52 protein-coding genes and 1 tRNA gene (2 of these 53 running past the window's edge) are annotated in these 56,526 nt (G+C 67.9%); 17 read left to right on the top strand and 36 right to left on the bottom strand.

Annotated elements, in window-relative coordinates:
* The 5 genes from QTI17_RS17440 to QTI17_RS17420 form a co-directional block, all read right to left on the bottom strand.
* Positions 1-182, bottom strand: the 5' end (the start) of a protein-coding gene (locus QTI17_RS17440; RefSeq protein ID WP_286534690.1) for a cytochrome b. It extends 382 nt beyond the left edge of the window; only the first 182 of its 564 coding nucleotides appear in the window; its start codon is at positions 180-182; the stop codon falls past the left edge of the window.
* A 52-nt stretch (positions 183-234) separates the two neighbouring features.
* Positions 235-2,487: a RelA/SpoT family protein gene (locus QTI17_RS17435; protein ID WP_286534689.1), complete on the bottom strand. Its 2,253-nt coding sequence runs from the start codon at positions 2,485-2,487 to the stop codon at positions 235-237.
* Between the two features lie 95 nt (positions 2,488-2,582).
* Positions 2,583-2,786: a DNA-directed RNA polymerase subunit omega gene (gene rpoZ, locus QTI17_RS17430; protein ID WP_019656435.1), complete on the bottom strand. Its 204-nt coding sequence runs from the start codon at positions 2,784-2,786 to the stop codon at positions 2,583-2,585.
* A 32-nt stretch (positions 2,787-2,818) separates the two neighbouring features.
* Positions 2,819-3,439 (bottom strand): guanylate kinase, encoded by a 621-nt coding sequence (gene gmk / locus QTI17_RS17425; RefSeq protein WP_286369933.1) that lies wholly within the window; start codon positions 3,437-3,439, stop codon positions 2,819-2,821.
* A 55-nt stretch (positions 3,440-3,494) separates the two neighbouring features.
* The gene (locus QTI17_RS17420) at positions 3,495-4,433 is read right to left on the bottom strand and encodes a WYL domain-containing protein (protein WP_286534688.1); all 939 of its coding nucleotides are present in this window, start codon (positions 4,431-4,433) and stop codon (positions 3,495-3,497) included.
* A 95-nt stretch (positions 4,434-4,528) separates the two neighbouring features.
* Here QTI17_RS17420 and QTI17_RS17415 point away from each other — a divergent pair, with 95 nt between their 5' ends.
* The 5 genes from QTI17_RS17415 to recD are packed head-to-tail and all read left to right on the top strand — an operon-like array spanning position 4,529 to position 17,728.
* On the top strand, positions 4,529-5,680 hold the full coding sequence (locus QTI17_RS17415) for a metallophosphoesterase family protein (RefSeq protein WP_286534687.1): 1,152 nt from the start codon (positions 4,529-4,531) through the stop codon (positions 5,678-5,680).
* Entirely contained in the window at positions 5,677-8,337 is a 2,661-nt protein-coding gene (locus QTI17_RS17410) for an AAA family ATPase (RefSeq protein ID WP_286534686.1), read from the top strand. Before QTI17_RS17415 ends, QTI17_RS17410 begins: the two co-directional genes overlap by 4 nt.
* Positions 8,338-8,346: 9 nt before the next feature.
* Complete coding sequence (recC, locus tag QTI17_RS17405) at positions 8,347-11,865, top strand: exodeoxyribonuclease V subunit gamma (protein WP_286534685.1); 3,519 nt, start codon at positions 8,347-8,349, stop codon at positions 11,863-11,865.
* Positions 11,862-15,608, top strand: a complete 3,747-nt coding sequence (gene recB, locus QTI17_RS17400) for an exodeoxyribonuclease V subunit beta (RefSeq protein WP_286534684.1) — start codon at positions 11,862-11,864, stop codon at positions 15,606-15,608. The genes recC and recB overlap by 4 nt, the downstream gene beginning before the upstream one ends.
* On the top strand, positions 15,605-17,728 hold the full coding sequence (gene recD / locus QTI17_RS17395; RefSeq protein WP_286534683.1) for an exodeoxyribonuclease V subunit alpha: 2,124 nt from the start codon (positions 15,605-15,607) through the stop codon (positions 17,726-17,728). The genes recB and recD overlap by 4 nt, the downstream gene beginning before the upstream one ends.
* Before the next feature lie 6 nt (positions 17,729-17,734).
* Here recD and QTI17_RS17390 read toward each other — a convergent pair whose 3' ends face one another.
* The 8 genes from QTI17_RS17390 to QTI17_RS17355 form a co-directional block, all read right to left on the bottom strand.
* Positions 17,735-18,493: an SDR family oxidoreductase gene (locus QTI17_RS17390; protein WP_286534682.1), complete on the bottom strand. Its 759-nt coding sequence runs from the start codon at positions 18,491-18,493 to the stop codon at positions 17,735-17,737.
* A 2-nt stretch (positions 18,494-18,495) separates the two neighbouring features.
* On the bottom strand, positions 18,496-18,975 hold the full coding sequence (locus QTI17_RS17385; protein WP_286534681.1) for a carboxymuconolactone decarboxylase family protein: 480 nt from the start codon (positions 18,973-18,975) through the stop codon (positions 18,496-18,498).
* Between the two features lie 124 nt (positions 18,976-19,099).
* Complete coding sequence (locus tag QTI17_RS17380; RefSeq protein ID WP_286534680.1) at positions 19,100-19,987, bottom strand: RNA polymerase sigma-70 factor; 888 nt, start codon at positions 19,985-19,987, stop codon at positions 19,100-19,102.
* 7 nt (positions 19,988-19,994) lie between these two features.
* Positions 19,995-21,218, bottom strand: a complete 1,224-nt coding sequence (locus tag QTI17_RS17375; RefSeq protein ID WP_286534679.1) for a Wadjet anti-phage system protein JetD domain-containing protein — start codon at positions 21,216-21,218, stop codon at positions 19,995-19,997.
* A gap of 2 nt (positions 21,219-21,220) precedes the next feature.
* Positions 21,221-24,898, bottom strand: a complete 3,678-nt coding sequence (locus QTI17_RS17370; RefSeq protein WP_286534678.1) for an SbcC/MukB-like Walker B domain-containing protein — start codon at positions 24,896-24,898, stop codon at positions 21,221-21,223.
* Positions 24,895-25,575, bottom strand: a complete 681-nt coding sequence (locus QTI17_RS17365) for a DUF4194 domain-containing protein (RefSeq protein WP_286534677.1) — start codon at positions 25,573-25,575, stop codon at positions 24,895-24,897. The genes QTI17_RS17370 and QTI17_RS17365 overlap by 4 nt, the downstream gene beginning before the upstream one ends.
* Before the next feature lie 8 nt (positions 25,576-25,583).
* The gene (locus QTI17_RS17360; RefSeq protein ID WP_286534676.1) at positions 25,584-27,035 is read right to left on the bottom strand and encodes a Wadjet anti-phage system protein JetA family protein; all 1,452 of its coding nucleotides are present in this window, start codon (positions 27,033-27,035) and stop codon (positions 25,584-25,586) included.
* A 120-nt stretch (positions 27,036-27,155) separates the two neighbouring features.
* A complete protein-coding gene (locus QTI17_RS17355) occupies positions 27,156-28,292 on the bottom strand; it encodes a Fic family protein (protein WP_286534913.1) in 1,137 nt (378 codons plus the stop codon).
* A 160-nt stretch (positions 28,293-28,452) separates the two neighbouring features.
* Between QTI17_RS17355 and QTI17_RS17350 the strand changes: the two genes are divergently transcribed.
* The gene (locus QTI17_RS17350) at positions 28,453-28,635 is read left to right on the top strand and encodes a hypothetical protein (RefSeq protein WP_286534675.1); all 183 of its coding nucleotides are present in this window, start codon (positions 28,453-28,455) and stop codon (positions 28,633-28,635) included.
* Between the two features lie 15 nt (positions 28,636-28,650).
* Here the strand turns inward: QTI17_RS17350 and QTI17_RS17345 are convergent, their stop codons facing one another.
* Positions 28,651-29,568 carry a YicC/YloC family endoribonuclease gene (locus QTI17_RS17345; protein WP_286534674.1) on the bottom strand — a complete coding sequence of 306 codons (918 nt, stop codon included), beginning with the start codon at positions 29,566-29,568 and terminating at the stop codon, positions 28,651-28,653.
* 91 nt (positions 29,569-29,659) lie between these two features.
* Here QTI17_RS17345 and QTI17_RS17340 point away from each other — a divergent pair, with 91 nt between their 5' ends.
* The 8 genes from QTI17_RS17340 (at position 29,660) to QTI17_RS17305 (ending at position 36,453) form a co-directional block, all read left to right on the top strand.
* Positions 29,660-30,667, top strand: a complete 1,008-nt coding sequence (locus tag QTI17_RS17340; RefSeq protein WP_286525262.1) for a serine/threonine protein kinase — start codon at positions 29,660-29,662, stop codon at positions 30,665-30,667.
* Positions 30,664-31,569 carry a PP2C family protein-serine/threonine phosphatase gene (locus QTI17_RS17335; protein ID WP_286534673.1) on the top strand — a complete coding sequence of 302 codons (906 nt, stop codon included), beginning with the start codon at positions 30,664-30,666 and terminating at the stop codon, positions 31,567-31,569. Before QTI17_RS17340 ends, QTI17_RS17335 begins: the two co-directional genes overlap by 4 nt.
* 38 nt (positions 31,570-31,607) lie before the next feature.
* A complete protein-coding gene (rph, locus tag QTI17_RS17330; RefSeq protein WP_286534672.1) occupies positions 31,608-32,336 on the top strand; it encodes a ribonuclease PH in 729 nt (242 codons plus the stop codon).
* A 31-nt stretch (positions 32,337-32,367) separates the two neighbouring features.
* Entirely contained in the window at positions 32,368-32,973 is a 606-nt protein-coding gene (gene rdgB, locus QTI17_RS17325; RefSeq protein ID WP_286534671.1) for an RdgB/HAM1 family non-canonical purine NTP pyrophosphatase, read from the top strand.
* A complete protein-coding gene (hemW, locus tag QTI17_RS17320) occupies positions 32,970-34,232 on the top strand; it encodes a radical SAM family heme chaperone HemW (RefSeq protein ID WP_503011072.1) in 1,263 nt (420 codons plus the stop codon). Before rdgB ends, hemW begins: the two co-directional genes overlap by 4 nt.
* A 20-nt stretch (positions 34,233-34,252) precedes the next feature.
* Positions 34,253-34,927, top strand: a complete 675-nt coding sequence (locus tag QTI17_RS17315) for a TetR/AcrR family transcriptional regulator (RefSeq protein WP_286534670.1) — start codon at positions 34,253-34,255, stop codon at positions 34,925-34,927.
* A gap of 40 nt (positions 34,928-34,967) precedes the next feature.
* Positions 34,968-35,052: transfer RNA gene (locus tag QTI17_RS17310), tRNA-Ser, on the top strand.
* Between the two features lie 204 nt (positions 35,053-35,256).
* A complete protein-coding gene (locus QTI17_RS17305) occupies positions 35,257-36,453 on the top strand; it encodes a tyrosine-type recombinase/integrase (protein ID WP_286534669.1) in 1,197 nt (398 codons plus the stop codon).
* 183 nt (positions 36,454-36,636) lie between these two features.
* Here the strand turns inward: QTI17_RS17305 and QTI17_RS17300 are convergent, their stop codons facing one another.
* The 17 genes from QTI17_RS17300 to QTI17_RS17220 all read right to left on the bottom strand — a co-directional run bounded on the left by QTI17_RS17300 (position 36,637) and on the right by QTI17_RS17220 (position 48,969).
* A complete protein-coding gene (locus tag QTI17_RS17300; RefSeq protein WP_286534668.1) occupies positions 36,637-36,870 on the bottom strand; it encodes a hypothetical protein in 234 nt (77 codons plus the stop codon).
* A gap of 9 nt (positions 36,871-36,879) precedes the next feature.
* Complete coding sequence (locus QTI17_RS17295; protein WP_286534667.1) at positions 36,880-37,272, bottom strand: hypothetical protein; 393 nt, start codon at positions 37,270-37,272, stop codon at positions 36,880-36,882.
* A complete protein-coding gene (locus QTI17_RS17290; RefSeq protein WP_286534666.1) occupies positions 37,269-37,508 on the bottom strand; it encodes a hypothetical protein in 240 nt (79 codons plus the stop codon). Before QTI17_RS17290 ends, QTI17_RS17295 begins: the two co-directional genes overlap by 4 nt.
* Positions 37,505-37,837 (bottom strand): hypothetical protein, encoded by a 333-nt coding sequence (locus QTI17_RS17285; RefSeq protein ID WP_286534665.1) that lies wholly within the window; start codon positions 37,835-37,837, stop codon positions 37,505-37,507. Before QTI17_RS17285 ends, QTI17_RS17290 begins: the two co-directional genes overlap by 4 nt.
* Before the next feature lie 53 nt (positions 37,838-37,890).
* A complete protein-coding gene (locus tag QTI17_RS17280) occupies positions 37,891-38,046 on the bottom strand; it encodes a hypothetical protein (protein ID WP_286534664.1) in 156 nt (51 codons plus the stop codon).
* Positions 38,043-39,788 (bottom strand): hypothetical protein, encoded by a 1,746-nt coding sequence (locus tag QTI17_RS17275; RefSeq protein WP_286534663.1) that lies wholly within the window; start codon positions 39,786-39,788, stop codon positions 38,043-38,045. The genes QTI17_RS17280 and QTI17_RS17275 overlap by 4 nt, the downstream gene beginning before the upstream one ends.
* Positions 39,785-41,473, bottom strand: coding sequence for a hypothetical protein (locus tag QTI17_RS17270; protein ID WP_286534662.1), 1,689 nt, complete (start codon positions 41,471-41,473; stop codon positions 39,785-39,787). The genes QTI17_RS17275 and QTI17_RS17270 overlap by 4 nt, the downstream gene beginning before the upstream one ends.
* A 25-nt stretch (positions 41,474-41,498) precedes the next feature.
* Entirely contained in the window at positions 41,499-42,089 is a 591-nt protein-coding gene (locus QTI17_RS17265) for a hypothetical protein (protein WP_286534661.1), read from the bottom strand.
* Between the two features lie 884 nt (positions 42,090-42,973).
* Positions 42,974-43,477, bottom strand: a complete 504-nt coding sequence (locus tag QTI17_RS17260) for a hypothetical protein (RefSeq protein WP_286534660.1) — start codon at positions 43,475-43,477, stop codon at positions 42,974-42,976.
* Positions 43,478-43,907: 430 nt separating this feature from the next.
* On the bottom strand, positions 43,908-45,635 hold the full coding sequence (locus QTI17_RS17255; protein ID WP_286534659.1) for a VapE domain-containing protein: 1,728 nt from the start codon (positions 45,633-45,635) through the stop codon (positions 43,908-43,910).
* 361 nt (positions 45,636-45,996) lie between these two features.
* The gene (locus QTI17_RS17250) at positions 45,997-46,257 is read right to left on the bottom strand and encodes a hypothetical protein (RefSeq protein ID WP_286534658.1); all 261 of its coding nucleotides are present in this window, start codon (positions 46,255-46,257) and stop codon (positions 45,997-45,999) included.
* A complete protein-coding gene (locus QTI17_RS17245; RefSeq protein ID WP_286534657.1) occupies positions 46,254-46,694 on the bottom strand; it encodes a hypothetical protein in 441 nt (146 codons plus the stop codon). Before QTI17_RS17245 ends, QTI17_RS17250 begins: the two co-directional genes overlap by 4 nt.
* Complete coding sequence (locus tag QTI17_RS17240; protein WP_286534656.1) at positions 46,691-47,182, bottom strand: hypothetical protein; 492 nt, start codon at positions 47,180-47,182, stop codon at positions 46,691-46,693. Before QTI17_RS17240 ends, QTI17_RS17245 begins: the two co-directional genes overlap by 4 nt.
* Positions 47,183-47,591: 409 nt before the next feature.
* The gene (locus QTI17_RS17235; RefSeq protein WP_286534655.1) at positions 47,592-47,825 is read right to left on the bottom strand and encodes a hypothetical protein; all 234 of its coding nucleotides are present in this window, start codon (positions 47,823-47,825) and stop codon (positions 47,592-47,594) included.
* A 4-nt stretch (positions 47,826-47,829) separates the two neighbouring features.
* A complete protein-coding gene (locus tag QTI17_RS17230; RefSeq protein WP_286534654.1) occupies positions 47,830-48,255 on the bottom strand; it encodes a hypothetical protein in 426 nt (141 codons plus the stop codon).
* A 1-nt stretch (position 48,256) separates the two neighbouring features.
* Positions 48,257-48,682: a hypothetical protein gene (locus tag QTI17_RS17225; protein ID WP_286534653.1), complete on the bottom strand. Its 426-nt coding sequence runs from the start codon at positions 48,680-48,682 to the stop codon at positions 48,257-48,259.
* On the bottom strand, positions 48,682-48,969 hold the full coding sequence (locus QTI17_RS17220; RefSeq protein WP_286534652.1) for a hypothetical protein: 288 nt from the start codon (positions 48,967-48,969) through the stop codon (positions 48,682-48,684). The genes QTI17_RS17225 and QTI17_RS17220 overlap by 1 nt, the downstream gene beginning before the upstream one ends.
* A gap of 737 nt (positions 48,970-49,706) precedes the next feature.
* Here QTI17_RS17220 and QTI17_RS17215 point away from each other — a divergent pair.
* Positions 49,707-51,674 (top strand): acyltransferase family protein, encoded by a 1,968-nt coding sequence (locus QTI17_RS17215; protein WP_286534651.1) that lies wholly within the window; start codon positions 49,707-49,709, stop codon positions 51,672-51,674.
* Positions 51,675-51,787: 113 nt separating this feature from the next.
* Here QTI17_RS17215 and QTI17_RS17210 read toward each other — a convergent pair whose 3' ends face one another.
* The 5 genes from QTI17_RS17210 to QTI17_RS17190 all read right to left on the bottom strand — a co-directional run bounded on the left by QTI17_RS17210 (position 51,788) and on the right by QTI17_RS17190 (position 55,183).
* Entirely contained in the window at positions 51,788-52,159 is a 372-nt protein-coding gene (locus QTI17_RS17210) for a hypothetical protein (RefSeq protein WP_286534650.1), read from the bottom strand.
* A gap of 94 nt (positions 52,160-52,253) precedes the next feature.
* Entirely contained in the window at positions 52,254-52,730 is a 477-nt protein-coding gene (locus QTI17_RS17205; protein WP_286534649.1) for a glycine zipper 2TM domain-containing protein, read from the bottom strand.
* Between the two features lie 108 nt (positions 52,731-52,838).
* On the bottom strand, positions 52,839-53,078 hold the full coding sequence (locus tag QTI17_RS17200) for a hypothetical protein (protein ID WP_286534648.1): 240 nt from the start codon (positions 53,076-53,078) through the stop codon (positions 52,839-52,841).
* Complete coding sequence (locus tag QTI17_RS17195) at positions 53,068-53,565, bottom strand: GNAT family N-acetyltransferase (RefSeq protein WP_286534647.1); 498 nt, start codon at positions 53,563-53,565, stop codon at positions 53,068-53,070. The genes QTI17_RS17200 and QTI17_RS17195 overlap by 11 nt, the downstream gene beginning before the upstream one ends.
* 454 nt (positions 53,566-54,019) lie before the next feature.
* Positions 54,020-55,183 carry a citrate/2-methylcitrate synthase gene (locus QTI17_RS17190; RefSeq protein WP_286534646.1) on the bottom strand — a complete coding sequence of 388 codons (1,164 nt, stop codon included), beginning with the start codon at positions 55,181-55,183 and terminating at the stop codon, positions 54,020-54,022.
* Positions 55,184-55,266: 83 nt separating this feature from the next.
* On the opposite strand from QTI17_RS17190, the gene QTI17_RS17185 reads away from it, so the two are divergent.
* Together QTI17_RS17185 and QTI17_RS17180 are read left to right on the top strand one after the other, a co-directional pair.
* Positions 55,267-56,220: a 2-hydroxyacid dehydrogenase gene (locus QTI17_RS17185; protein ID WP_286534645.1), complete on the top strand. Its 954-nt coding sequence runs from the start codon at positions 55,267-55,269 to the stop codon at positions 56,218-56,220.
* Positions 56,221-56,224: 4 nt separating this feature from the next.
* Positions 56,225-56,526, top strand: the 5' end (the start) of a protein-coding gene (locus QTI17_RS17180) for a fumarylacetoacetate hydrolase family protein (protein WP_286534644.1). Its footprint extends 394 nt past the window's final position; 302 of the gene's 696 nt are visible here — the first part of the coding sequence; its start codon is at positions 56,225-56,227; the stop codon falls past the right edge of the window.

The raw sequence follows: 56,526 nt of genomic DNA, 5'->3' as shown, positions 1-56,526 counted from the left end.
AGGATCAGCATGCCGACCGATTTGTGCCAGACGAAGAGATCGAGCTTGGTGGGCGACAGCCGCCAGCTGGCCGCCAGCCAGCCGAGCACGAACTGCAGCAGGATCAGCGCGGCGACGCTCCAGTGGAAGGACTTGGCCGCGGGGCTCCAGGCCAGGGCGGGGGAGCTTCCTGGTCGCGCCATGCGTGCAACCCGTTGGAGGCGCTGGTCCGGCGGGGCGTCGAAGCCGCCGGCCTCAGGGCGCGGGCACCATGCGGGCCGCCGCGAGCACCGACGGGGTGCGCCGCGCCGCGCGCAGCACGGCATCGAGATGGTTGCGGTCGCGCACCGCGATCACGAAGCGCAGGTCGGTCGAATCCTGCGGCGTCTCGTCGGCCATCTCGACGTGCGTGATGTCGGCTTCGGCGTCGGCCAGCGTCGCCGCCACCCGTGCCAGCACGCCCTTGTCGTTGCGCACCGTGACCACGACGCCGGTCTCGAAGGTGCGCACCGGCTCGTCGGCCCACTCGACCGCGAAGAAGCGCTCGCTGTCCTTGTAGCGCAGCCGCTGGCCGACGCCGCATTCCTCGGTGTGGACCACCAGGCCCTCGCCGTGGCCCAGGTAGCCGACGATCGCATCGCCCGGGATCGGCCGGCAACAGAGCGCAAAACGCACCGAGGAGTTCTCGCTGCCGTCGAGCGTGACCGCCCCCTGCGAGACCGCTTCATGCGCCGTGAAGCGCTCGCGGCTCAGCATCAGGGCATCGGGCTTCTCGCCGCGCTCGGCCAGGAGCGCCATCAGCCGCTTGGCGACGATGCTCGCGATCCGCTTGCCCAGGCCGATGTCGGTCAGCAGTTCGGAGCGGGTGCGGTTGCCGGTGAAGCGCAGCAGCTTCTCCCACAGCGCCTGGTGCTCGGCGTCGTCGTCGGGCAGCTTGCCGAGGCCTTCGGCGCGCAGCGCCTGCGCCAGCAGCTTCTCGCCCAGGCCCTCGGATTCGGCATGCGCCAGCGTCTTCAGGTAGTGGCGGATCTTGGAGCGGGCGCGGCCGGTGCGCACGAAGCCGAGCCAGGCCGGATTGGGCGTGGACACCGGCGCCGTGATGATCTCGACCACGTCGCCGTTCTTGAGCTCGGTGCGCAGCGGGACCTGGTCGCCGTTGATGCGGGCGGCCGAGGTGTGGTCGCCGATGTTGCTGTGGATCGCGTAGGCGAAATCGACCACGGTGGCGCCGCGCGGCAGCGCCATGATCTGGCTCTTGGGCGTGAAGACGTAGACCGCGTCGGGGAACAGGTCGACCTTGACGTGGTCCCAGAATTCGGCGGCGTCGCGGGTCTCGTCCTGGATGTCGAGCAGCGACTGCAGCCACTTGGCGCCGAGCCGCTCGCTGGTGGCCGCGGCCGGCTCCTGCGCCTTGTAGAGCCAATGCGCCGCCACGCCCGACTCGGCCACCACGTGCATCGCCTCGGTTCGCAGCTGGAACTCGACGTTGACGCCCGACGGGCCCACCAGCGTGGTGTGCAGGGACTGGTAGCCGTTGAGCTTGGCGATCGCGATGTGGTCCTTGAACTTGCCAGGCAGCGGCTTGTACATCTGGTGCAGGATGCCCAGGCCGGTGTAGCAGGCGATCACGGTCGGCACAATCAGCCGGAAGCCGTAGATGTCGGTCACCTGGGCGAAGCTCAGGTGCTTTTCGTCCATCTTGCGGTAGATGGAATAGAGCGTCTTCTCGCGCCCGGCGATGCGCACGCTCATGCCGGCGGCGGCAAAAGAGGTCTCGACCTCCTGCTGCACCTTCTGGATCAGGTCGCGGCGCCGTCCGCGGGCCTTCGCCACCGCCTTGGACAGCACCGAGTAGCGCCATGGCCGGAGGTGGCGGAACGACAGGTCCTGCAGCTCGCGGTAGGTCTGGTTCAGGCCCAGCCGGTGGGCGATCGGGGCGTAGATCTCGAGCGTCTCGCGCGAGATGCGGGCCCACTTCTCGCGCGGCGCATCGTCCAGCGTGCGCATGTTGTGGGTGCGGTCGGCCAGCTTGACCAGGATCACCCGGACGTCGCGCGCCATGGCGAGCAGCATCTTGCGGAAGGACTCGGCCTGGTTTTCCTCGCGGGTGTTGAAGCGCAGCTTGTCGAGCTTGGTCAGGCCGTCGACCAGCTCGGCCACCGGGGCGCCGAAGCGCTCGATCAGCTCGGACTTGGTGACGCCGCAGTCTTCGATCGCATCGTGCAGCAGGGCCGCCATCAGCGCCTGGGCGTCCAGCTTCCATTCGGCGCATTGCGCCGCCACGGCGATCGGGTGGGTGATGTAGGGCTCGCCGCTGTTGCGCAGTTGCCCCAGGTGGGCCTCGTCGGCGAAGCGGTAGGCGCGGCGGACCAGGTCGATGTCCTCGGCGCCGAGATAGTCGAGGCGGTCGGTCAGGGCGGCGAAACTGGCGGCGGCCGCATTCAGCGCCGCGGGACTCGGCCGCAGGACAGGGGATGCCCCGGTCAGGGGCTTGACGACCGCGCTCATGGGTACCACTTTAGCGTGGCCGCCGAATCGTCGCATTCAGCCACAAAAAAAGCACCGCGTACGGTGCTTCCTTGTTGCATGTGAGCATCAACTTCTCAGCCGGGGACCTTCTTGAGCATCTCGAGGCCGATCTTGCCTTCGGCGATTTCGCGCAGCGCGGTCACGGCCGGCTTGTTCTTGCTTTCGATCTTGGGCGCATGGCCCTGGCTCAGCATGCGCGCGCGGTAGGTGGCGGCCAGCACGAGCTGGAAGCGGTTCGGGATGTGAACGAGGCAATCTTCGACGGTGATGCGGGCCATGAGGATCTTTCGGTGCGGACTTTGGGGTCGTTTCAGGGGATGTTCAGCGCGGCGAAGGTGTCGGCGCGTGCGCGGCGCTGTGCGGAGTAGCGCAGCCGCTGAGCGTGGACGATCGCTTTCAGGTCGAAAAGTGCGCGCTCAAATACCTCGTTGATTATAACGAAGTCGAATTCGGATGCACGCGCCATCTCTTCGGCGGCATTCTGGAGCCGCAATTCGATGATCGAGGCGCTGTCCTCGCCGCGCCGTTCGAGTCGCGAGCGCAGTTCTTCCCAGCTCGGCGGCAGGATGAAGATCATCACCGCGTTGGCGAAGGTCTTGCGGATCTGCAGCGCGCCCTGGAAGTCGATCTCGAGGATCACGTCGGCGCCCTGGGCGATGCGTTCCTCGATGGCCTTCTTGGAGGTGCCGTAGCGCTGGCCGTGCACATGCGCCCATTCGACGAAGGCGTCGGCCTCGACCATGGCGTCGAATTCGGGGTGGGAGGCGAAGAAGTACTCGCGGCCGTGCTTCTCCTGGCCGCGCGGCGGGCGGGTGGTGTGGGAGACCGAGGGCTGGACGGCCGAGTCGAGCTCCATCAGCGCCTTGACCAGGCTCGATTTGCCGGCGCCGCTGGGCGCTGCGACCACGAAGATGTTGCCGGGGTAGTCCATGGATTCTTTGTTCGATGCCCAGCCGGCCCAGGCGCGAAGCCGTCCGAAGCGGGCGTCAGCGGCTGGATGCGGGGGTGTCGTCGCGTTGGCGGGAACCCGGTAGTTTATCAGCCGGGGTCGCCGGGGCCGGCGGCCGGTAGCCCGGCGCCAGCAGCGCGTTGGCCGCGCCGTAGAGCACCAGCGGGTCGCGCAGGCCGAGTGCGTACTCCGGGCCGCGCAGGCTGAGGTCGGGCGAGCAGTCGACGTTCCAGCGCCGCAGCATGTAGCCGGCGTTGGCGGCCCGCACCCGGATGCGCAGCACCCCGTCGGGCATGTCGTAGTCGCGCCGGATGACGTCGGGGCGGGGGTGTGAGGGGTGCGGCAGCAGTTCGAGCTCGACGATCCGGCTCCACTGGACATCGTGCTCGGCGCTTTCCCGGGGGCCGACCGCGCTGTCGGCGAGCACCATCGGCGACTCGATCCGGGTCAGCACGAAATCCCGGAACTCGGCCGACTTGCGGTCGAAGGCACGGACGTGCCAGCGCACGCCTGAATCGACCAGGGCGAAAGGGACCAGTTCGCGCTCGCCCGGCGGGCCCGACAGCGAGTGGTAGACCAGCCGCACGGCCTTGCCGCAGTGGATGGCGCGGGTCACGGGCGCCAGCACGTCCATGCGGGGCCGGCTGAGCGCGGTCGGAATCTCGCAGCGCAGCAGCGGCGACAGGTCTTCGGCCGCGCCCTGGCCGAAGCCCTGCGACAGGGCGCTCAACACGCGCTGGGGCGCGTGCTCGAACAGCGGCCTGAACGTGGCGCTCGGCAGGTAGAGCTTGCGGGTGCCGTCGAAGTCGAGGTTGCCGGGGGCGGCCTCGCGGTACTGCGCGATGTCGCGGGTGGCCCCAGCCGGGCCCATGCCGAAGCGGGCGACCAGGTCGGAGCGCCGCAGCTCACCCAGGAAATAGAGCCGGAAGTCGATGTACGACAGGCGTTCGAGCTGGGCGCGGGGAATCGGCGGCATGGCCGGATGGTAACCTGATCGTCACCATAAAACATCAAAAAGCTGATTTGATGTGATCAAAATGATGATGTAATAGCGAAAAGGGACTCCGCACCATGACTCGCTTCCTGCATACCGCCGATTGGCAGATCGGCCGCCAGTTCGCCACCTTCGACCCCGAGCACGCACCGATCCTCGCCGAAGCCCGCATCGCCGCGGTCGAGCGGCTGGCGTTGCTGGCCACCGGGCACCAGGTCGATGCCGTGCTGGTGGCCGGCGACGTCTTCGACGCCCAGACCGTGTCGGAGCGCACCCTGCGCCGCCTGTTCAACGCGCTGGCGGGCTATGCCGGGCCGTGGCTCATGATCCCCGGCAACCACGACGCCGCCCTGGCCGAGAGCGTCTGGACCCGCGCCCAGCGGCTGGGCGTGGTGCCGCCCAACGCCCATCTGCTGCTGGCGCCCGAGCTGCGGCTGTTCGAGGCGCAGGGCTTCGCGGTGCTGCCGGCGCCACTGACGCAGCGTCACACCTACAACGACCTCACGGCCTGGTTCGACGCCGCCGAGACGCCGGCCGGCCTGCTGCGCATCGGCCTGGGCCACGGCAGCGTGCAGGGCATCCTGGCCGAAGGCATCGATTCGGCCAATCCGCTGGCGCCGGACCGCGCCGCCAGCGCCAGGCTCGACTACCTGGCGCTGGGCGACTGGCACGGCTGCAAGCGCATCGACGTCCGCACCTGGTATGCCGGCACGCCCGAGCCCGACCGCTTCAAGGCGAACGACGCCGGGCAGGCGCTGCTGGTGGAGATCGCCGCGCCGGGCGCCCTGCCGCAGGTCACGCCGCTGGCGGTCGGCCAGTTCCATTGGCATCTGCTGGCGACCCAGCTGCATGTCGCGAGCGATCTCGACGCCCTGCTGCATGAACTGGCCGGGCTCGGCGCGCAGGACGTGGTCGACCTGCGGGTCCAGGGGCGCATCGACCTGGCGGGCCGGCAGCGGCTGCAGGCCGCGATCGGCAGCGCCGAGGCGCGGGCGCGCCACCTGCAGGCCGACCTGTCGGCCCTGCAGCTGGTGCCGACCGAGGAGGACATCGCCGGCCTGCAGGCCGACGGCTACCTGGGCGAGGTGATCGCCGAGCTGCGCGAGGCCCAGGGCGGCACCGAACCGCAGGCGCGGATCGCCCAGGAGGCGCTGGCCCTGCTGACCACGGCGCTGGTGCAGCGCGCCCCGGCGGTGGCCATCGTCCCGATCGAGGCGGCGGCCGCATGAACCTCCAGATCACCCGGCTGCGCGTCGAGCAGCTGCGGCGCTTTCGCAAGCCGCTGGAACTGCGCGGCTTCGAGCCCGGACTCAACATCCTGACCGCGCCCAACGAGGCCGGCAAGAGCACCTTGGTGCGCGCCATCCGCGCCGCCTTCTTCGAGCGCCACCGCTCCACCGTAGTGGACGACCTGCGCCCCTGGGGCGAAGGCAGCGGGGCGGCTCCGCAGGTCGAGCTGGACTTCGTGCTCGACGGCCAGCCGCACCAGCTGGTCAAGAGCTTCCTCGGCAAGAAGCGCTGCACCCTGCGCATCGGCGTGCGCACGCTGGACGGCACCGAGGCCGAAGACCACTTGGCCCAGCGCTTCGGCTTCGCCTTCGCCAGCAAAGGTGCCAGCAAGCCCGAGCACTGGGGCATTCCGGGCTTGCTCTGGGTGGAGCAGGGCACTGGCCAGGAACTCAGCGTGGACCCCGCGCGCGACCACTTGCACGATGCACTGCAGGGGCAGGTCGGCGCCGCGGCGGGTGCGCTGGCGGCCACCGGTGGCGACGAGCTTCTGGACCGGTTCCGGGCCCAGCGCAACGAGCTGCTGACCAGCACCGGCAAGCCGCGCGCGGCTTACCTCGAGGCCGGAGAGTCGATCGCCGCCTGGCAGTCGCAGGCCGAGGCGCTCGACGTCCAGATCGCCAGCTATCGCCAGCAGGTCGACGCGCTGGCGGCGCTGCGGCTCCAGCATCGGGCCGACGAGGCGGCGCGGCCCTGGGAAACGCTTCGCGAGGCGTTGGGCGACGCCCGGCGGCGCCAGCAGGTCCTGGAAGAGAGCCAGGCCCGGTTGCAGAACGACCGGACCCGGCTGCTGCAACTCGACGGCACGCGCGGGCTGCTCGTCAAGGAGCTCGAAGGGCTGGCACGGCAGAAGTCCGACGCCGCCCAGCGCGAGCAGGCGCTGGCCCAGGCCGCCGAACAGCTGCAGGCGGCGGATGCCGCGGCCGCCACGGCGCGCGCGCACGCCGAATCGGCCCGCTCGCGCGCCCACGCGGCCCGCGAAGCCTCGCGCGTCGCGCGCCAGGAGGACCAGCGCGGCAACCTGCGCCAGCAGGTGGCGCAGGCCCAGGCCGAATTGGCCCGCAGCGAGGACGCGCTGCGGCGGGCCGAGGAGGCGCAGCAGCGCCTGGCCGCGCTGCGCGATGGCGCGGCCGGGGTACCCACCATCGCCAAGGCCCAGGTGCAGCTCCTGATCGAGCTCGACCGAGCCGAACGCGACGCCTCGCTGCGGCGCCAGGCGGTCGCCACCCGGCTGCAGTTCGCGCTGCCCGAGGGTGTGGTCCTCGGCTTGAAGACGCATGCGGGAAGCGGGGAACTGCAAGCCCGCGGTGAACGCCTGCTCGACGCCCCCACCACATTGCGACTTCCCGGCGGCGGCGAGCTGGTCATCACGCCGGGCGGCGACGACCTGGCGCAGCTGGCCCGCAGTCACGACGAGGCGCAGCAGGAACTGCGCGCGGCCTTGCAGGCACAGGGCGTGTCCGACCTCGCCGAAGCGCAGGCGCGGCTCGGCGCGGCGGCCGAGCGGGAGGCCCAGCTGCGGCTGGCCGAGCAGGCGCTGGCCATCGTCGCGCCAAAGGGGCTGGAGCCTCTGCGGGGTGCGCACGCCGTGGCGCAGTCGCGCATCCGCGGCGCGCAGGAGGCGCTGGCACGGCTGCCCGAAGTGCCGTCCGAGGCCGTGCTGCCGGCCGACCAGGCCGAAGCTGCGCAAGACGCGGCGACCGCCACCGAACGAGCGAGCGCCACCGCTCTGGCGCAGGCGCAGCGCCGCCAGGCAGCCGCGCAAAGCCTGCGCGACACCGCGCAGCACGAGCATCTCGCGGCCCAGGCGGCACTCGCCGATCCGGCCCGCACGCAGCGCCAGTCCGAGGCGCAGGCGCAACTGCTGGCCACCGGCGCCGAGCACGCCGCGCTGGCTGCGCGGATCGAGGAAGCCAACGCCCAGGTGCGCGAGGCCCGGCCCGACATCGTGGCCCAGGACATCGACCGCCTGCAGCGCAGCATCGAACAGATGACGCGCGGCCATCAGCAGCGGCGGGAGGACATCCTGCTGCTCGAGAACACGCTGCAGCAGGCCGGTGCCCAGGGGCTGGAAGAGCAGCGCGACACCCTGGCCGGCCGGCTCGGCCAGGCCCGGCGCCGCCACGCCGAATTGCAGCGCCGCGCCGAGGCGCTCGACCTGCTGTGCAGCAAGCTCGACGCCAAGCGCCAGGCCACGCTGGCGCGCCTGCAGGCGCCCTTGCAGGCGCGGCTGCAGCACTACCTGCCGCTGCTGCTGCCGGGGGCCACGGTGCAGATCGACGCCGGCCTCGCCCCGGGCATCCTGGTGCGCTCGCAGGCCGACGGCGCTACCGAATCGGGGCAGGTGCAAGACCTGAGTTTCGGCGCCCGCGAACAGCTCGGCCTGATCAGCCGCTTCGCCTACGCCGACCTGCTGCAGCAGGCTGGCCGGCCGACCTTGCTGATCCTCGACGACGCGCTGGTGCACAGCGACGCGCCGCGCCTGACCCAGATGAAGCGCGTGCTCTTCGACGCCGCGCAGCGCCACCAGGTGCTGCTGTTCACCTGCCACCCGCAGAATTGGCAGGACATGGGCGTGGCGCTCCGCCCGCTGGCCTGACATCTCGCAATGACCGACACCGCTCTCTCTATCGGCTTCATGGCCGTGCACAGCAACCATCCGGAAGCGCTGCGCGACCTGATGCTCGCCTGGATGGCGCGCCATCCGCTGGCGCCGCTGGAGGACGAGTGGGTGCTGGTGCAGAGCAACGGCGTGGCGCAGTGGCTCAGGCTGTCGCTGGCGCGCGATCCGGCCCAGGGCGGCATCGGCATCGCTGCCGCGCTGCAGACCGAACTGCCGGCCACCTTCATCTGGCAGGCCTACCGGGCGGTGCTCGGCACGCAGGCCGTGCCTGCGGCCTCGCCCTTCGACAAGGCCCTGCTGGTGTGGCGGTTGATGCGCCTGCTGCCCTCGCTGCTCGAAGAGGAGGTGTTCGCGCCGCTGCGCCGCTTCCTGGCCGACGACGCCGACCTCCGCAAGCGCCACCAGCTGGCCGAGCGCCTGGCGGACCTGTTCGACCAGTACCAGGTCTACCGCGCCGACTGGCTGGCCGGCTGGGCCGAGGGCCACGACCGGATCGTCGCCAGCCGTTCGGGCGAGCAGCCGGTGGCCGACGAACTGCGCTGGCAGCCGCGCCTGTGGCGGGCGCTGCTGGACGACGTCGGCCCGGCCGGCGCCGCCCACGGCCGGGCCGCCGTGCACCAGCGCTTCATGGCCGCGGCGGCAGGCTGGCAGGGCGAGCGCCCGGCCGGGCTGCCGCGCCGGCTGGTGGTGTTCGGCGTCTCGTCGCTGCCGCAGCAGTCGCTCGAGGTGCTGGGCGCGCTGGCGCGCTGGATGCAGGTGCTGATGTGCGTGCACAACCCCTGCGAGCACGACTGGTCGCACATCGTGGCCGACAAGGACCTGCTGCGCGCCGAGCGCCTGCGGCAGCGCCGGCGTCCGGGCGGCGAGGGCGTGATCGCCGAAGAGAACCTGCACCTGCACGCGCAGCCGCTGCTGGCCGCCTGGGGCAAGCAGGGCCGCGACTTCATCCGCCTGCTCGACGCCCACGATGCGCAGGAGTCCTATGCGCAGCACTTCGACGCCATCGGCCAGCGCATCGACTGCTTCGACCCCAACCCGCAGGACACGCTGCTGCGCCAGCTGCAGGACGACATCCGCGACCTGCGTCCGCTGGCCGAGACCCGCGGCAGATGGCCGGCGCTCGACGCGCGGGCCGATCGGTCGATCCGCTTCCACGTCACGCACGGTCCGCAGCGCGAGGTCGAGGTGCTGCACGACCAGCTGCTGTCGGCCTTCGCCGCCGACACGACGCTGCGGCCGCGCGACGTGATCGTGATGGTGCCCGACGTGGCGGCCTATGCGCCGCACATCCAGGCCGTCTTCGGCCTGCTCGGCGCCGACGATCCGCGCCACCTGCCCTACACGCTGGCCGACCAGGGCCAGCGCCATCACGACCCGCTGCTGGGGGCGCTCGAGAAGCTGCTGGCCCTGCCGCAATCGCGCATCGCGGTGAGCGACCTGCTCGACTGGCTCGAAGTGCCGGCCCTGCGGGCCCGTTTCGGCATCGACGAGAACCAGCTGCCGCTCCTGCACCGCTGGATCTCGGCCGCCAACATCCGCTGGGGGCTGCATGCCGAGCAGCGCCGCCAGCTCGACCTGCCCGGGGCGCTGGCCCAGAACAGCTGGGACTTCGGCCTGCAGCGGATGCTGCTGGGCTACGCGGTGGGCACCGGCGAGGCCTGGGAAGAGGTCGAGCCGCTCGACGAAGTGGGCGGGCTCGACGCCGCGCTGCTCGGCCCGCTGGTGCAGCTGCTGGCCGCGCTCGAATCGCATTGGCGCACGCTGGCCACGCCGGCCGCGCCCGCCGAGTGGGGCGTCCGGCTGCGGGCCTTGCTGGCCGACTTCTTCGCCGCCGACGAGGACAGCGACGGCTTCACGCTGAAGCGGCTCGAGATATCGCTCCAGCAATGGCTCGACGCCTGCGCCAATGCGGCCATGGCCGAGCCGGTTCCGCTGTCGGTGGTCCGCGAGCACTGGCTGGCGCAGATCGACCAGCCGACGCTCAACCAGCCCTTCTTCGCCGGCGCCGTGACCTTCGCGACCCTGATGCCGATGCGCGCGATCCCGTTCCGCGTGGTGGCCCTGCTGGGCATGAACGACGGCGACTATCCGCGGAGCCGCGTGCCGATGGATTTCGACCTGATGGGCCATGACTGGCGGCCCGGCGACCGCTCGCGGCGCGAGGACGACCGCTACCTGTTCCTCGAGGCCCTGCTGTCGGCGCGCGAGCAGCTGCACATCAGCTGGGTCGGTCGCAGCATCCTCGACCACTCGGAGCGGCCGCCCTCGGTGCTGGTGGCCCAGCTGCGCGACCACCTGGCGGCCGGCTGGCTGCTCGCGGGCGACGAGGAAGCGCCGGTGCCCGAGGCTGGCCAGCGGCTGCTGCATGCCCTGACCGTGGAGCACCGCCTGCAGCCTTTCCATCCGGCCTACTTCACGCTCGGCGGCGATGCGCGCCTGTTCAGCCATGCGCGTGAATGGCGGGCCGGCCTGGCGCCCCGGGGGACGGAGCAAGCCGATGCCGACGCACTGCCGCCCTGGCGCTTCGACGGCCCGCTCACGCTGCGCCTGCTGGCCGACTTCCTCAAGGACCCTGTGAAGAGCTTCTTCCGCCAGCGGCTGGGCATCCACTTCGAGGCCGACGATCCGGTCGGCGAGGACGAGGAGCCCTTCGCCATCGACGCCCTCGAGAACTGGCAGCTGCAGAACGAGCTGATCCAGGCGCAGCGGGCGGCCATCGAGGCCGGCGGCTCGCGCGAAGAGGCGCTGGGCAAGCAGCTCGCCCGCATGGCGCGCCGCGGCGACCTGCCGGCCGGCCACTTCGCCGCCCTGGTGCAGGAGCGGCTGGCCGAGCCGATGGAAAAGATGTTCGCCGAATACGAGAAGGCGCTGGCCGAATGGCCCGAGCCCTTGCCGGATGCCGCGCTGGACTTCCTGCCCGAGGGCCTGCCCGAGCCGCTGCGCCTCGCGGACTGGCTCGGCGGCCTGCGCGCGAACGCGAATGGCGAGCGGTGCCGCCTGCTGCTGGACAGCGGCAGCCTGGTCAAGGACCGAAGCTACAGGCTCGACAAGCTGGTGCCGTTCTGGATCGCGCACGTGGCGGCGCACCTGGAGGGCGGATCGATCACGAGCCGCATCGTCAGCAAGGCCGGCAGCGTGACGCTGCCTCCGCTGTCAGCGTTACAGGCCCGGGCCTGGTGGGCGGTGCTGCTGGATGCCTGGCAGCAGGGCCTGGACCGGCCGTTGCCGCTGGCGCTGCGCAGCGCCCTGGCCTGGCTCGGCAAGGGCGGCACGCAGGCCGACATCGGCGCCGGCGCGCCGCGCGAAGCCGCGCGCGCCTGCTATGAAGACAGCGACCCGGCCTACGGCAAGTTCGGCGAGTGCGACGGCAACGCCTATTTGGCCCGCGCGTTCCGCGATTTCGAATCCTTGTGGGCCGGCGGCGAGTTCGCCCGCTGGGCGCTGGCGCTGCTCAAGCCGATGAGCGATGCGGTCGGCCGGGCGCCGGCGAAGGAGGCCGAATGACCTTGCCTTCCTTGCTGGACCCCCTGCGTTTTCCGCTGCGCGGCAGCCGGCTGATCGAGGCCAGCGCCGGCACCGGCAAGACCTTCACGATCGCCGCGCTGTACCTGCGGCTGGTGCTGGGGCATGGCGGCGAGGCCGCCTTCACGCGGCCGCTCGCGCCGCCCGAGATCCTGGTCGTCACCTTCACCGAGGCCGCCACCAAGGAGCTGCGCGACCGCATCCGGGCCCGCTTGGCCGAGGCGGCCGAGGCCTTCCTCGCGGATCCCGCGACGGTGCCGCCGCAGCCACCGGGCCAGGACCTGCTGCACGACCTGCGCGCCGGCTATCCGCCAGCGCAATGGCTGGCCTGCGCCCGCACCCTGCGGCTGGCCGCCGAGTGGATGGACGAGGCCGCGGTCTCGACCATCCACGGCTGGTGCAACCGCATGCTGCGGGAGCACGCATTCGACAGCGGCAGCCTGTTCACACAGACGCTCGAGACCGACCAGCGCGAGCTGCAGGCCGAGGTCATGCGCGACTACTGGCGCACCTTCTTCACGCCGCTGGCGCCCGCCGACGCCCAGCAGGTGCACGGCTGGTGGGCCACGCCCGACGCCTTGCTGAAGGCGGTCGAGAAGCTGGTCGGCCTGAGCGAGGTGCTGGGCGAGGGCTTGCCGCCTGCCATGGCGCTGGAGCGCGCGCGCGAGCAGCAAGGGCATGCGCTTGCGGACATCAAGGCACCCTGGGCCGCTTGGGTGGATGAACTCCAGGCCCTGATCGAATCAGCGACCGCTGCCAAGCAGGTCGATGGCCGCAAGCTGCAAGCTCGGCACTACCAGCCCTGGCTTGAAGGGTTGCGGGCCTGGGCGGCCGACGATTCGGTTTCTCCGTTGCCCAAAGAAAGCACGGGCTGGACTCGCTTGACGCCTGAAGGACTTGCCGCTGTTTTCAAGGACGGGATGTCGCCGCCCACTCACCCCGCTCTGGACGATATGCGCACGCTTCCGGGAAGGCTGCAAGTCCTCCCCGACGGCCGCCAGGACCTGTTGCGCCATGCGGCCCGCTGGTCGGCCGACCGGCTCGCCGCCGAGCAGGCCCGGCGCGCGCAGATGGGCTTCGACGAACTGCTGACCCGGCTCGACGCCGCCCTGCAGGGCCCCAACGGCGAGCGTCTCGCGGCCCTGATACGGCGCCAGTTCCCGGTCGCGCTGATCGACGAGTTCCAGGACACCGATCCGCTCCAGTACCGCATCTTCGACGCCGTCTACGGCATCGCGGCCAACGCGCAGGACACAGCCGTGGTGCTGATCGGCGACCCCAAGCAGGCGATCTACGCCTTCCGCGGCGCCGACATCCACACCTACCTGGCGGCGCGGCGCGACACCCTGGACCGCCACGCCACGCTCGGCACCAACTTCCGTTCGACGCCGGCGATGGTCGAGGCCGTCAACCAGGTCTTCCTGCAGGCCGAGGCGCGCGAGACGGGGCAGGGGGCCTTCCTGTTTCGCGCCGATGGCGAGAATCCGCTGCCCTTCCTCCCGGTCCAGGCCCGGGGTCGCAGCGAGCGCTGGACCGTCGCCGGCCAGCCCGCCCCGGCGCTGACCTGCTGGACGCTCGATGGCGATCCCCCGCCCGGCAACGGCGAGGCCCAGCGCCTGCTGGCCGCCGCCTGTGCCACCGAGATCGTGCGGCTGCTCGCCGGCGGCCTGGCGGGCCGCACCGGCTTCGCCAAGGCAGGCGAGGCGCTGCGCCCGGTGCAGCCGGGCGACATCGCGGTGCTGGTCAACAGCGGCCGCGAAGCGAGCGCCGTGCGCCAGGCACTGGCCACGCGCGGCGTGCGCAGCGTCTACCTGTCCGACAAGGACTCGGTGTTCCAGAGTCCGGTGGCCGCGGAGCTGCAGCGCTGGCTGGCCGCCTGCGCCGAGCCCGACGACGACCGGCCGCTGCGCGCCGCGCTCGGCAGCGCGGCACTGGCGCTCAGCTGGCCCGAACTCGACCGGCTCAACCACGACGAGCTGCAATGGGAAGCCCGGGTGCTCCAGTTCCGCCGCTACCAGCAGACCTGGCGGCGCCAGGGCGTGCTGCCGATGCTGCGCCACCTGCTGAACGACTTCGGCGTGCCGCAGCGGCTGCTGGCGGCGGGCGACGAGCGCATGCTGACCGACCTGCTGCACCTGGCCGAACTGCTGCAGCAGGCCAGCGCGCAGCTCGACGGCGAGCACGCGCTGATCCGCTGGCTGGCCGAGCAGCGCGAGGACAGCGCGAGCGAGAACGAGGCCCGCAAGCTGCGTCTCGAAAGCGACGCCGACCTGGTCAAGGTCGTCACCGTGCACAAGTCCAAGGGGCTTGAATATCCGCTGGTCTTCCTGCCTTTCGGCACCGCCTTCCGCGCCGCCAAGGCCGACGACCTGCCGCTCAAGTGGCACGACGCGCAGAGCCACCTGGTGGTGGCGCTGCAGGCCGACGCCGATGCGCTGGCCAGGGTCGACCACGAACGCCTGGGCGAAGACCTGCGCAAGCTCTACGTGGCGCTGACCCGAGCCCGCCATGCCACCTGGGTCGGCGTGGCGCCGCTGGCCGGCGTCGAGCGCAGCGCGCTCGGCTACCTGCTGGGCGGCGGGGCGCCGCTCGCGGCATCGGCGCTGGCCGATGCGCTGCGCGACTGGGCGAAGACGTCCGCGGCCATTGCGGTCGACGCCGCCCCCGAGGCCGACGATGCGCGTTACAGCCCGGTCGCCGATGCGCTGCAGCTGGCGCCCGAGCCGGCCCTGCCGTCGGGTCCGCGCGAACGCTGGTGGGTCGCCAGCTATTCGGCCCTGAGCCGGGCCGGCGACCTGCTCGACGACGAGGCCGCGCTGGCCCTCGGCGAGCCCGCGACCCGGCTGGCGCTGCCGCCGACGCCGGCCAGCGCCGCCGAAGACATCTACGCCGACAGCCGCGGCGACGCCATCGCGCCCGACGACGATTTCGGCACCCCGGCGCCCAGCACCGGCAGCCTGCACGACTTCCCGCGCGGCGCCGGCCCGGGCAGCTTCCTGCATGGCCTGCTCGAATGGGTAGGCCGCCAGGGCTTCGGCCGCCTGCAGTCCGATGCGGCGGCACAGGCCGACCTGGCCGACCTGATCGCCCGCCGCTGCAACCTGAGCGGCTGGAGCGCCTGGACCGAGAGCTTGCGCGACTGGCTGCTGGGCTGGCTGGCTGCGCCGCTGGACCTCGGCGCGTGGCTTCCCGGGGCCGGCGCGGTCGCGCCCGCGGCGCTGGGCCGGGTCCAGATCGAGATGGAGTTCTGGTTCGGCGTCCGGCAGGTCGACCTGCGCGCGCTCGACGCCCTGGTCTGCCGCCACACGCTGGACGGTGCGCCGCGCGCAGCGCTGCTGCCGCAGCAGCTCAACGGGATGCTCAAGGGTTTCATCGACCTGGTGTTCGAGCACGAGGGCCGCTACTACGTGGCCGACTACAAGTCCAACTGGCTGGGCCCGCGCGATGTCGACTACACGCCCGCCGCGCTCCGCGACGCCGTGCTGCAGCACCGCTACGAGCTGCAGTACGCGCTCTACGTCTTCGCGCTGCACCGGCTGCTGCGTTCGCGGCTCGCCGACTACGACTACGAGCGCCACGTCGGCGGCGCGGTCTACCTGTTCCTGCGCGGCCATGCGGCGCCGGGCCAGGGGCTGCACTGCGAACGGCCGCCGAAAGCGCTGATCGACGCGCTCGATGTCTTGTTCAGCGGCGCGGCGCTCGCTCCGGCGGAGCAGCCGTCATGAAAGCCCCGACCGTGGTGTCCACCGACGTCTTCCTCGGCGCGCCGCCCGCGCGCCATGCGCCCCTGCTCGCCGACCTCGACCGCTGGGTCGCCGAAGGCTGGCTGCGCGCGCTCGACCGCAGCTTCGCCGCCTTCCTGGCGCAGAAGGCGCCCGAGGCCGACCCGTTGCTGGTCCTCGGCGCCGCGCTGGCCAGCCACCAGCTCGGCCGCGGCCATGCCTGCCTCGACCTCCAGGCGGCGCTGGCCGATGCGGGCCTGGCGCTGTCGATGCCGCCCGAAGGCGCGGCGCGCGCGGCGGAGGATGCCGCGCCCATCACCGCGCCCTCGGCCTTGCTGGCCGGCGTGACGCTGGCGCGCTGGACCAAGGCCTTGACGCATCCGGCGCTGGTCGGCGACGGCCCCGGCGCCACGCCGCTGGTGCGCATCGGCAGCCGGCTGTACCTGCGCCGCTATTGGCAGTACGAGCAGTCGGTGCGGGCCGCGATCGGCGAGCGCGTGGCGCGGCCCACCGCGGCGGCCGCGCCCGAGATGCGCGCCACATTGGCAGCGGCGCTCGACGTGCTGTTCCCGCACCGCGACGGCGCCGCGGCCGACTGGCAGAAGATCGCCTGCGCCTTGGCCGCGCGCCAGCACTTCGGCATCGTCACCGGCGGCCCGGGCACCGGCAAGACCACCACCGTGGTGCGGCTGCTGGCGGTGCTGCAGCACCTGGCGTTGGCCGGCGGAGAGAGCCGCCGGCTGCGCATCCGGCTGGCCGCGCCCACGGGCAAGGCGGCGGCGCGGCTCAACGAATCGATCGCCGGCGCGGTCGCCCGCCTGCCGCTCGAAGGGCTGGCCGATCCGGCGGCGGTGCGCGCGGCGATTCCGACCGAGGTCACGACCGTGCACCGGCTGCTCGGCAGCCGCCCCGACACGCGGCACTTCCGCCACGATGCGCGCAACCCGCTGGCGCTCGATCTGCTGGTGATCGACGAAGCCTCGATGCTCGATCTCGAGATGATGGCCGCCGTCTTCGCCGCGCTGCCGCCGCATGCGCCGCTGATCCTGCTCGGCGACAAGGACCAGCTCGCTTCGGTCGAGGCCGGCGCGGTGCTGGGCGACCTCTGCCAGCGCGCCGACGCGGGCCACTACAGCGCCGACACCGCCGCCTGGCTCGAGGCCGTCACCGGCGAGCTGCTGGAGCCCGAGCTGTGCGATGCCGCCGGCAGCCCGCTCGACCAGGCGGTGGTCAAACTGCGCATCAGCCATCGCTTCAGCGCCGCCAGCGGCATCGGCAAGCTGGCCGAGGCGGTCAACGCGGGCGACGCCGGTGCGGTGCGGCGCGTCTTCGATCGCGGCCATGCCGACCTGTCGCAGCAGCGCAGCCTGGACGACGCGGCGCTGCGCCGGCTGGTGGTCGATGGCGCGCCCGAGGGCTTCGCGGGCCAGGGAGCGGGGCGCGTCGAGGGCGGCAAGGCCGTGCCGCCGCCGGCCGGCTACCGCCACTACCTGGCTCGGATGAGCCAGGGCAAGCCCGGCATCGATGCCCCGCAGGCCGACTTCGACGCCTGGGCGCGCGAGGTGCTCGCGGCCTATGGCCAGTTCCAGCTGCTGTGCGCCCTGCGCAGCGGCCCGCAGGGCGTCGCGGGGCTGAACCAGCGCATCGCCGGCCTGCTGCGCGCCGAGGGGCTGCTGGAGGCCGACCATGGCGGCTGGTACCCGGGCCGCCCGGTGCTGGTCACCCGCAACGACTACGGGCTGGGCCTGATGAACGGCGACGTCGGCGTCACCTTGGCGATGCCGGCCTGGGTGCCCGGCGAGCAGCGCCCGCGCTGGACCCTGCGCGTGGCCTTCGCGGCCGGCGACGGTCAGGGCGGCATCCGCTGGGTGCTGCCGAGCCGCCTGCGCGCGGTCGAGACCGTGTTCGCGATGACGGTCCACAAGTCGCAGGGCTCCGAGTTCGCGCATGCCGCGCTGCTGCTGCCCGAGCGGGCCAGCCCGGTGCTGACGCGCGAGCTGGTCTACACCGGCATCACGCGGGCCCGCCACTGGTTCACGCTGGTGGCGGCGCCCGAGGTGATGCAGGGCGCGGTGCGCAAGCGGGTCGAGCGGGTCGGGGGGCTGGGCCTGCGCACCCCCTGAGCCGGGCTACTTCGAAGCGGCGGACTTGGCGAACCAGGCTTCGAAGCCGATCGATCCCAGCCACGGGTTCTTGCCGCTCGGCACCAGCGTGTCGTCTTCGAGCCGGGCGCCGAAGTAGCGCGCCTGCGGATCGGCCACGACCTGGCGCGGGTCTTTCGTCGCGGCGAGGTAGCGCTGCAGCAGCTCGGGCATTCGCACGCGCTCCGGCCCGGCGATCTCGACCACGCCGTTGAGCGGTGCGCCCAGCGTGTACTCGGCCATTGCCGCCGCCACGTCGTCGGAGGCGATCGGCTGCACGAAGGCCGGTGACAGCTTCACGGTCTGTCCGTCGGCGCCCGACTGCGCGATGCCGCCGAGGAATTCGAAGAACTGCGTCGAGTGGACGATCGTGTAGGGGATCGAGCCCTCGCGGATCAGCTTCTCCTGCGCGATCTTGCCGCGGAAGTAGCCGCTTTCGGCCAGCCGGTCGGTGCCGACCACCGACAGCGCGACATGGTGCTTCACGCCTGCCCTGGCCTCCGCGGCCAGCAGGTTGCGGCCCGCGGTCTCGAAGAATTCCAACACCGCCTTGTCCTCGAAAGAAGGCGAGTTCGCGACGTCGACCACCACTTGAGCGCCGGCGAGCGCTTCGGCCAGGCCTTCGCCCGTGATCGTGTTGACGCCCGAGGCCGGCGAGGCCGCGAGCACCTCATGGCCGCGCTGGCGAAGCTTGGCGACGAGCTTGCTTCCGATCAGGCCGGAGCCGCCGATGACGACGATCTTCATGGTCATTCCAATCCTGCCTTGTCGAGGCCGTAGGCCTTGTCGGCCGAGCCCGGCACGGTCGTGAAGCCGACATTGAGCCGGTTCCAGGCATTGATCGCCATCACGGAGAAGGTGAGGTCGGAGAGTTCCTTTTCAGACAGTTGCGTGCGTACGCGGTCGTAGACGTCGCCCGGCACGCCGTGCTCGGGCAGGCGGGTCAGGATCTCGGTCCAGGCCAGGGCGGCGCGTTCGCGCGGGCTGAACAGGGTCGATTCGCGCCAGATCGGCAGGTGGTAGAGGCGCAGTTCGCGCTCGCCGTGCAGCTTGGCTTCCTTCACGTGCATGTCGAGGCAGAAGCCGCAGCCGTTGATCTGCGAGGCGCGGATGTGCACCAGGTCCAGGGTCTTCTGCTCGATGGCGCTGCTCTTCTCGAGCATGCTGAATTCGACGAACTTCTTGAACAGCTCGGGCGATTGCTGCATGGCGTTGATGCGTTGGGTCATGGTCACTTCCTGAGGGCCCCAGAACGGCTGAGGCATCCGTTTGCGAGAAGTCGCTGCATGGACGGATCTTTTGCATCCATGCCCACAAGACGCGCCAGCTCGCCGGTTTGTGACAGACCCCGCCTCAATGCCCCTGGAAAGCCGCCGCCAGCCGTGCCAGTTTCTCGGGGTTGCGCTGCACGTGGATGCGCGTGATGCGCTCGCCGTCGGTCTCGTACGACTGCGCGGATTCGAGCACCCCGTCGATGAAGCGCAGCAGCGCCCATTCGCCGTTGATCATCGCGAGCTCCACCCGCACGCCGCTGCCGAAGCGCAGGTGGGCGGCATAGAAGAGCTGCGCGATGCGCTGGCCGCCCAGCAGCGGCTTGCCGAAGCTCGGCACGATGCCGCCGCCGTCGCCGATCAGCTCGGCGTTCTCGGCCAGCATGCCGTTCATGGCCGCGAAGTCGCCGCGCGACAGCGCCTCGGCGAAGCCGCGCATCAGCTGGTGGTGGGCATCGCGCGAGACCGTGAAGCGCGGCCGCTCCTCGCGCAGCTGCGTCTTGGCGCGGTGCACGATCTGGCGGCAGGCGGCCTCGCTCTTGCCGACGGCCTTGGCCACTTCGTCGTAGTCGGCATCGAACACTTCGCGCAGCAGGAAGGCGGCGCGCGCCTCGGGCGCCAGCCGTTCGAGCATGAACAGGAAGGCGACCGAGACGTCGTCCGACAGCTCCTTGGTCTGCTCGGGCGTCGAGGGCCCATCGGTCAGCACCGGCTCGGGCAGCCAGTAGCCGACGTAGTGCTCGCGCTGCACCTTGGCGGCGCGCAGCCGGTCGATCGCGATCCGCGTCGTGATGGCCACCAGCCAGGCCTCGGCGTTGTCGATGCCGGTCTGGTCCGCTTCGTGCCAGCGCAGCCAGGCGTCCTGCACCACGTCCTCGGCCTCGGCCACGGAGCCGAGCATGCGGTAGGCGATGCCCTGCAGGCGGGGGCGGAGGCGGTTGAAGGTGGTGGTGGGGTCTGGGGTGGTCATTTGAACCCTAGACGTTGGGCAATCCGATTCTGTGACAGGGATCGATGCTCCCTTGATACGCTTCAAGGTCGAAGGCCTCCTGGTCCAAGAAGCGGCCGCTCTGGCGCATCAGCGGAAGCAGGTGTTCATCGGCGTGGCTGCAGCCGGTCCGACCAGGGTCGATCTGCAATTCCTTGCCCGCTTGATCCGGCGCGTGACCGCCACCGTGTGCCAACGCATGGGCGAGGGCATCGTAGCCCCGTACCCAGGCTTGTGCATTCGGAAAGACCTCGCGCAGACTGGCAAGGATCTGCATGCCGGCGAAATCGAGGTCGCCGAAGAAGCACACGGGGCAATCGCCGTTTTCGAACAGCCATGCTTCGATCTCGCGCAGGGTCAACGGGGGTGGAGTCGATGCGCGCACATACAGCCGACAGCTCTCGCGCATGCGCAGGCGCCTGGCGCTGCCCTTGAAGCCTGCTGCATAGACGAGGAGGCTCCGGGCCCACTCAGGCCCGCGCCGATCGGCCATGCGCTCGAAGCTGACCAGGTTCTCGATGAAAAGAACCTCCTCGAACACCGGCGTCCCCTCGGGCAGCGCAACGAGAAGCTGGATCGGCGCCTCGCTGAACTGCCCAGGTGCGGCGCCCATCAGGCGCAGCAACTCCTCCCGGCTGTCCAGCACTTTGGAGCGTCCCTGGAAAACCTGTGCCGATGCCTCGCGCAAGCGCATCGGACGCTTTGATAGGCACAACGCGCGCAAGGCGTCGAGGCTGCGCGTCGCTTCTTCGAGGGGCAAGCCCTCGACCGGCGTCAACGGACTTCTTGCCAGGTAGTCGAGAACGGCGTGCGGGTCCGTTGGCACTTCGGAGCTCGGCTTGGCCCAATGGGCCGCCAGATGGTCCAGCCATTGCCGTTGCCAGCGCCGGGCCTGCGGCGTGTAGCCAGCCCAGGCGGAGAGCGCCTCGAAATCCTGCAATTCGAGCCGGGGATTGCGGTCGGTGAAGCCAGCAAAGTCCCGGGGCGGGTTCAGTCGCATCGCTACCCAGCCGGTGACGCACAGGTCCTCCAGCAGCATCAGCCAGAGCTGCAGGATCTCGGCGTCGGCCTGCGCGTACAGTTCCGGCGCCGATCTGCGATCCAGCGACAGGCGAACCGGACCTGTGCCCGTGCTGCGCTCGGCCTTCTTCAGCAGATCCACGGCCAGACGCTGCAGGAAAGGGTGAGGCTGCACGGAAGCGGTGTGCGACATGGTCAACCTGGCGATCCCGCGTCAGGTGCGGCGGTCCCCAGCGCCTCTCGAGCCCACCGGTGCTCGGCCTCATACGCGGCGCGGGCGGCTTCGCGCGCCTGGGCCGCATGGGCATCCCACAGCCGGGCCAGCGCCTGGCGGTTCAGCGTCTTTTCCTGCGCTTCGCTGATGAAGAGCTCTTGCCCACCGCGATTGGCCGTGACCTTCGAGAACGTGAACTCCTTGTCGAACTCGGGCTTGACGGCGCCCGACTTGGAGGTGGGCATGGCGACCACGAGTTGCAGGCCCAGGGTTTGCGACAGAAAGCGCAGCACGCTGCGCGAACGCGATTCGTCCATCTTGGAAAAGGCCTCGTCGCTGAGCATCAGACGAAGCGCAGGAGATTCCCGCCGCTCGCGACCGAAATGACCCAATGCATGGGCCAGCACGGCCGAGCGCACAACGTAGAACGGCGTCTCCAGTTCGCCACCCGAACCCGTGCCCCAGGTCGATAGCTTCGTCTGTCCGACCGGACTCGTGCGCACGATGTCGTAGCGGCGATAGTTGCGGTAGTCCGCAAGTTCCTTCAGTGCGCGTTCGCTGGCGCCCTGGTCGTTGGAAAGCAGCAACCTGCGGATCTCCTCCGCCGTCGCGCGCTGTTCTTCGTCGAGCCGGGTCGATGCGAAGATCGAGCCGCGTTCGCGCTCGAGTCCTTCGACGACGCCTTCGACCGCTTCGAAGAACTCGTAGACTTTCTTCATGCGCGGGATCCAGTCCCATTCGAGCGTGAAGGTGTCGCTGCCGAAGCGGATGCCCTGCAAATGGCGATTGAGCCGCTGCAGCGTGACCGCGCCCTGCTTGACGTCGTCCCGCAGCTTGAAGCAGAAGCTGCTGGTGAAGACGTGATTGAAACTGGCTTCGGCTTCCTGCAGCGACTTGGCGTTCTCGGCCAGCCCAATGGCGCGTTGGCGCTGTGTCTGCTCCGAAATGGCATGGCGGGTCATGAACACGAGGGGCAGCAGCTCGTCCAGCCGGTCGATGCTGCGCGGCGGGTCGGTCCAGGCGAAGCGCTCCGCGTCATCGCGCGCGCCGGACAGGTAGGTGCCGACCGCCTGCGCTAGTTCCCGCAGCGTGCGAGGAAGGTTGTCGCGCAGCGTCTGTGCGCGGTGGCGCAGGGCGTCCAGGCTGGTTTCGGATTCGGTCGCCAGGGCGTCGGCGTCGGCCAGCAATTGCGAGGCCGTGGCCAGCTCGGGCGCTGCGCCGGCGAAGCGCGATGCCCAGACCGCGGCGTTGGTGCAATCGATATCCAGCGCGGGCAGGCGGGCACTGAGTTCGGACTCGCGTCGATGCAGGCCGCCGAGCGCCTGCTTGGCGGCACCCACTTGTTCCGTCTCTTCGCCTTGCTGCGTCCTGACGGCGGCGATTCGGGCGTTGAGATCGATACCTTCCTTCAGCAGCGCTTCGATGGAGGACAGGTCCAATGCCTTCAGCGCTTGTTCGGCGTGGGCATGCTGAACCTGGCTTTCCAGCACGGCCAACAGAAGCGGCGTCAACGGCGTGAAGGCGGCGCCGTTGAACATGCGCGCCACCAGGCCGAGCGACAGGCGCAGCGCCTTCAGCGTCCCGGTCTCGTGTGCCAGGCGCCGCAACTCCTCCTCGCACCATTCCCGGCGCCGCTGGCGGGCCGCCTCGCCGAAGGCCAGCTCGCCGTCCGACGCCCGGCACGAGAACATGCCATAGCCGCGACTGCCCAGGCCTTGCTCCATCAGTCCCTGCGGGGTGCGAGCCAGTTCGTCTTCGCTGTCGACCTTGCGCACGCGGCCGTACTGCGCCATCAGGAAGGCGTTGGCCACCGAATGCTTGCATTGCAGCTCGTGCAGCACCGCGCGGGCCTCGAGCTGACGGCCTTCAGTGTCGTCCATCGCCTTGCGGCCTTGCACCACCTTGGGCGAGCGCACGGGATAGCGCTGCTTGACCAGCCGAGCGCAACGCGCTTCCAGCCCAGCCTCGACGATGATCGCGAATCGATCGCCTCCCATGTAGCCCTCGATCGCGTTCTGCCAGCGTGTGCCGACGCGGGGCTCGACCAGTTGCGCCAACAGGTGCGGATGGGCCTCGGGCAGTTCGCGTTCGATCAACGCCACGGCGTCATGCGCTTCGCGCGGCCCCAGGCTCCGTCCGGTCTGCAGCAGGCGCAGTTCGGCATCGCGCTGCTCGGCTTCGTCGTCCATCGTCCTCAATCGGATGCTCACGTCGGCCAGCGCCTGCACCACGGCGCTCTGTACCGAGCCCTCGCCCTCATGGATGCCCCGCTGCAGCGCAGCCAGGTGGATATCGAAGCTCTCCAGTTCGAAGGCGGGCAGCTCGACGTCGAGTTGCGCGTCGCGCGCGTAGGCCTTGGCCATGGCGGGCCAGGGCGCGAGCACGGCCGTGGCCGCCGGGCGCAGGCGCGCCACGGCTGTGGCCAGCGCGGGCACGGTGGACAGATCGAGCGCCAGCAGCTGTTCGAGCTGCGCCACCATCGCACCGATGCCACGCGCGGCCTCCTGCACGCGGGACCAGTGCAGCCGGAACTGGTCGGCCTGCAGCTGGATCTGGTTGTCCAGCATGGCTTTTTCTCGTGCGACGTCGCTTTCTTCGAGCCGTTTGTCGACCAGCTTCAATTGCTCGCGCAGCTGCGTCTCCTGCGCTTCCAGTGAAGCCAGCTTCTCCAGCAGCTGCGCCTGACGCTTGTCCTGCGCCGCGATCTGGCGCTGCACCGACTCCCGCTCGTCTTGTGCGTCACTGCGTGCGCGCAAGGCGTGGGCGATGGTCGTCACGACGAAACGGCGTGATTCGTCCAGCGCGTTCTGGGCACTCTCCGAGGCGGCTTTCAGCCGTTCGAGGTTCAACGCCAGCCGATCGGCCTCCGCCTTGAGTGCGGCGATCGAGCGCATCAGTTCGCGCATCTTGTCCAGGTCGCGGCTGAAGTCGTGCGGCTCCAGGATCTCGTCGCGCACCAGATCGTTGACGTTGCCCAGTTCCTTGTAGGCCATCGCCCGGACGATCGACTTCGCGGCGCGCACGGCGTCGTTCTCGCCGACCGCGGTCTTGCCCATCAGCGCGCCATACAGGTGCTGCAGATAGCCGCCCTTGTCCGGGAAGCGCTGCACCACGGTGTCCTTGCCGGACCGCAGCCGATGCTGCAGCTCCACATAGAGTTCCTTGAGGGACAGCGGCGATCTTGGGAGCGACTCGCCCGTGCGCCGGGCCAGGTGCTCGAACGACAGCGCCCGGCGCACGATGAAGAACTGGGGCGTGCCTTGCAGCACGGCGCGCCGCGCGTCCTCGAACGCCTCGACCCCCACCAGCGCCGTGAACGGTTCGGCTTGCTCGCCGGCGCCTTCCGAGGCTTCGAACACGATGCCGGCATAGCTGCTGGAGCGCGAGCGCAGGAAGACGCCGTCGGCCTGCTGGCCAAGAGCGTAGGCGGCCAGGGTGCGGGGCTCCTTGCCGCCGCGCCTGCTCTGCGTCGATTCGTCCTGGCCGATGTTGAACTGCACCAGATGCTGGTGCGCGGCGGTCAGCACGGTCTGGATGGCGTCGAGCAGCGTGGACTTGCCGGAGCCCGATTCGCCGGTCAGAAGCACCGTGTCGGCGAACAGCCATTCGCGGTCCTCCAGCGATCCCCAGTGCCAGGTCAGCAACTTTGCGATCTTCATGCGGTGCCTTCTTCTTCGTGTGCCGCCGATGGCAGATCGCGCCCGGCCAGGCGCAACGCATCCTCCAGCGCCTCGTCACTGACGAAGCTCATGACCGGCCGCAGCACCGCCAATCCCATCTGCATGTCGCCGGCGTCGTCGCCTTCGATGAAATGCACCACCCGATGCTTGCGCAGATCGCGCAGCAGCGCCATGCGCTCCGTGACGGATACCGGCAACCGATGCGCCAGCAGCGACACCACCGATTGCGACAGTTCTTCCAGGCTGATGGCCAGGCGCTCGTCCACCAGCGGACGCCGGCCGGTGAGCGCTTCGGTGTAGAGGAAGCGCAGTGCGATCACGGCGGCGACGAAGTCGCGAGACAGGCGGGCGCGCAACTTGCGCACCCCATCTTCTTCGTCACCCGCACCGCTTTCGCCGGGCGGATATAGACGCAGCAGACGCGCATCGGTGTCGTGGACAAGGACGAAGCCGATGCAGCTGAACCATTCGCGCAGGAGTTGTTCGCATTGCACCGCGTCGTCGTACAGCGCCGCTTCGGGTCGCGAATAGTCGCGCCAGAGCACGCCTCCGGCCATCAGGCGGCCAGCCAATTCGCCGAAGCGCGCAGGCTTGATGTTGCCTGCACCTTCGGTGCTCAGGCGCTGTTCGATGAACTGGGCGATCGACTGCAGCATGATGGGCGTCAGTGTGATGGTGGCGGCTGCGATGCCTGTGCATCGGCCTCCAACTCGTAGTTGTCGGCTCGGAAGAAGGCGTTGTGCATCTGGTCGGCGGTCTTGCGAGCCCGCATGAGCCGCCGGCCCTCGGTCGAGCGCGCCGCGCCCACGGCATGCAGCACACGGACGGCGTCCGCAGCCGTCGCCACGGGGAGCGCGGCCAGCGTCACGGGGCCGTTCGCCAGATAGGGCAGCAGGCCGCGCAGCACGTCCTGGTCGCTGAAGGCAAAGGCTTCGGCTTCGGCGCGGCGCAGGGCCGCGTTCAATCGGCTCTTATCGTCCACCACCAGCGGCGCCTGCTCGGCCTGGGCTGCCTCGCGGTCGCGAACGGTCCAGCGCAGCACGCCGCCCGGCAAGCGGACTTCGCTGGTCGCCAGACGTTCGGCCAACGCGTCGAGCAGGAGGTCGTGTGCGGATGCCGGCCGGTCCTTGAGCCAGGCCATGGTACGACCCAGTGCCGATTCGGCGCCGTAGTCCAGCGACAGGGCCTGGCGCAGCAGGCTCGTGAAGCGGCGCACGTAGTTGTTCATCTCCGAGCGCAGCATCGGAAGCTTGAGGCCGCAGGCGGCCTCGACCATGCTTTCGATGCGGTCCGCGAGCCACAGCGTGGGACTGCGGTCTTGCACTTCGCGTTCCAGCCACGGCGCGAGTTGCAGCAGGTTTGCATCCGTCTGGATGCGCAAGTCGTCGGCCAGGGCGCGAACTGCGTCCAAGGTCTCGACGATCTGCCCGCGATGACGCTCGGCAGAATCGGCCACCAGGCGGACCGCGTATTCGCGGGCGAAGCGCTTTTCGATGAATTCGTTGAATTCGCCCCAGGCGACCTTCTGCTCAAGCGCCTCGCGCGTGAGGCTCTGGATCAGGTTTCGAAAATACTCGATGTCGTCCTGCAGGTCCTGCACCACACGGCTGGCGAACTCATGGGCGTCCAGGAGCTCGTCCGGATCGCGTGTGGCGAGGAAAGCCGCCAGCGCTTTGCGTGCCGAACGCATGTTGCGCTGGCGCGTCTTGGCGCGCGAATCGTCCAGGTTCGCGAAGGTCTCGCTGAAAGCCTTGCCGGCCCGGCTGAGCTTCAGTGTCGGCCTCAGGTCGATCGGATCCCGATAGTCGTCGAGCCAGCCGTGCTCCTTCAGCTTGCGCAGCAGTTCGCCGGCGTAGCTGCGTTCTTCCTCGGCAGGTACCGCTCGTCCTTCATCGAAGGCCAGCGGCCGCAAGGCGGGATCGGTCAGTGTTCGCAGGATGACTTCCAGCACGACCTCCCGTGTCAGCGCTTCGGCATAGTCGGCGTTGGCGCCATGGACTCGCTCGTGCAGATGCCGGAGCACGACCGCGCACAACTCGCGGTTGTCATGGACGAGCGGGCGAAAGAAGTGCTCGCGGGGAGGGGCGAAAAACTGCACGACCGGTCGGGTATCCATCAGACGTCCTCTCCATGGCTTCATCCGCCAAACCGGAAAGGGTCGCGCGCGCCTCGGTTGCAAGGTCGGCTGCAGCGATGGATATGTTCGACTCCCCAATCCCTGGTCGGATTTTTTGCATCATAAGTCGCTCGCCTTGCCCCTTTTCGCTTCCCCGTTCGCAATCAGGTCCGATGCCGATGCCGATGCCGATGCCGATGCCGATGCCGACGCAAACGCATACCAGGCACCTCGGCCCGCCCCGTGAGCCGCAAGATGACCGCGTTCCACGAGTGCCCGGAAATGCTGTTTGAGCGTGTTTCGATTGCCGCCTGTGAGCCGAAGCGCATCGGCCATCGTGATGCGCCCGTGTTCGCGTGCGAACTCGACGATCTGCAAGGAGAGATCGGGCAGCGGGGCCAGGATCAGTTTTTCGCGCTCGACCTTGCGATGGAGGCGGCGTACCTGTTCCGCCAACGCGCGCAGAAAGAACACGAGCCAGGGCTGCCAGTTCGGAGACTCGGTCCGGATCGTGCCTTGCGTCTGCCGCAGGGCAAGGTAGTAAGCCTCCTTGCTCAACTCGATGACACTTTCGAGCGAACTGTAGGGCACGTAGGCGTAGCCGGCTTGAAGCAGCAACAAGGTGGTCAGCACCCGGCTCAAGCGTCCGTTGCCGTCCTGGAAGGGGTGGATTTCCAGAAAGACCACGACCCAGATGCCGACGAGCAGCAGTGGATGCAATCGCGCTGCGTCGCGTTCCTCGTTGAACCAGGTCACCAGCTCGGCCATGAGCCGTGGCGTGTCGAAAGGCGTCGCGGTTTCGAACACCACGCCCAACGACTTGCCGTTCTCGTCGAACGCGACCACGCTGTTCGTGGAGTTCTTGTAGTTGCCCCGGTGCCAGGCGTCCGTGTCGCTGTACGTCAGGAGGTCGCGGTGCAGTTGCTTGATGTGGTTCTCGGTCGGCGCGATGTGCTGCCAGGATGAAAAAACCAACTCCATGACCTCGGCGTAGCCGGCCACTTCCTGCTCGTCGCGAGTGGCGAAACACTTGATCTGCAGGTTGGACAGCAGGCGCTCGACCTGCTGGTCCGACAGCTTGCTTCCTTCGATGCGGGTCGACGAACCGACGCTCTCGATGGTGGCCACGCGACGCAATGCCGACAGTCGGTCCGGCGCCAGTGTGCCCAGTGCGCGCCAGGCGCCCTTGAACTCATCGACACCTGCGATGAGGTTCAGGATTTCAGGCGTGATGCGGACAGCTTCAGCGGAGATCATCTCCAATGTTATGTCCATTTACACCCAATTGGCGAATTTGGCACCCAATGACACCCATTTTCGACTTCGAGTTCAGCAGGAGGCCTGGCTGGTCGCAGCGGACATCGGCTGCTGATCAGATTCGACTGGGAAGTCGAACACTTGGCCGCGGATTTGCGCGTTGCGACGCAGACGCAGCCGCAAGCGCCTGAAACGGTGCGGCATCAGCGCCAAGATTCAGCCGTGGCTCTTCGACGGCGTGGCCATCGTCGATCCGGAGTTCGAGCCGCGCCGGACTCGTCGAATCAGTGTTCGCCGCCTGGTCGAAGCGGCGATCCATCAGCGAACATGGAACTTCGGCTGACGCCCCGCGCGGCCCTCACTCGATGTTCTGCACCTGCTCCCGCATCTGCTCCACCAGCACCTTCATGTCGACCCCGATCCGGGTCATCTCCAGCATGGCCGACTTCGAGCCCAGGGTGTTGGCCTCGCGATGCAGCTCCTGGATCAGGAAATCGAGCCGCTTGCCGATCTCGCCGCCCTTTTTCACCAGCCGCTCGATCTCGTCCAGGTGCGAATCCAGCCGGGTCAGCTCTTCGGCGACGTCGATGCGGATCGCGAAAGCGGTGGCTTCCGACAGGGCCCGGTCCTGCGCCGCCTCGGGCGCGGTGGCGCCGGCGGCCAGGCCCATCGCCTCTTGCCAGCGTTCGAGAAAGCGGGTGCGCTGCTGCTCGACCAGCTTCGGCACCAGCGGCAGGGCCTGGGCCGCCAGCTTGCGCAGCTGGCCCAGGTGGTCCAGCAGCATCTTGGCCAGCCGGGCGCCTTCGCGTTCGCGCGCCGCCAGCAGGGCCTTCAGGGTCTTTTCGGTCAGTTCGGTGAGGTCCGGCCCCAGGTCGCCGCGCGACGCCGAATCGCCGGCCGCCAGCCGCAGCACGTCGGCCACGCTGAGGTCGCGGGCGCTCGGCAGCCAGGACTTGATGTTGTCCTGGACCCCGTTCAGGCGCTGCAGCAGCTTGGTCGACGGATCGGCGACGCCGGCGCTGGCGGTGTTCTCGAAGGCCACCCGCAACTCGACCTTGCCGCGCTTGAGCTGGCCCGTGAGCAGCTCGCGCAGCGCCGGTTCGTGCTGGCGCAGCTCCTCGGGAAGCTTGAAGGTGAGGTCGAGGAATCGGCTGTTGACCGAGCGGATCTCGACCCCGAGGCGACCCGTGGGCTGGGGCCTGGCTTCGGCGTCGGAGTGGCTGCCTGTGGGGCCGTTCTGGCCGCTGGCATAGCCGGTCATGCTGTAAACTGGCATCGCGCCTCGCTGTGGTTTGTTTGCGTTTCACCGAGGCCTCGGCACCGCGTTCGCTTGCCGCACCATCGCCTTCGGGCGAAACTCCCGGATTATGTCAAAGGTCAAACCGTCGCCCCTGCTTCCCGACACGATGATCGGAGGCTACCGCGTCGTGCGGCGGCTGTCCGCCGGTGGCTTCGGCGTCGTCTACCTGGCCGTCGACACCAGCGGCCAGCAGGTCGCCATCAAGGAATACCTGCCTTCGTCCCTGGCCACCCGCGGCACCGGCGAGCTGGCACCCCAGGTGCCGCCCGAGAAGCTCTCGCTCTACCGCCTGGGCCTCAAGAGCTTCTTCGAGGAAGGCCGCTCGCTGGCCCAGATCTCGCACGCCTCGGTGGTCAGCGTGCTCAATTTCTTCCGCGAGAACGAGACCGTCTACATGGTCATGAACTACCTGGAGGGCGCCACCCTGCAGGATTTCATCGTCACCGCGCGCGACCTCAAGAAGCAGAAAGTATTCAGGGAGTCGACGATCCGCTCGCTCTTCGACGAGATTCTGCGCGGCTTGCGCATCGTTCACCAGCACAAGATGCTGCACCTGGACATCAAGCCGGCCAACATCTTCGTCACCGACGACGACCGCGCCGTGATGATCGACTTCGGCGCCGCCCGCGAGGTGCTGTCCAAGGAGGGCAACTTCATCCGCCCGATGTACACCCCCGGCTTCGCCGCCCCCGAGATGTACCGGCGCGATTCGTCGATGGGCCCCTGGACCGACATCTATGCCATCGGCGCCTGCATCTACGCCTGCATGCAGGGCTATCCGCCCAACGACGCCCCCCAGCGCATCGAGAAAGACCGTCTCGGCCTGTCGCTTTCGCGCCTGCGCGGCATCTATTCCGACAACCTGATCGAGGTGGTCGAATGGTGCATGTCGCTCGACCCGCTGTCCCGTCCGCAGTCGGTGTTCGCGCTGCAGAAGGAGCTCAGCCGCGAAGGCGAGCGCCGCTACACCAAGCTCACGGTCGGCGAGAAGGTCAGGCTTTCCATCGACAACATGCGCTCCTTCGAAAAGAAGGGGCTGCCCAAGGCCGCAGCGCCCACCACACGCCCCGCATGAAATTCTCGGTATTCCAGGTCAGCCGCAAGGGGGGCCGCCTCAAGAACGAAGACCGCATGGGCTACTGCTACACGCGGGAGTCCGGATTGTTCGTGCTGGCCGACGGCATGGGCGGGCACCCCGAAGGCGAGGTCGCGGCCCAGCTCGCGCTGCAGACCATCGCGGCGCTCTACCAGCGCGAGGCGCGGCCGGTCGTCAAGGACGTCAAGGCCTTCCTGACCGCCTCGGTGATGGCCGCGCACCAGCAGATCATGCGTTATGCCGGCAACAAGGGCATGCTCGACACGCCCCGCACCACCGTTGTCGCGGCCGTCATCCAGGACAACGCCGCCAGCTGGATCCACTGCGGCGATTCGCGGCTCTACGTGATCCGCGACGGCGAGCTGCTGACCCGCACCCGCGACCATTCGCACGCCGAGCGCCCGCGCGCCAATGCCGGCCCCGAGGCCGTCAACCGCAACCTGCTGCTGACCTGCCTGGGCTCGCCGACCACGCCGCTGTTCGACGTCTCGGCGCCGCTGCAGCTGCAGCGCGGCGACCGGATCATGCTGTGCTCGGATGGCGTCTGGGGCGTGCTCGACGACAGCGTCATCGTCCACATCCTCTCGTCCGGCAAGCCGGTGTCCGACTCGGCGCCCGACCTGGCCGAGATGGCGCTGCGCAACGGCGGCGCCCACAGCGACAATGTCACCTTGATCGCCCTCGAATGGGAAACCCCCGACGCGCCGGGCCAGAAGCGCGGCGTGTCGACCGACAGCATCAGCGACGGCGTTTTCGCCTCCACCATCCAGGCCGGCATGCCTTCCGACAGCGAGCTCGACGATCTCGACGACGACGCCATCGAGCGTTCCATCGCCGAGATCAACGAGGCGATCAAGCGCTCGGCGGCCCGCAAGACCTAGTCTCCGTCTTTCATTTCCCCCTTTTCCCCATTTCCACGATGACAGTTTTCGTTCGAAGCGCCGGCCGTGCCGCCGACCAGCTGCGCCCGGTGCGCATCACCCGCGGCTACACCATCCATGCCGAGGGCTCGGTGCTGATCGAGTTCGGCCAGACCCGCGTGCTGTGCACCGCCTCGGTCGAAGAGAAGGTGCCGCCGCACAAGCGCGGCAGCGGCGAGGGCTGGGTCACGGCCGAATACGGCATGCTGCCCCGCGCCACCCACACCCGCAGCGACCGCGAAGCCGCCCGCGGCAAGCAGAGCGGCCGCACGCAGGAGATCCAGCGTCTCATCGGCCGCTCGATGCGCGCCGTGTTCAACCTGGCGGCGCTCGGCGAGCGCACCATCCACCTCGACTGCGACGTGCTGCAGGCCGACGGCGGCACCCGCACCGCGGCCATCACGGGCGCCTTCGTGGCCGCGCAGGACGCCGTCGACAAGCTGCTGGCCGCCGGCAAGATCCAGGCGACGCCGATCCTCGGCCACGTGGCGGCGATCTCGGTCGGCATCGTGCAGGGCACGCCGCTGCTCGACCTCGAGTACATCGAGGACTCGGCCTGCGACACCGACATGAACGTGGTCATGACCGGTGCCGGCCACTTCGTCGAAGTGCAGGGCACGGCCGAAGGCGCGGCTTTCACGCGCGACGAGATGAACGCGCTGCTGGCCCTGGCCGAGAAGGGCATCGGCGAGCTGACCGTGCTGCAGACGCAGGCCCTCGCCGCTTGAGGATCGACCCCGCGCACCCGCGCCCCGTGACATGAAACTGGTACTTGCTTCCAACAACGCCGGCAAGCTCGCGGAGCTGCAGGCGCTGTTCGCGCCGCTCGGCGTCGAGCTGGTGCGGCAATCCGAACTCGGCGTCGGCGAGGCCGAAGAGCCTTTCCGCACCTTCGTCGAGAACGCGCTCGCCAAGGCCCGCCATGCCGCGGCCATCACCGGCCTGCCGGCGATCGCCGACGATGCCGGTCTGTGCGTCGACGCCTTCGGCGGCCTGCCGGGCGTCGACACCGCCTATTACGCGACGCAGTTCGGCTACGAGAAGGGCGACGCCAACAACGTGCGCGCCCTGCTCGAGCAAATGGCCTCGGTCGACAACCGCCGCGCCGCACTGGTCAGCACCCTGGTGGCGCTGCGCAGCGCCGACGACCCCGAGCCGCTGATCGCGGTCGGCCGCGCGCCCGGCGAGATCACGCGCGAGCGCATCGGCGACAACGGCTTCGGCTTCGACCCCGTGATGTTCCTGCCGCAGTTCGGCAAGACCTTCGCCCAGCTGCCGACCGACGTGAAGAACGCCAACAGCCATCGGGGCCAGGCCGCCCGGGCGATGCTGGCCCTGATGCGCGAACGCTGGCTGTCGTCGTGAGCATCGTCATCCCGATCGCTGCCGGCGCCGAAGAGGCGGCCGCGGGCGCGGCCGGCGCCAACGACGTGCTGCATCTGATGCGGCCCGGCCCGCTGCAGCTGGCGGCGCTGCCGCCGCTGTCGCTCTACGTGCATCTGCCCTGGTGCCTGCGCAAGTGCCCCTACTGCGACTTCAATTCGCACGAATGGCGCGGCGGCGGCAGCAGCAGCGACGCGCTGCCCGAGCAGCGCTACATCGATGCCCTGGTGGCCGACCTCGACGCCGCGCTGCCGCTGGTGTGGGGGCGCACCGTGCACACCATCTTCATCGGCGGCGGCACGCCCAGCCTGTTCTCGCCGGCCGCCATCGACCGCCTGATCGGCGACCTGCGCGCGCGCCTCAAGCTGGCGCCCGACTGCGAGATCTCGCTCGAGGCCAACCCCGGCACCTTCGAGCGCGACCGCTTCCGCGCCTACCGCGCGGCCGGTGTCACGCGGCTGTCGGTCGGCGTGCAGAGCTTCAATGACGAGCACCTGAAGGCGCTCGGCCGAGTGCACGACCGGGCCCAGGCCATCGCGGCGGTCGAAGAGGCGGCCGCGGCTTTCGACACCTTCAACCTCGACCTGATGTACGCGCTGCCGGGCCAGACCCTCGAAGGCCTCGACGCCGACCTGAGCCAGGCACTGGCGCTGGCGCCGCCGCACCTGTCGGTGTATCACCTGACCATCGAGCCCAACACCTACTTCGCCAAGTTCCCGCCCACGATTCCCGAGGACGATGCGGCATACGAGATGCTCGATCGCATCACGGAACGCACCGCCGCCAACGGCCTCCAGCGATACGAGATTTCGGCCTACGCCCGCACGGGCCATGTCTGTGGACACAATTTGAATTACTGGCAGTTCGGCGATTACCTCGGAATCGGCGCCGGCGCCCACAGCAAATTGAGCTTTGCGCACCGGGTGGTGCGGCAGGTGCGGTTCCGGGAGCCACGCCTGTACATGGACAACGCGATCGCCGGCCGGGCGGTGGCGCAGAGCGAGGAGGTCGGGATCGCTGCGTTGCCTTTTGAATACATGCTCAATGCCCTGAGACTCAAGGATGGGTTTAGGCTTGCGGAATTCGGCGAGCGCACCGGCCTGGCCATCACCAGCATCCAGCGCGGGCTGGAGGAGGCCGAGCGCAAGGGATTGATCGAACGGGATCTGGCCCGTGTCTGGCCGACGACGCGCGGCTTCGACTTTTTGAGCGACCTGCAGTCCATCTTCCTGCCGGACTGAGGGGAACGACGACAAGCGCCATGGAACACAACGAAGACAGCATCGAACACACCGAGGCAGCGACCAAGCGCCGCTCGCGGGGCCGCCCGAGTCCCGAGCAGGCGGCTGCGCTGCGCGAGTCGTTCCTGGCGGCGGCGCTCGAGTCCTTCCTCGAGAAGGGCTATTCGGCCACCAGCATCGAGGCCATCGCACGCGAAGCGGGCGTGGCGAAGATCACCATCTACCGCCAGTTCGACAACAAGGAAGCCTTGTTCCGCGAAGTGGCGCACCGCGCCGTGAGCAATGCCCGCGAGACCATGCAGAACACGCTGGTGCACCGCGGCAGCGACGAGCGCCAGACGCTGATCGACCTGGTCGAGCGCATGTACCTGAGCGCGAGCGAGCCCAAGACGCTGGCGCTGATGCGGCTGGTGATCGCCGAGGCGGTGCGCTTTCCGGAGCTGGCGAAGTCGCTCTACGCCGAGAACAGCTACGTGCTGGCGCCGGTGGTCGACTACCTGGCCGAGGCCCACCGCGCCGGCAAGCTGCGCGTGCCGTCGCCCGAACTGGCCGCCGTGCAACTGTCGACCTTGGCCTTCGGCGGCGTGCGGTTCTTCATCTCGAAACCGTTGGCCGGGCCCGACGAGCGTCGGGTCTGGGCGGAGGATATCGTCGACCTGGTGCTGCGCGGCTGGGCACCGGCCGCGAACGACTAAAATCCCGACCCTGCCACCGCGCAACGCGAACGGCAGCCCTGGAGAGTTGGGTGAGTGGTTTAAACCAGCAGTCTTGAAAACTGCCGACGGGCGACCGTCCGTGAGTTCGAATCTCACACTCTCCGCCGGTCCACCCCATTCCACACCAATCTGTACTCAAACTGACAGTGACCTGTCACGGCCTGTCACTCGGAGAACGGGCCTCCCGGTGTGGATTGTCCGAATCTGCCGTTTCTCTGTCATAATCTGCACTCGGCGTGTGAAGTGTGGAACGGATGTCTGATCCATGCCGCAGCCGGTTTCAGAAATCCGAGAGGTGTGGAATGACGGTGACTATCGAGGCAATCAAGGCATTGGCAGCAGGCGAGAAGCTGGCGCTCGGCGAATCGCGCTATGCGCGGCGCAACAGCGACGGCTCGTGGTCGTTCACGCTGCGCAAGAAGGTGGACGGCAAGGCCAAGGACATCACGCTTGCCCGGGTAGACACCCTGACCAAAGGCACGCTGGCCGACATCAAGGGTGCGGCCAGCGATGCGCGCAAGGCCGTGCCCGAAGTCGTCGAGGCACCCAAGCCCGCGAAGAAGGGCGCGCTCGCGAGCGATGCCACGCTGGGCGACGTCTGGGCGCACTTCCTCTCTGCCGTTGACCGTGGGGGCAAGTGGGCAGAGCGCACGCGCAAGACCAGCGTTGACCGCGTGACCAAGTACCTCGAACCGTCCGACCTCTGGGGCAAGCCCGTTGCCCGCATCGACGCAGCCGACATCGCCGAGTTGCTGGAGCCCGTGCGCCGCGATGCGCCTGCACAAAGCGACAAGGTGCGCGGCTTGTTGAGCCTCACGTTCGCCTATGCCCAGACGCACCGCCTCATCACGGTGAGCCCGGTGCAACAGGCAGGCGCGATGCTGCGCGCGACGACCAAGCGGGCACCGAAGCAGAACTTCCCCACGTTCACCAAATGGGACGAACTGCGCAAGCTGTACGCGACGATCCAGAACTCGGACCTTGAGGCCAGCGTGCGCCACTCGCTGATGTTGCAGGCCATGACGATGACGCGCTCGGGCGAAGCCATCGGTGCACGCTGGGACGAGTTCGACCTCGATGCGGGTACGTGGACCGTGCCGCGCTCGCGGATGAAGACCAAGGACGCATCGCGCGGCGATCACATCCTCCACCTGTCCACGCACACGGTCGCATGGCTCGCCAAGCTGCCGAGGAAGGGCGACTTCCTGTTCCCGGGTCGCAGCGGCAACGACACCATCTCGCTCGACGCGCCCGCCAAGGCGATGCGCTCGACGCTGGGCATGGGCGGTCAGTTCGTCCCCCACTCGTGGCGCTCGGCCTGCTCGACGCTCGCCAAGCGGGCGGTCGGCGAGGACGGTCGCCCCCTGTTCCACCGCGCATGGGTCGAGACGCTGCTGGACCACGAGATTGGCGAGAACGAGGTCGAGGGTGCCTACGACCGGGGCTCGCATCACGAGGAGGCCGGCAAGGTCCTCGAATGGTGGTGCGGCCAACTGCTGGCCTGACAGGGGCTGTCACTCCATCGAGAGGGCGGGTGCCGCGAGGCTCCCGCCCTTTGCTTTTGGCGGGCGGGGTTGGGAAGTTGCGTAGGAGCCGTTTTCGGAGTTTTGGCTACGTGGGTGCCACCCCGGCCCCGATCGCCGGTTCTGGCACAGGCGGCGAGGCTGGAACCAGCCCTCCCGGGCCGGTCAGTTCCCCGGCTGCGGTAGCTGTCGGTCCCCGGGATTCCCCGGCAGCGCCGCGTTGAGCGGGGGCACGATGGTCTTGCCCCAGTTGAAGGCATTGGGCGGGGTCGCCTCTGGACAGCCGTTGGAGAACAGCCAGCGCTCCAGCCGGTCCCTTGCCTGAGACCAGCTTGGCAGCGCCGCCAGTTCATCGGCAACGACGGTGCAGGGATCGGTGTAGGGTGGGAACGTCGCCATGGGATTGGCCTAGACCGGGGACCGGGACAGCGGCGCGGCCTTGGGCCATGCCTGCCAGACTGAATCCGCGGCGGCGGTGCGGGGGTCGTCGTCGGAGAACCTGCCCGCATGCAGCGTCTTCGCGCGCAGCCGGTCCAAGTCGACGCAGCCGTGGCAGTACATCAGCTTGACCAGCAGTCGGGTCTCGGGGTCCCCGATGCCGATGATGCGCAACAACGCGTCGAACCATGGCTGGTCCTCACCCACCACGAGCCGATCGGTGGCAGCGGCGTCGGCATCGTCGGCCACGGTGCCATCCCAAAGGGCTTGGACCACGATCGCCAGAGCAAAAGCCTGAAGTCGCTCGACCGGCGTGTTCGGCAGACCCTTGGGCAGGGGCGAGGGGCTGGGGGTGACTCTCATGACAGGTCTCCCGGGCGTGAAAGCCTGCGGGTCAATTCGGCGGCGACCGACGCGACCTCTGCATCGGCGGGCGAGGGCCGGCGCTGCGGCTCTGGGGGAACGATCTGGTTGAGGCGACGGGTCGATCGTGCCTGTTCCCGTTTCTTGTGTTCGGCAATAAGGCGCTCGGCGGCGTCGGCCAGCATTGCCGTGCGCTCAGAACTACGGAAACGGAACCCGCTTGCGTTGTCGTTCATGGCGTTGCTCCCATGTGTTCGTTCAACCATGTTGCCTGCTCAGGCGACAGAGGCTCCGACATAGTGGGCAGGGCCTGTCCCGCGACAAATACCGTCTCGCCGCTGGTCTGCGCTGCCGTCAACAAGGTCTGCCACTCGACACTCTCCAGCGCCTGCCCGCCGACGACAGGCCACCAGAGGACAGCGGAGCCCGGGATGTCGCCGCGATTCTGCGGAACCCACGCACCCAATCCCGGGGGCGGGACGGGCTCGGCTGCGATGTCCGACCGTGCAACACCGTTGTAGCCCACGGCGGCGTCGTCGCTGGCAATGCCGACGACGCTGGGCACGGCACCCGGTGCCCCGGTAGGCGGCGGAATGAAAGTGGACCCTTCCCAAGGCATCATGACCTCGCGTTGAGCGCGTCGGCCTGCGCCCTCGTGAGAGGCACGTTCATGCCGGGCAGGACCTCGCCCTCCTTGAACGGCCCGACGATGCCCGCAGCGGCGGTGAGGACGGCTTGGAAGTCGCCCAGCGAGGGGGAGGACTGATCGGTCATGGTGTTGCTCCTTGTGCTTGTTGACTGGCGAGTTGACGACCTACCTGCGCAGCCATCTGTGCGTAGTGCGGATGCTTGACCATCTCCTGGAGGTACTGGATTTGACGATCCAGTGGCAAGCCATCGACCCACTGCCGCACGTTGGGCATCAGGTTCATCGCGCCCAGCATCAGCTTCACGCCACGCTCCGAGTAGAGGGCATGGCCGATGCCAGCAAGCGCCCCGACGCCCGCCACGGCAAGCGGGTGGCCCAAGCTGGCAACGCTGGCAACGCTGCGCGTCAGGCCCCCGGAGCGGCGCGGGTCGATGACCTCCATCGCGGCGTCGTTGAGTTTGCCTCCGCTGATGTCCAGCGCGCCGCCCTTGGCCGCAGCGCGGCGGAACTGGTCCGGCGTCGGAATCTTGCCGCCTGCCCGGTCGAATGCGGTTGCCACCGGGATCATGTTCGCGAACGCCGCATTCGTCGCCTCCAGTTGCGCCTTGACCTGCGGGTTGGCGGCATCGAGCGCGCCCCGCAGGTTCTTCTGGAGTTCGGAAAACGCATCAGCGAGGGCGTGCGTCTCGGGGTTCGCTCCGTTGAACTTGCGCACCAGCGCGCCGATCTGGATGTCCAAGTCACGCGCCAAGCGACCGGGTATCGCGGCGGTGCCCTGCTGGGCAGCGGCATCGAGGAGCGGCTGGACGTTCTGGTTGACCCAGCCGTTGAACCCGGCGCGCTGGGCGTCGTTCATGAGCGGGTTGTGGTCGACGGCACCCCGGCTGACCTGCACGGCGGCGTCCAGCGACTGAGGCGTCCAGTGGGTCAACGGCACGACCTGCTCATAGGACTGCTTCAGCATGTCGTTGGCACGGCGCACCGCCGCGAGCCCCTGCTCGGTGATCTGCGGGGCATTGGGCAGCGCCGACATGGCATCGGCGACCTCGCGGGCGGCGTACTGCTCTCCGGTCCTCAACTGGGCCTTCTGCACAGCCCCGCCATAGCCGGGCAAGTGCTTGCTGGCACCCTCCAGAGCGGCAACGATGCCCGGACCCATGGCCTGCCCCGGCGTCGGCGTGATGCCGGCATCGAGGAGGGCCTGCGCCTCGGGGCGGATGCCCGATGTGAGGCGGTTGACCGCGCCGCGCACGGGGACCGATGCGGCACGAAGGGCGAGCGGAAGGGCGCGGCCCGCAGAGGCACCAGCGCCCGCCTTGAGACCGGACGCCAGCGGGTCCTCCCCGTTGGCGTAGCCCTCGATGGCACCAAGCCCCGCATTGGCAGCGATGTCCGCAACGGCACCGAATCTGGAGACCGGTCCCGCGACGACGGCGGGCAGCACGGCGCGGGTCACGGCAGCGGCGGGGCCGGCCTCCTCGTACATGCGGTCGATGGTCGGCGTGGTCTCGGGCTTGTGGTACTTGTAGAGCCCTGCACGGTAGGCCAGCCGGTCACCCAGCGTGCCCAGTTCGGCAACACCCTTGGCAGCGCCGACGCCCAAGTCCTTCACGAGACCGGCAGCGGTGTCCTGTGCATAGGTGAGCGGCGCGAACACACCCTGCGCGGCCTTGGTGATGGTCTCGCGCAAGCTGGGCTCGGGCGGGGCTGCCGGGGACGGTGCCTGCGTGGGCGCTGCGGGGGCTTGTGTGGCGTCCAGCTTGCCCATGTCGTACCCGTTGGCTTGCAGCTTGGAGCGCAACTGGTCCTTGGTTGTCCCGTCAGGTACGTCCTCGATGACGGTGCCGTCAGGCAGTTCGACGTTCATTTCAGGTCTCCCCACTTCACGGTGTCGCCCGGGTTGGTGCCGGGAGACCCCTTGTTGACGCCGCCGTTGGCGATGAAGTTCTGCCGGTCGGCCAGCGCGGCAGACAGCGACAGCCGGTTGGCGGCGCTGTTGTCCTTCAGCACCCGCACTTGCGCGGCATTCACGGCGGCGTCATGCCCCTCCTTCGTGGTGGGCAGCGCGTTGCCCTTCGGGGCAGCGGGCTTCGCGGGTGGTGGGGTCGCGCCCATCGTGCGGTCGCGCACGATGGGCACCCTGTAGCCCTGATCGTCGGCGAAGTCCTGAATCGTGCGCTGGTGGAACTCGGCTGCCTCCTTGAGCAATGTCAACTTCTCCTTGACCTTTTCGGGACCATCGTCAATGGTGGGGATGAACCGCTGGCGCTGCTCCTCGGACAACGTCACGGCAGCCCCCGAGCGGTCGTGCAGGATGACGGAACTGATGTCCTGAATCAGCGACCGCGTAGGGGTACCGTCCGGGTTGAAATACTCGTTGAGCAACTTGTTTCCCAGCCTGCCCCCCAAGGTACCAACGAAGCCCTTCCAGCCGGTCGCGTTCTGGCCTGCCGGCGTCTCCAGCAGAGCGAGGGTCTTGTTGAGTTTGCCCAACGCGTCGACGTTGCTGTTCCACGCGGTTGCCTGTGCGGAGGGCAGCGGCTTGAGCACGGGCGGAGGCTTCGACGGCAGCGCAGAGCGTTGCTCTCCCGTCGCCGGGTTCTGCCAGATGACGTTCCCCGACTTGTCCGGGTCGGGAGTTGCCGTCTCGTGGAACGTGCCGGTCGGGGGAGGCTTGGGCGTGACGCCCGTTGTCTCCACGGTGCCCGAACGACGACTGCCCTTCTGGCTGAAGTCGCTGGAGAACTGGTAGGTGTCCGGCGGGGTCGTGCCGGGGATGACGCGATAGGTCGGATTGCCGTTGGCGTCCACGCCCGTGCGCTCCATCATGCCGACGCCAGCGACGGCGGAGGGCTTGTTCTCCATCACTGTGTTGTGCCGGGCGGTCTCGGTGCGTGTTGCGCGCTTGTCGTCCTGCTCGACGCCGAACTTCAACCGCTCCCACGCCTTCTGTGCATCGCGTGTCGGGGCGTTGACCAACTGGTCCTCGATGAATTTGTCGGCACTGGCGGCGAGCATGGGCGAACCCTTGAGACGGAGGGCGAATTCGAGGCGGTCCTGAAGGTCGGGCTCCTTCGCCGGGGTGCCGGGGATGTTGACCCCATAGGCACCTAGCGTCTCGGGCACGGCGGGGGTGCCTCGCGGAGCGGACGCAAGACGGCGCGATGCATCGGCGCGCTCGCGGGCGAGGAGGTTGGCCTCGTCCTTGTCGTAGAAGGACTGGGCGATGGAGTTCCCCACCGAGGCAATTCCTGGCGTGAGAAGCGAGGCCGTAGGCGTTGCCAACTGACGCCCGCCGATGTGCGTCCCGGTGACGGCGGAGTTCCACCCCGGAGCGGTGCCCGGCGATGGAACCGGGATGCCAAGTTGTTCGGCTGCGGCCTTCGCTTGGGCAACGAGGACGGCGCGGCGACGTTGCATTGCGGCGTCCTGCGCAAGCAGCGTCTCGTCGTACATCGAGGCGGGCGGCGCGGATGTGGCCCCACGGGCAAGTGCGGCGCTGCGCTGTGCGAGGGCGTCGGGGCTGAGGTCGATTTCGTCGTAGAGGGCCATGATGGTTGTCTCCTTGGGTACTGTGTCAGTCCATGCGCTCGCCGCCCATGCCGTCGCGGCTGGAGAGGGCTTCGTAGCTGGCCTGCACGGTGTCGCGCAGCGTGGGGGCGGACGGCGGCTCGGCGGGGCGGACGTACTGGTCGGCGGGGATGGTGACCTTGCCGTCGGGACTCGTGCGCTCCCATGTGCTTGGCTCGCCGGCCATCTGGGCGATGAGGTCCCGCGTGATCGTGTCGGCCTCGATCTGGTCTGTCGCAGCGACCATCGCCTCGTACGTCGGCGTGCCGGGCAAGCGATCCGGGCGATGCGTCTCCCGGGCGGCGAAAGGGAGTGGGATGAGTGGCTGCGTGGGGTCGCCGTTGTACTCCCCTTGGACAACTCTGTCGTGATTGCGGGCACGCCGGAACTGCCTGAGTTCGACCGCTTGGGAAACGGCCTGATCCATGGACATGCGCCCGCTGGTTATCTCCTCGGCGTAGCGCTGGAGGAGACCCGGCGCGGAGAGGACGGCGCGGGCACTGGCATCCGGGTTCGGCAGCGACGCCTTGTGGGCACGCAGGGCGAGGATCAACGCCTCGTCATAGCTGATCTGGTCGAGTGAGCGAGGGGCGGGCATGGTGGGGGTCCTTAGGAGATGGGATCGGGCCATGGGAGGTCGAGCGGGCAGGGCGACGACGACCGAGGGGGCGTGCCGTGGGTGGGAGAGGGGGCGGGGGCTGGCCGAATAAGGGTGCGCCAGATCAGGGCGGCACGAATTGACGGGAATTGATGCGACGACGACGCCCACGCCGCAGGGGAGTCGAATTGATCGACGTCGAAGCGGGCTGAATTGAAGGGCGGATTTGACATAGCCGGGATTTTCCTACTCTGGTGCAGGAATTCAACTGCCAAATCACCGCTTGGCGGTGATTTGAAAAGCCCGCCCGGCGGGCATTTGAATCGGTGCCCGCTTAATGAGTTAATGAATACGGAATTGCCTAGCTGGGGTCCGAATTTCCCCGCACGCATATATTTGGGTGGACTATTGAGTCATGATCCGCATCTCGCGACCGTTGTAGTCCGCAGGGACAATGATTCTGCTGTTCCACAACTGCAAGTTTGACAATGTCAATGTTGTCCAGGTGGGGTCCGATTTTCTTTTCACATATATCCGAGACGCCTGAGCCGCCGATTGGCATGGGGGGCCTGCCGTAAGCATGCTTAGGCCGGCCAAAGGAGGACCCGCCCGCCTGCCTGCCCGGCTGGGCGTGGGGGCAGGTAGTTGCACAACTTGTAGTGGAAGGCGCGCCGGTCGTCGACCTGCCTGCCGATTCCGAGAGTCCTCCGCCTGTCCGGATGGATGCCCGACCAGTAGAACTGATGGGCTGTGACAGCCACTGTCAAATCGTTGTCTGGAGAGGGAAGGGTGGAGTGTCTGGTGGAACGCGGTGTGGAACGGAGGGGCTGAATAGCCTCTCTCCATTGGATTGTCCGAATCCCGTATGCAGAGTCGGACGCTGGTTAGTCCTGCGCGGGGGTGTGGATCGAGTCCCAGAACCTCGGGGCAGGGGGAGGAACGACCCTCAGGGGCTCGCGGGGACGCGCAGGGGGCGCGATCGGGGGCTCGGCAGGGGGTAGAGGGGGCTCGGGGCTCGATTCGCTCTCCTGCGTGATGTCCGGGGCGATACGCCCGCCCTCCTGATAGGCCAGACGTCTTGCCGTCAGCCATTCGGGCCACTGCTCGGGCGTGATGTCCTCGGGAGGCGTGGTCAGTGGCTCCTTTGCCTGTGCGGGCGAGCCCAACGTGCGGTCGAGGATCGCGATGGAGGCGCGGGACGCGGCGTTGTCATCCTTGCTCTCCAGCGCGATCTTCACGAGACGCCCCAATGCGATCTGCGCAAGCTGTTCGGGCGTGAAAGTCGAAATGGTGCCTATTGGGGTAACGACCTTGGTCCATAACTCCTTGCGTGCCCGGGTGGACACCACTGGAATAGAGACGCCCAGCCGGGCAGCGACCTCGGTCATGGTCATTTCCGGGGTCAATTCCCAGTCCGACCGGGCCAATTTCCACTCAACGGGGTCCGCTTTTGGCACGATTTCACCCTAAAAGTTTTAGCACGGATTTTAGCCCCGACGAGCGGCCCCGCAGGGACCCTCCTCTCCCCCCGCATCTTTCCCAACAATTCTCTCCACGAAACGAATTGCACACTTTTTAAGCACATACTCCCTTTTTTTTAATTCTCTAATATCTTTATAGAAAGATGCGGGGGGTGCGTGGGGTTTGGCAATTTCTCCTCTGAAAAGCGACCCCCCGCATGTACCCCCCGCATGTCCAAAACCCCCCGCACCCCTGCGGGGGGTCGACGTCGCATGCGGGACACTCCCCCCCGCAGGGGTGCGGGGGGTCTGGGGGACATGCGGGGGGTCGACGCGCCCCGCTCCGCGCCTTTCTTCCTTAGCCCCCGACCCTCCAATTCCCCGACCCCTCGGGGCGCTCTGGCAACAAGTCCGCATCCCCCTTGGGCACCCGCTCCATCGTGTACTTCCCGTCGAACTCCGCGAGCGGCATCCACCACAGGCGCTTGATGCCCAGCGGCTCCGCGCTCTGCCCTGCGTGGGTCCATCCACTCTCGCGCAGGATTTCGCTCAACCGTACGGCGGGCGCGCCGCCGCCGCCCAGCCCCATCGACCAGCCGCCGATGTCCTGCATCACGCCCATGAGGTCGGTGAGCATCAGCCCGGCAATGGGGGTGCCCTTGTAGACACCAACCTTGAGCGATGACGCCATGCGCCGCGAGCCGATGGCCGACGCCAGTACGTCCGCGACGGCATCGCTCATCTCGTGTTCCTTCGCGCTCTCCTCGACGCCCTCGAACGTCGCCTGATCCTCGCCGCCCTCGATGGCGATGAGCGCCGCGCCCAGCACGTCATCGCGCCACGCCTCCATCAGCTTGAACTCGAACACATGGCCCCGCGCGCGATGCTCACGCAGGTTGAGGACCGCCATCTTGGTGTTGCCCGTGTGGTCATGGTGGAGGAACTTTGGATCGTTGACGGGGACGTACACATGCGAGCGTCGCTTGTGCCGTGTCTCCCGGGCCGCGTAGGGCATGCGGAAGTCGTCCTCCTGCTGGGAAACGAAGCCCTTGAAACCCTCCGCGCCGAGCCGCTTGATGCCGTTGCCCTCGTCGAACACCACGCACAGCACGCTCGCCGTGAGGATCGCCAGTTCCTTCCCGCCGACGTTGCCCTCGGTCACGATCTTCACGTTGTCGTCGCCCCACCAGACCTTGGGCATCGGCGTCTTGCCGATGTTCGGCTGGCCCACCAGCGCGAAGCCCACGCGCATGTGACACCCGGGGCGCATCGCACGCATCACGCCCATGATGATGTACTTGCGGCCCCAACGCTCGCTCCACTCGTTGTTGGGTGCGCCCATGCACTCGACGGCCCAGCGGTTCAACTTCGCGTTGGCTTGCGCGATGGCCTCGGGTCCCGCAGCGCGCAGCCTCGCGGCCTGCCTGTGTACGTGGTCGTTGAACGGCGAGTATTCGTTGCTTGCCAGGACACTCTTGATGGCGTCCCTGATGCTCGCCGGCTGCGCGGTCTGCGCCCCGCCGCTGAAGCAGAGGTCCCTCTGGAAGTACTCGATGATCGCCATGTCGGAGACGTTCTCGACAAGCTGTTCGTCGCCATACATCGGCCTGTTGTTGTCGATGTTCCGACGCAGGAGCGGTGTCCCGTCAGGAGCCTTGAAGTGCGGGTGTCTTCGCAGGAGCGTCATGTAGTTCGCCATGACCGCTTGAGGGATCGCGATCTTGTCGGCTGTCTTGGTCTTGCGCCCCACCAAGACGACGATCAGGTCATATCGCTCGATGAGTTCCTTTCGTACCGCCCCGGCGTCTGGCAGGACATGGGCGGCATGTGGGGTCGCTCCCTTGGCCTCCTGCGCCTTGAGCTTCGCGATGTGTGCGGCGAGCCCTGCCAGTGCGGCGTCGACCGGGTTGGGCTCGGGCTCGGGCTCGGGGTCCTTGGGTGTGGCCTGCGAAGGCGCCCCATCGTTGGCCGCTGCCCCGACAGGCGCCTCGCGGACCTTGCGCGCGGCCAATGCGTCCTTGATGTCGATGACCTCGCCCGTCGCGGGATCGACGAGGCGTCCCTTGCTGTCGTAGCTGCCGCTCATCATCGGGTTGGGTCGCGGACTCTCGCCGCCGTGTCCGTTGAGTGCCTTCCCGGGCTTCACGCTTTTTGATGCGCGAGGCTTCCGGGGCTTGTCGCCCCCGGGTGCGGGTGTCGTCGTGGTCATCATCTCTCCATAGGTAACCCGCGCCCCTATGGACACTCGCCCCAAACCGCCCCATGATGGGGGTACTTCTTGGTCAGGGCGTGACGTCCATAGGCACGCTGAAGGCCCTCGGTGCGAAAGCCCCGGGGGCTTTCTTTTTGAGGGTCGCGCTTCTTCGATTGATGGTTCTCTATGGCCTGCGATCGTCTCGTCGCATGAGTCCATTCTGGGCCGACGTCGCACTCGACGCCAGCCCTTCTCATGACTTGGGCCGTCGTGCTGCCCACTCGCCAGTCTCGCGATGCCTGTAGACGGTATCGAGCTTGTCGCCGGATACCGTCTCGATCAGCTTCGCACTCGGGAAATGGTGCATGACGAAGGCGATGGTTCCGCGCATGTCGCAGCACTCGCCCTCGGGCAGGTACAGCGTTGCCTTGCCGGTCTTGTAGTTGCACAGGAAGGCATCGAGCCCACACTGCAACCCGTTGATGAGCTTGGAGTCGCGTTCTATGGATGTCATGGTGTTGCCTCCTTGATGTCGTGAAAGATGCGCAGCGCCCTCTGTGTCCACTTCGGGTCGTAGCCAGCACCGCGCAGCATCGCCGTTGCCTCGCTGCACATCGCGACCAGCGCGGCGCGGTCCTCATCGGCAAGCCGCCACTGCCAGCGACAACGCGGAGCCTTCTGCCATGACGTTGCACGCTTGCAGATGGCGTCGAACTCGGGACCCCCGTCGCCGCCGATGTAGTTCTCTCCTCCGCCGGGCTCCATCACGCTGTTGCCTGTGCGGTAGTAGGTGCCATGCTCGCCGAACATCCGAACCTCCAGCCTTGTCGCTACCACGAGAACGAGGTCGTTGTGAGGGATGGGCAACGACAGCACATGCCCAAGGTCGGACAGCAAGCGCACGATATGCCCGAGGCGACGATGCTGCTCAAGGGTCATGCCGCGACTCACGACGTTGCCTCCTTGTTGTGGTCCCTCAGGCGATGGGGTTTGTCGGCCCTGATCGCTTCCGTGAGGGGGTGCCCGTCTGGGCGATGGATCGGGGCGGGCCACGGACCCGACCAATCGCTGTTCAACTTGAAGTTGAACGACATCTTGGCCTCCAGCCCTTTCCCTTTCTTACCCTTGCGAAGTTCATAGCCTAGGTAGGCTGCGGCGGCGTTGACCTCGTGATGCGACGGGTACTGTGGGGGTGTCCCGAGTGGGCGGGGAATGTAGTTCTCCGGGTCCTCGGACCATCGCATCAGGGCGTACCACGCGTCGTACAGCGAGGTCTTCGACCAGTCGGGCGATGGGGTCGAATGCTCACGCAGGAACTCGACAGCGAACTCCAGCGACGACAGGTTCCCCATGTAGATGGCATAGCGAGGGAACCTGTCGAACAGGGGCTTGCATATCTCCTTCTCGCGGGCGCGATATTCAGGGTCATGGGAATTCACAGTGTTGCCTCCATGAGGTTGCTGATGTGCATTGAAAGAGCGCCACCAACGTGGAGGCACCCATGCCGGCAACTCAGGTGAACGCTGCCATGGGGGTGCGTCACGATGTCGCACTGATGCGGGGCTCCGGTCGGGCATTTCATGAACCGGATGACCCTGCCGTCCGCGAGTCGGACACTGCGGGGGTAACACGCTGCGAGCCAGTCGGCGACCCGCGCCCTTGCTGCGGCGTACATGGCATCGCGCCGCATGATTTCCATTTGCGACCGACGCGATTTAGACTTGTCTCTCATCTCTCAAACTCCTTGGGTGATGACGGCGCTGGCAGCGCCGGTTTTGTTGATGACTGCAAACTTGCGCCCGCTGTTGCCTCGGTAGGTACGGCGGGCGTCCTTTTTGACAGTGGCTGTTAGCCATGGCCGAATGCCTTCAGCACAGCGAGGACCAGCGCAGCAAAGCCACCGAACAGCGCAGCGCCCGCACCCATGAGGCCAGCGGCCACGCCGACCGGATGCCAGAACACTTCGCGCCGCGCCTTGCGCGCATCGAGCCGCAGCTTGAGACGTTCCTGCTTCAGCTTCGCGCACTCGGCGCGCAGCTTGTCGAGGTCGACGCTCTCGCGGAGGATTTCCTGATCAGTCATCGCTCTACTTCCACGGCTGCGGCGAGGCCGGTCCTTGGCCGATGCCGAAGTGATCGACGCCTCCTGAGAGACCTCCACCGATCAAGCCCGGATCAGCCCCGGGCACGTTGCCCAACTGAAACCCGGGTTTCACCTTGCGCGACGGCGGTGCCTCGTCGGGGTGCAGCTTCGATACCTCGTCCAGCGCCGAGCGATAGTCCTTGTAGGGCTCGCCGGTCAGGGAGATGTAGTCCTTGCCGACGCGAAGGAGATGGAAGCGGTCGGGCTCCAGTCGGACCAACGTGATCGGCGCGGCGATGCCATCGTCGACCCTCCAGCCGACGACGACGCGCCGGGTCTCGGTTCTCACGCGCTGCCCGGTGATCGGACTGGGCTCGCCCACGCTGATGGAGATGACCTCGCAGTCAATGGTGTTCGGGATGACGTTCATTTCAGATGGCTCCCGGGGCCGGGCCTGCAACGCCGGGGTTGCCACGCTCGGTGTCTTTTTCGAGTTCGCGAAAGACTTGGTGTTGAGCAATGACTGCGGCGGTCTGCGCCTTGTCGCGCTCGATACGTTCGCGGACTGCGGCCTCGTGGCGTGCGCGAGCCTCGGCGTTGCGCCGGGCCTGAGCCTCGGGACGCTTGTCATTGAACGCCCGGAACTGGTCGATGAAGATTTGAGCCAACAGCGTGTCGTACATCCGGTTCCCGCCGACAGTTGACGCGGGAGGCAACGACGGTGCGCCATCGACGAAAAGATCGCGGCTGTCCGAGAGGCCGAGTGACCGCACGATGGCGGCAAGCGGGACGAGTGCCCCGGGAGGCAGTGCGCCTCCGACGACGGGTGGCAATCCTGCGTGGAGTGGGTTGTCCATTACGCGGCCTCCCGCTCGGCAACAGGCCAGACGCCCGACTTGGCGATGTCGTCGAAGTAGCGGACGACCGCATCGCGGCTCCACAGTGCCCGGCTGCGCATGCCTCCGCCAAGGACAGGACGCGGGGCGCTGGGGGCGCGCATGGCCTCCCGCAGGCGGACCTCGCCGACATGGGGCAGGAAGTCCTGAATCCAGCGGAACGGAACCAGCGGCGGGTCCTCGCTGGGGATCGGTGGGGCGACGATGCCCCGGGGCGCAGTTGTCGCTCGCGCATTGCTCTTGCTCATGATGGGTTTCCGGTGTGGGTAACTCACCGCCACGACACAACGACGGCCATGGCGGGCCTGTCTGTTGTTCATGGATGTCCCATAGCCCGACTGGGCCTGCGCAAGCGATGCGCGCCGCTCGGCTTTGCGTCCGAGTTATCTGAGCGCAGCCGGTGTGAGGCTGCGTGCAATCAGTTTAGGTACAGACGGACAAACTACCTAAAGTTGTCTGGCCAAACACTCCTGACCCTTGTGTGTACCCCAGCGAGGGAACTTGTCCGCCAAGGAGTGTGGAACAGGGTGTGGAAGGGGCGAGGAGGCTCCCTCCGTGGCCCTGCATCCTCCGAATCTCACACTCTCCGCCGGAAGGGCAACCAGCGCCGTCCTCTTTCATCCGGCCGGGGCCGTGCGGGCGATCGCGCGATCAACGGCCTCAGCCGGTTCGCCCGTTTCGCAAACCATGAGGCGTGCATCAATCGTCCGCAAGGGCAACCCTTTATAAGGTTCTCTTGGGAGCGGTCAGGGGCCGATAGGGAGGGGGAGGTCTGGGGGCGGACCGCCGACCAAAGATGCGATACTTGGCCTCGGAGGCCGTACAGCACCGGATTGCCGATGCGACACGGGGGAATTTCCTCGTCCTACGGGAGTGAGCATGGGCAAACTTCCGGGACTTTACGGGGCAGCGCGGGAAAGACCAATTTTTGTCCGTCAAGGTTTGCCGCTCATGCTGTTGAAATAACTCTGAACGTACAACGATCTTGAGTGACTCCACTGCTGCGGCCCACTACAGGCCTGAAATAGACGCACTGCGGGCTTTAGCGGTGGTTGCGGTCATCGTCAATCACTTCAACAAAGACATCCTTCCCAGCGGGTATCTGGGTGTGGACATGTTCTTCGTCATCTCCGGGTTCGTCATCACGTCGTCGCTGGCGGGAAGATCGAGCCAGAACTTCGGTGACTTCCTCGCGGGGTTCTATGTCAGACGGATCAAACGCATCATCCCTCCGCTTGTACTGTTCGTCGTCCTGACGGGCGCTCTTCTATGCCTTTTCAATCCAGGTCCTGGCGAATCCATGCGGACCGGCGTCAGCGCTCTCTTTGGCGTGTCCAATCTCTACCTGCTGAAAGGGAGTACTGATTACTTTGCGGTGGCAGCCGAGATAAACGTGTTCACGCACACGTGGTCCCTGGGAGTGGAAGAGCAGTTCTATCTCTTGTTTCCGCTGTTGCTTTGGTGGGCAGGTGTCGGCCGGGTGACCGCCAGTAGGCCTGTGAGGTTGATGTGGGTCACCGGGGCGCTCTCCCTCGTTTCATTGGCTTCCTTCATCTACCTCTACCAGGTGAGCCAGCCTACTGCCTACTTCTCGATGCCGACCCGCTTCTGGGAACTGGCGGTCGGGAGCATGCTCTTCGTGAGCATGAAGGAATTTGGGCCGCACTTCCGCCTTCTCCAGACCGTACCGGCGTATCTTCTCGCCATTTCCTTGCTAGCTGTTCTGTTCACCCCCTTTCAGTTCGCAGTACCGGCAACCGTCGCTGTCGTCATGCTGACTGCATTGTTGATCGCACGTCTCGGCTTGCCGAATGATGCTCTCGGGATCTTCACTCAAAAGTGGGTTGTCAATATTGGGTTGATCTCTTATTCGCTCTACCTTTGGCACTGGGCGGTGCTGTCCCTCAGCCGATGGACCATTGGAATCCACTGGTGGACGGTGCCCTTCCAGGTCGCAGCCATGCTGCTCCTGGCTATTGCATCCTACAGATATGTCGAAACACCCCTGCGCCGTTCCGAGTGGTCCCCTCTACGCTGGAGGTCCATCACCTATGGAGTGAGCGCCACGGTCTGCGCCGCGGGGATCATGACTGGGATCTTTCTCGTCCGAGGCTGGCTCTATACGGGTGAGAATTACATGGGAGCCTCGCTGCAACAGGAAAACCTGATTGAGGGCACTTCCGTCGATCAGACGAACTGCATGCTCGCACCAGGCAATAGTTTCACAGAAAGCAGTTTTGAAGCCTGCCACCTGACGGCGCGAGACGGCAAGCCGACGATCTTTTTCGTGGGGAGCAGCCATGCGATGCATCTGGCCGGGCTCGGGCAGGGGTTGCACGAAAGGGGATTCGGAGTGGCGTTCATGACGACGCAAGGGCACAACTTCTATCCCGAGGGAGGGGCGGACCCCGAGACCTTTGGATTCAAGTCTACCCAGGATAGAGCGATCTTCTCCATCCTTGAGAGCCATGCCGTTCGGGGCAGTGTTGTAGTCGTCGGGAACAGGTATTTCCAGGATGGGTATGAGAAGGAATTCGTTGGTTCCTACTTCGAGGGCCTAAACGCGTTCGCACGCAGGTTCGAACGAAAGGGAGTCACGGTCGTTCATATCCTTCCCCTACCTGAATTCCAGTTTCACGACATCAATCAGTGCGCCCATCAGTGGTTCAACGCGGGGATGAGACGCGCTGGGATCTGCCTGCCGAAGGACCCGCTGACTCGCCTTCGTCAGTCCAAGGATGTTGAGGCGCGGAGTCCTCGCTCCGAAAATTTCCTTCATTACGACCCCGTGAAGGTGCTGTGCCCTTCTGGAATGGCGGAATGTTACCCAGTCAATCCCACAAGCAAACTGCCTACGTTCCGGAACGGCGATCATCTCTCAAACTACGGAGCGTCGTTGCTCGTCGATGATTTCATCGAGTTCATCGGTCGTCATGGACTCCTACCGCCCTGAGTGATATCGCCTCGCGCTTCGGTGCAGATGCCCATGGGTGCCGTCGCTGGCATAAACCAGGGCTCGATCGCCGACTTTCCGCCCACGCCGGTGCCATTGAGTGTTGCAGGCTGCTAGCCGCCGGTGCAAGCAACCGGCGTGGCGCGCCCCATGGCCCACGAGGTGCGTCCCTGCTCGATGAGCATCGTTTGGCGTCCGTTGGAGAACGTGGTCCCCGACTTTCCGATCGCGGGAAGATCGATGGCGGCCGCTCCGTCAACGGAGACCGAGGCGCTTTCTCCCATCAAGCGCACAGCCAGGCGTGTCCCATCGCAAACGTAGTTGCTGACGGGATAGGGATTGCCGACACCGATCGACGGACCGGGCGTCGGTTGCTGGCAGGCCGCCAGTGTCCAGATCGCAAACGTGCCGGCGATCGAACAAAGAATGCGTTGCCACTTGCCTCTCGCGATGTTCGCCACTTCGTTCGGCGGAGTGATGCTCATTGGCTGCGCAGTTCGCACGAAGGGCTCCTCGATTTCGATGGGATGAACCCTACACGCTCGGGCTGACAGCGTCCAGTTGGCGTTTCGCCAACTGCTAGTTCTTCTTGCTGCCCACCGGCTGCAGCGCGTCCCCCTTCAGCGTCACCGCTTGCCCGACCGGCGGCGCAGTGGTGCTCTTGACCGTGCGCATCGAGCCGTCCTGCATCCGCACGCTGACCTCGTAGGCCTGGCTGGTGTTTTTCTTCTTTTCGACCGTGTTGCCCGCGAAGGCGCCGGCGCCGGCGCCGGCCACGGTGGCGAGGGTCCGGCCCCTGCCGCTGCCGACCTGGTGGCCGAGCACGCCACCCACCACGCCGCCGGCCACGGCACCGACGCCAGAGGTCGGCTTCGTGCTTTCGAGCTTGCGCACGGATTCGACCTTGCCGCAGACGGAACAGGGCTTGGAAGGCGCCGCGGCAGGCGCCTGTTCCGCCCCCGAGGCCGGTGGCGCCACCAGCATGGCGGCGGCGAGCATGCAGATCGCTGGCACCGCGGCTGCAGCGTTCGGCCGTCTGGATGAAGTCGATGCCATGGCGGTCTCCCTTCGATCCCCCGATGCGAAGGCACCGGGCGCACTCTGAAGCATCGCCGATGCGCGGCGCCTGTCAATACGGAGTTCGTCCAGCGGGACGTGAAGAAGTCATTGGAACCAGCGAAGACCGGCCCAGAACCTGTCGCCAAGGCGAGCCGCGCCCATGCCGCAGGCGACGACCGCGACGGTGACGAGCATGCACACGGCGAAGATGCCGAGGGGCCATAGCCGGACACACAGGCCCAAGCCGACGACCAGGCCCAGCAGCGCGCCGCAGCAGAACCGCACTCTCTTCTCGAATGCGTCGGGCTGTCTGCCTGCGAGCACGGGGCCTGATTCAGTCTTCATGGGCAATGGCCGGGAGTTCATACCGCGCAAACGAAGTGCCCGCTATCTGAACGACGCTGTGCAGCGTGAAGCCGAAGCCTTCATAGAGGTTTCGCAGTCCCTGGCGGTCCGCGACGCAGTCCAGGCGAAGGTGCGCACATCCAAGCTGTCGAGCGCGCGATCTGGCATAGGAGAGCAGCTCGGTCGAAACCCCCTTCTTCGCCCACGCCCGCCGTACGGCGAGCTTGTGGACGAAGGCCGAGCTGCCCGGCAGAACCTCGGGCCAGAAGCAGGCGTCCTCCAACTCGAACTTCATGACGCCAGCCAGTTGCTCGCCATCGCGGGCCACGTGGAAGAGCCCGGCGCCCGTGTCTCGCAGAACGCGTTCATGGCTGGTCTCGGCTGTCGACCACAGCGCCCTGCCGCCGTTGGCGAGCCACTGTGCCGCCTCTTGCAGAACGAAGGCGATCATCGACGCATCGGAGAGGCGCGCTTGCTGGATTTTCATGGGTGGCGAGGAGAGTGAACGAGTGCCGTGGCGATGGTCCGGTGCTGGCCGGACTGTGCCATAGCGACGAAGACCGTCATCTGTTTCGAGGACGCCAGCGCCTGGACACAGGCGTACCTTGCGTCCAACGCGAAGGCTGCGCAGTGCAAACGTTCGACGACTGGCGCTTTGCGTGCAGGAGCGTGTCATGTGCCCTCGAGTATTTCGTCCCCTGGTGATCGCATGCCTGGTCATTGCGAGTTCCGGGTGTCAGCCGCAGAGGCCGGGCATCCACTCGCAAAACATGGGAAGCGTCCTTGCGGGATACGTGGAGCCGGCAGGAGCGGGCCCGGCTGGAGGGCGCCCCGTCAGCTACCTCGGCGACATGTTCTCGGGAGAGGAAGCGGCGCTGGCGTCCAAGCCTCCGGAGATTGAAGCGCCCACCTTCTGAGCGCGAACACGCTGATCCGCCGACCTACGCTTTCGCCTGCTGCGGAAGCTCGGGCACCGGGCCCACGTAGCGACCGCGCGGGCGGATCACCTGGGTCCCGCCCAGTTGCTCCAGGCTGTGGGCAAGCAGGCCGACGCTGCGCGCGGTGGCGAAGAGGCCGAAGGCCGCGTCGGCGGGCAGCCGATGGTGCGCGACCAGGGCCGCCAGGGCGACGTCGATGTTGGGCCGCAAGCCGGTCTCGCGCGTCACCTTCTCGATGAAGCGCGCGATCACCTTCGGCGGCTCGAACAAGGCCAGCAGGGCAGCGGCGCGCGGATCGCCTTCGGGATAGAGGTGGTGACCGAAGCCGGCCAAGGGCATGCCGGTCGACAGGTAGTGCGCCAGCACCTGGTCCTCGCCCAGCCGCTCCACTTCGCTGAACAGCGCCTGGACGCGGCCCGAGGCGTCGCCGTGCAAGGGGCCCGAGAGCGTGGTCAGTCCGGCCAGCAGGCAGGCCGGCAACGATGCGCCGGTCGACGCCGCGATGCGGGCGACGAAGGCCGAGCTGGTCAACTCGTGGTCGACCAGCAGCACCATGGCCGTGCGCAGCAGCTCGGCCACCCGCGGCGTCTGCTTCCAGCCCAGCGCGAAGCGCAGGTGCAGCGGCTGGCGCCCCGGCTGGGCGCCGAAAGCGTTGGCCAGCAGACCCACCAGGCCCTGGCCCTCGGTGTGCAGCACCCGCGTCAGCCGCCCGCGGATCGAGTGCCCGCTGGCCGCCAGGCCGGCCAGGGCGGTGAAGGCGGTCACCCGCCCGGGCTTGCCCGAACGCATCGGCGTGGCGCACGAGAGATCGGCGGGCTGCTCGGCGTCCCACAACAGTCGCGCCACGTCTTCGAGGTGGGCCGTCCGGGCCAGTTCCACCGCATCCTGGCCGCGGTAGTACGGGCGCTCGCGAAAGAACGCGCAGAGCGCGGTCGGGATGCTGGGCTCCGAGCCGAACAACGTGTTGGCGGCCAGGGTCTCGTGCTTGCGGCCGGCCTGCTTGCGCTTGGCCAGGGTGGCCACGTCCTCGGCGCGGTACAGGCTGCGGCGCGTGTCGGCCGGGTCGGGCGCGACCTCCAGCTTGCCGCGGCTGACGTAGGCGTAGAGGGTCTGAGGCCGTACGCCGAGGAGGCGACAGGCCTCGTCCATCGATATCCAGGAAGCCATGGTCGGAATGAAAAGGGTCTAAATATGTTGATTATATAAATCAATATTGACGCTGATATCAAGCATTAATTAGCATGACCGGCATGAACTCCCAGGTCCTGCAACTCAATCCGATCCTCATCCCCGCGATCAACGACAAGCTCGCATCGCGCTACACCGTCCACAAGTACTTCGAGGCCGCCGACGGCGAAGCCTGGCTGCGTGCCCATGGCGCTTCCGTCGACGCCGTGATCACCGGCGGCCACACCGGCATCTCGCGCGCCATGCTGGAACAGCTGCCCAGCCTCAAGGTGGTGGCGGTCAACGGTGTCGGCACCGACGCCGTCGACCTGGCCTACTGCCGCGCGCGCGGCCTGCCGGTCACGGCGACCCTGGGGGCGCTGACCGAGGACGTGGCAGACCTGGCCATCGGCCTGCTGATCGCCGCCTGCCGGAACCTGTGTGCCGGTGACCGCTTCGTGCGCGACGGCCAGTGGGAGCGCTTTCCCCAGCCGAGCGCCATCCCGCTGGCGCGCCGGTTCAGCGGCATGCGCGTGGGCATCGTCGGCATGGGCCGGGTGGGCCGCGCCGTCGCGGTGCGGGCCGCGGCCTTCGGCTGCCCGGTCAGCTACACCGACCTGCGTGCGATGGACGATGTGGCCCATCGCTTCGTGCCGAGGCTGGTGGATCTCGCGCGCGACGCCGACGCGCTGGTCCTGTGCGCGGCGGCGGACAAGGCCGAGGGCATCGTCGACGCGGCCGTGCTCGACGCCCTCGGCCCGTGCGGCTTCCTGGTCAATGTCGCACGCGGCCGGCTGGTCAACGAGGCCGACCTGGCGGCGGCGCTGACCGCCGGCCGCATCGCCGGTGCGGGCCTGGACGTGTTCGTCGACGAACCCCGCGTCCCGCTGGCGCTGCGCCAGTCCGAGCGCGTCACGCTCCAGGCCCACCGCGCCAGCGCCACCTGGGAGACCCGGACCGCCATGGCCGAGATGGTGCTCGACAGCATCGCCCAGGCGCTGGCGGGCGAGCGCCCGGCGATGAGCCTGACCACCTGATCCCATGACGGCATTCGTCTTTCCCGCACCCGCGCCGGTCACGCTGCCCGTGGCGGGCCGCGCGGCGCTGTTCCCCGTGGGCCGCGTGTTCTGCATCGGCCGCAACTACCGGTGGAGCCCCGACGAGCCGGCGAGGCCGGTGGAGATGCCCGCCTGGTTCATGAAGCCGGCCGGCGCGGTGGTGCCGGCGCAGGGCCTGCTGCCCTATCCCCCGGCCACCGGCGACTTCTGCCATGAGATCGAACTGGTGGTCGCCATCGGCCGCGGCGGCTTCGACATCGACCCGGCCGAGGTCGAGCGGCATCA

The organism is Variovorax sp. J31P179 (assembly GCF_030316985.1).
Lineage (GTDB): Bacteria > Pseudomonadota > Gammaproteobacteria > Burkholderiales > Burkholderiaceae_C > Variovorax > Variovorax ginsengisoli_B.
Note: the sequence above shows the minus strand (reverse complement) of the source record. Positions and strands in the feature narration are given on the sequence as shown.

Bases quoted from the DNA above. Each gene is read 5' to 3' on its own strand.
- QTI17_RS17260 (WP_286534660.1), bottom strand. From the start codon at position 43,477: ATGACCGAGGTCGCTGCCCGGCTGGGCGTCTCTATTCCAGTGGTGTCC.
- QTI17_RS17275 (WP_286534663.1), bottom strand. From the start codon at position 39,788: ATGAACGTCGAACTGCCTGACGGCACCGTCATCGAGGACGTACCTGAC.
- QTI17_RS17340 (WP_286525262.1), top strand. From the start codon at position 29,660: ATGTCAAAGGTCAAACCGTCGCCCCTGCTTCCCGACACGATGATCGGA.
- QTI17_RS17300 (WP_286534668.1), bottom strand. From the start codon at position 36,870: ATGGCGACGTTCCCACCCTACACCGATCCCTGCACCGTCGTTGCCGAT.
- rpoZ (WP_019656435.1), bottom strand. From the start codon at position 2,786: ATGGCCCGCATCACCGTCGAAGATTGCCTCGTTCACATCCCGAACCGC.
- QTI17_RS17250 (WP_286534658.1), bottom strand. From the start codon at position 46,257: ATGACATCCATAGAACGCGACTCCAAGCTCATCAACGGGTTGCAGTGT.
- QTI17_RS17255 (WP_286534659.1), bottom strand. From the start codon at position 45,635: ATGAGCGGCAGCTACGACAGCAAGGGACGCCTCGTCGATCCCGCGACG.
- QTI17_RS17290 (WP_286534666.1), bottom strand. From the start codon at position 37,508: ATGAACGACAACGCAAGCGGGTTCCGTTTCCGTAGTTCTGAGCGCACG.
- QTI17_RS17365 (WP_286534677.1), bottom strand. From the start codon at position 25,575: ATGCTGCAGTCGATCGCCCAGTTCATCGAACAGCGCCTGAGCACCGAA.
- QTI17_RS17280 (WP_286534664.1), bottom strand. From the start codon at position 38,046: ATGACCGATCAGTCCTCCCCCTCGCTGGGCGACTTCCAAGCCGTCCTC.
- QTI17_RS17390 (WP_286534682.1), bottom strand. From the start codon at position 18,493: ATGAAGATCGTCGTCATCGGCGGCTCCGGCCTGATCGGAAGCAAGCTC.
- QTI17_RS17375 (WP_286534679.1), bottom strand. From the start codon at position 21,218: ATGTCGCACACCGCTTCCGTGCAGCCTCACCCTTTCCTGCAGCGTCTG.
- QTI17_RS17435 (WP_286534689.1), bottom strand. From the start codon at position 2,487: ATGAGCGCGGTCGTCAAGCCCCTGACCGGGGCATCCCCTGTCCTGCGG.
- QTI17_RS17410 (WP_286534686.1), top strand. From the start codon at position 5,677: ATGAACCTCCAGATCACCCGGCTGCGCGTCGAGCAGCTGCGGCGCTTT.
- QTI17_RS17220 (WP_286534652.1), bottom strand. From the start codon at position 48,969: ATGAGCAAGAGCAATGCGCGAGCGACAACTGCGCCCCGGGGCATCGTC.
- recD (WP_286534683.1), top strand. From the start codon at position 15,605: ATGAAAGCCCCGACCGTGGTGTCCACCGACGTCTTCCTCGGCGCGCCG.
- QTI17_RS17200 (WP_286534648.1), bottom strand. From the start codon at position 53,078: ATGAAGACTGAATCAGGCCCCGTGCTCGCAGGCAGACAGCCCGACGCA.
- QTI17_RS17415 (WP_286534687.1), top strand. From the start codon at position 4,529: ATGACTCGCTTCCTGCATACCGCCGATTGGCAGATCGGCCGCCAGTTC.
- QTI17_RS17345 (WP_286534674.1), bottom strand. From the start codon at position 29,568: ATGCCAGTTTACAGCATGACCGGCTATGCCAGCGGCCAGAACGGCCCC.
- QTI17_RS17225 (WP_286534653.1), bottom strand. From the start codon at position 48,682: ATGGACAACCCACTCCACGCAGGATTGCCACCCGTCGTCGGAGGCGCA.
- QTI17_RS17355 (WP_286534913.1), bottom strand. From the start codon at position 28,292: ATGATCTCCGCTGAAGCTGTCCGCATCACGCCTGAAATCCTGAACCTC.
- gmk (WP_286369933.1), bottom strand. From the start codon at position 3,439: ATGGACTACCCCGGCAACATCTTCGTGGTCGCAGCGCCCAGCGGCGCC.
- QTI17_RS17210 (WP_286534650.1), bottom strand. From the start codon at position 52,159: ATGAGCATCACTCCGCCGAACGAAGTGGCGAACATCGCGAGAGGCAAG.
- QTI17_RS17295 (WP_286534667.1), bottom strand. From the start codon at position 37,272: ATGAGAGTCACCCCCAGCCCCTCGCCCCTGCCCAAGGGTCTGCCGAAC.
- QTI17_RS17190 (WP_286534646.1), bottom strand. From the start codon at position 55,183: ATGGCTTCCTGGATATCGATGGACGAGGCCTGTCGCCTCCTCGGCGTA.
- rdgB (WP_286534671.1), top strand. From the start codon at position 32,368: ATGAAACTGGTACTTGCTTCCAACAACGCCGGCAAGCTCGCGGAGCTG.
- recC (WP_286534685.1), top strand. From the start codon at position 8,347: ATGACCGACACCGCTCTCTCTATCGGCTTCATGGCCGTGCACAGCAAC.
- QTI17_RS17265 (WP_286534661.1), bottom strand. From the start codon at position 42,089: ATGCCCGCCCCTCGCTCACTCGACCAGATCAGCTATGACGAGGCGTTG.
- QTI17_RS17420 (WP_286534688.1), bottom strand. From the start codon at position 4,433: ATGCCGCCGATTCCCCGCGCCCAGCTCGAACGCCTGTCGTACATCGAC.
- QTI17_RS17315 (WP_286534670.1), top strand. From the start codon at position 34,253: ATGGAACACAACGAAGACAGCATCGAACACACCGAGGCAGCGACCAAG.
- rph (WP_286534672.1), top strand. From the start codon at position 31,608: ATGACAGTTTTCGTTCGAAGCGCCGGCCGTGCCGCCGACCAGCTGCGC.
- QTI17_RS17385 (WP_286534681.1), bottom strand. From the start codon at position 18,975: ATGACCCAACGCATCAACGCCATGCAGCAATCGCCCGAGCTGTTCAAG.
- recB (WP_286534684.1), top strand. From the start codon at position 11,862: ATGACCTTGCCTTCCTTGCTGGACCCCCTGCGTTTTCCGCTGCGCGGC.
- QTI17_RS17185 (WP_286534645.1), top strand. From the start codon at position 55,267: ATGAACTCCCAGGTCCTGCAACTCAATCCGATCCTCATCCCCGCGATC.
- QTI17_RS17270 (WP_286534662.1), bottom strand. From the start codon at position 41,473: ATGGCCCTCTACGACGAAATCGACCTCAGCCCCGACGCCCTCGCACAG.
- QTI17_RS17380 (WP_286534680.1), bottom strand. From the start codon at position 19,987: ATGACCACCCCAGACCCCACCACCACCTTCAACCGCCTCCGCCCCCGC.
- QTI17_RS17205 (WP_286534649.1), bottom strand. From the start codon at position 52,730: ATGGCATCGACTTCATCCAGACGGCCGAACGCTGCAGCCGCGGTGCCA.
- QTI17_RS17195 (WP_286534647.1), bottom strand. From the start codon at position 53,565: ATGAAAATCCAGCAAGCGCGCCTCTCCGATGCGTCGATGATCGCCTTC.
- QTI17_RS17335 (WP_286534673.1), top strand. From the start codon at position 30,664: ATGAAATTCTCGGTATTCCAGGTCAGCCGCAAGGGGGGCCGCCTCAAG.
- QTI17_RS17235 (WP_286534655.1), bottom strand. From the start codon at position 47,825: ATGACTGATCAGGAAATCCTCCGCGAGAGCGTCGACCTCGACAAGCTG.
- QTI17_RS17360 (WP_286534676.1), bottom strand. From the start codon at position 27,035: ATGGATACCCGACCGGTCGTGCAGTTTTTCGCCCCTCCCCGCGAGCAC.
- QTI17_RS17230 (WP_286534654.1), bottom strand. From the start codon at position 48,255: ATGAACGTCATCCCGAACACCATTGACTGCGAGGTCATCTCCATCAGC.
- QTI17_RS17370 (WP_286534678.1), bottom strand. From the start codon at position 24,898: ATGAAGATCGCAAAGTTGCTGACCTGGCACTGGGGATCGCTGGAGGAC.